The sequence below is a fragment of the Massilia sp. 2TAF26 genome (assembly GCF_052115005.1).
Lineage (GTDB): Bacteria > Pseudomonadota > Gammaproteobacteria > Burkholderiales > Burkholderiaceae_D > Telluria.
Genome location: NZ_JBFRFV010000013.1, coordinates 1 through 54,599, shown reverse-complemented (window position 1 = coordinate 54,599; position 54,599 = coordinate 1). Strand labels below are relative to the sequence as shown.

Here is a 54,599-nt window from a genome sequence, read left to right as displayed (position 1 = left end):
TTTCGATCTGGGTCGCCAGCGTGCTGCCGCCGGCCACCCTGCCGCCGCCGCCCAGGCCGACCGCGTGCAGGGATTTGTCGAACACCGCTTTCGAGAAGCGGTCCCACTCCACCGCCGGATTGCGCTTCGGGTAGGTGGTGTCGAGCAGCTCGCGGTTCTCGATGTACAGCAGGCTATGCACCAGCAGCGAGGGCGCGGCGTCGAACTTCTCGTACAGTCGTTCCGGGAAGCGCGCCGAGAACAGCGGCTCGCCGCTGTAGTCGAGGATGTCGAGGCCGGCGCGGGTCTTCTCGTGATAGGTCGCGAACAGGCCCATGTCGGCCAGCTCGACCATCTTCGGCGACATGCGCGCCTGCGATTCGATCACGTAGTCGCGCGTCTTCAGCTTGGCCAGGTAGTTCGGCAGGTTCGAATAGCCGAGCCGCTCGTCGTAGGGGCTGGACGCGGGGAAGCGGATCGCGTCGCTCGGTCCCTTCTCGACGCGGTAGCTGACCTTTTTCGCCAGGCCGGCGAAGAAGCGCGCCTGCATCGCCGAGGTGCGGCTTTCGTAGACGGCGAAGGCGGCGCCGCCGGCCACCGCGATCAGCAGCAGTACCAGGAAGGCGCGCTTGACCATGCGCCATCGGCGCCTGGGCGGCGCCGGCGGCGGTTCCGCGCCCTGGCCGGATTCGGCGGGGGCCGGGACCGGCGCCGGTTCGAAGCCGGGATCGAGTGCGGGTTCCAGGCGCGTATCGGCGCCGTGCAGCGGGACTTCCTGCACGGCAGCCATGACGGGCAGGCCTGCGAGTTCGGGTTGGCCCGGCAGCACGAGCCTGCGGAGGCGGCGCAGCATGCGGGTGGAGATGCGGGGCCGTCCTTGACGGCGAATACTTTCCATATTGGCTTAACCGGTTTGAATCTACTACCTGCAATTCCCGTCAACCGGCGCGCCCATGATGCTGGTCGGTGCGAGTGATCCAGGTTGTCAAGAATTTCACAAAGTCAGGCGCGACCTCACTCCAGATCGCTCTGCCCACAGACACCATTCCACCACATCAATGTGACATTCAGGAACCACTCGTACAGATTTTTGGCGTCGTCCGTGTATTTTCGCAAAAAAACAACGGCCCAGTTTGCACGAGCGTACCAGCCTTGCAACGGCCAAGCGACGGGCTAGGTTGACAGCCGATAGTCGGCCTTCATGCGATCGAGTTCCGCACGCATTTCCGCGAAGGCGAAACCGACCTGGGCCGCATCGCCTTTGACGCCGAGTTCGATATGGCGGCGCGTCTGCGCATCGCCGACGCTGGGCAGGCTGAACACGCGCACGCCTGGATAGGCGGCCTCGAGGCGCTCCATCAGCGGGGTCAGCACGGCCTCGGCCTGCTCGAACACCAGCAGCGCGCGCTCGGCGCGGTCTTCGCGGTGGAACAGGTCGCGGTAATGGGTATCGAGCACCCAGGCGATCATCGGCCAGGCCATGACCGGGAAGCCCGGCACGAAATGATGAGCGGCGCCGGCGTGGGACGCCACGCTGAAGCCGGGAATGCGGTTGTAGGGATTCGGGATGAGTGTGGCCCCTTGCGGGAACTCGGCCATCTTGAGGCGCTGCAGGTTCTCGGGCGCGTCGAGGTCCGCTTCGATGCCGGCTTCGCGCGCCGTGTCGCGAATCCTCTCCTGCACCAGCAGCTTGCCTTCCGGATGCAGCACCAGCGGCACCCGGAGCGCGGCCGCCGCGCACTGGCGCGTGTGGTCGTCGGGCGTGGCGCCGATGCCGCCGCAGGAAAACACGATGTCGTCTCCCGCAAAGCTGCGTTCCAGCAGCGCGGTGATGCGCGCAGGATCGTCGCCGACGATCTCGGCCCATGCCAGCTGCAGTCCGCGTTCGGCCAGCAGTTCGATCACCTTGGGCAGGTGCTTGTCGCTGCGTTTCCCGGACAGGATTTCGTCGCCGATGATGATCAGGCCGAATGCCATCGCCCGCCGCTCCCGTGATGTCGTTGGTTCCAGTGTGCCACGAACGGCGAAACCGTCGCGCGCTGCTTCGTACCGATACATTTCCCGACAATCTCCCGACAAACCTGCGCAAGATCGGCGCGCCGTCCGGTCCTAGAATCGCCCTACCTTTTCGAGTGCGCAAGGAAGATCCATGATCCAGAAACGTCCGGGCCCGGCCATCGCCGCCGCGGCCGCCCTTCTCCTCGTCGCCGGCTGCGGCGGCGGTTCCGTCGGTGTCGGCCTGCCGCCGGATGCCGGCGGCACCACGCCCGCGGGCATCCGCATCGAAGTATTGGCCACGTCGACGCGCGGCCTCGGCAACCTCGTCTACAAGGACGGCGCGGCCTGGGTGTCGATGTCGAATTCCACCACCGGCGGCAGCGTCGTCATGAAGACGCCCCTGCCGCTGCAAACGAGTTCGCGCTGGACCGAGGTGCCGCTCGGCGCCTGCGCGCTGCCCAGGTCGGACAGCGCAGAAACCGCGCGCACGCCGTCGTTGCGCGCGCTCGGCTCGACCCTGTGGCTGTTCCAGAGCGCCCACGAACGCCAGCAGGGCCAGGCCGGCGAACACGGCCTGTGCACGCTCGACGCTTCCGGCAGCTTCGCGGCGCGCGACCTGCCGCTCGAGAACTGCATCGGCGGCTGGTGCGCACCGCTGGCGATGAACGATCTGAAGCTGTTCAACAACCGCCTCTACGCCAACGCCGGCGCCGGCCAGAACCTGTTCGTGTCCGGCGATGCCGCCGCCAGCTGGCGCGTGGCGCTGGGCCAGTTCGATTCGATGATCTGCACCCACCAGGCGTTCCAGATCGTTGGAGAACGCCTGCTGGTGGGCGGCGAATGCCCGCTCGACTTCGCCTACATCCGCGCCTATGAACTCGGCGCCGACGGCATGCCGGCCTCGACGGACGAGCTGCCGGTATCGCTGCCGAAGCTGGAGAACCGCAACGTGCAATTCATCCAGCAGGTGGCGAACAGCCAGCGCGTGTTTGCCGGCGTCGAGGGCGGCCTGCTGCGCAGCGACGACGGCGGCCAGTCCTTCAGGTTCGTGATCCAGCAGCCACTGGAGGGGAATGCGGGCTACCCGTATATCCGTTACTTCCTGGCGCTGTCGGGCAAGCCCGACACGATGGTGGTGGGCGGTTTCGACAAGGCCAGGGCCCTGCCCTACCTGGCGTGGTCGGCCGACGGCGGCACCAGCTGGACCGACATCTCCTCGCTGCTGCCGGGCTATGCGCGCGCGGCGGGCGACACCGCGTTCGCGGAAGTGAGTTCGGTGAGCGAGGATCCGCAGGGCCGCGTGATCGTGACCGTCAACCTGAAGAACGGCAGCGAGGGCCGGGTGCTGTTGCTTACCCTGGTGCGTTAAGGGTGTCCTGGCCGGCCCGCAGGTCGGCCAGCGCCTGCAGGCAGTAGTACTGGAACCACAGTCCGGTGAAGATGAAGATGATCAGGTAGAGCCAGATCGACAGCACCGCCAGCACCGGGAACAGCACCACCGAGAACAGCGCGCCGCCGATCCAGGCCACGCCGGGCAGCGCGCCCAGCAGGCCGGAAATGGTGCCGATCAGGAGCAGCTGGCGGCGCCGGCTGTGCACGATGATGCGGCGCTCTTCCAGGCTGGCATGGATCGACAGCGCGTCGTAGCTCATCACGCGCGCCGTCAGCCAGCCCCACAGCAACGCCTGTACCATCAGCGCCACCGGCGCCAGTGCGTACAGCGGCAAGGTCACGATCCACAGCAGCGCGAACACCACGATGCCGGTCAGGTTGACGGCCAGGCTGCCGAGAAAGCTGCCGCCTTCCCTGCGCTCCAGATGAGGGAACTGCACCCGGCTGACATGGCGCGCAATGGCCGGCATCGCGCCCACGCCGATGAACAGCAGCGAGGTGATGATCATCAGCGGCAACAGCGCCAGCATCGCCACCAACGGCACCACCATGGTCTTGAGGAAGCCCAGGCCCAGGGTGGTCAGGATGCTGCCGCTGGTCTCGAACAGTCCATATTCCCTGAAGGTGTCCTGCAGCCAGTCGTACAGCGGCTGCATGCCAGCGTACAGCAGGCTGCCCCACAGCGCCAGCGACAGCAGCAGGGGCACCACCGACAGCAGCAGCATACGGCCGGAAAACTGCGAGCGCAGCGCGCGGCCGTAGGCGATGGCGATCGGACGGACCATTTAAGGCGCGCCTCTTGGGCGGCGCCCGATGGCATCCATCAGGCGCACCAGGCCCAGCCACTGCTGGCGCCAGAAGCCACGCCCGTAGTCGCGCGCCGGCTTGACACTGCCGTCCGCCGCGGTGCGCTCGAACTGGTCGCGCACGCCGGTGCCGTACCAGCCCGGCGCGAAGTTGGCGGTCCTGAACAGCAGGTCCCAGACCGGCAGCAGCACGCCGAAATTGCAGCCGCCCAATTCCCGGCCCTTCGATTCGTGGCCGATGCCGACCGCGTGGTGGGTGCGGTGGAAGCGCGGCGACACCAGCAGGCGCTCGCCGAGCCAGCCGAAGTGGATGCGCACATTGGCATGCTGCAGCGATTGCAGCGCCCGCGACACCGACACCAGCAGCACGTACTGCGACGGCGCCACGCCGATCGCCAGCGCGATGACGGCCAGGTAGACGTCGCGCAACAGGTCGTCCAGCAGGTGGTTCCGGTCGTCGCTCCACAGGTTCATGTTCTGCTGGCTGTGGTGCAGGCTGTGCAGGGCCCACCACCAGCGGAATTTATGCTGGCCGCGGTGGAACCAGTAGTCGAAGAAGTCGATCACCACCAGATAGACCAGGAAGCTGGCCAGCGGGCTCATGCCGGTCACCAGCGACTCCAGGTTGAAGGGATGCACGCCGTCCATGCGCAGCGCGCCGGCCACGTGGTCCATGATGGGGTCGAGGGTGAAGAATACCGCCATCGTGAAGAAGCCGAGGCGGTGGATCAGGGTGTAGACGAAGTCGTTCCAGCGCGCGTAGCGGTCGCTCATCTTCTGCGCCGGAATGAGGGCTTCCAGCGGGCGCAGCACCAGCCACAGGGCCGCCACCTCGCAGGCGCCGGCCAGGAACCACTCGACGCCCTCGAAGGCGTCCTCGGCATACTCGCCCATGCCGGTGTAGAACAGGAAGGGTTCGACCACGGACTCGAACAGCCAGCCCTGCAGGAATGCGAACCAGTCGAGGAAATGCTGAATCATTTTTTAAATCGGTTAAGGTAATCCGGATGCTCACGCAGTGTAGCGAAACAGAAGCCTTTCTGCTCGAGCCCGGCAATCAGCGGCTCCAGGTTGGCCGGCGCCCACGGGTCTTTGCGCGACCAGATGCCCATGTGAGCCATGAAGATGTCGCCGTCGCGCAAAGCGCCGAGGGCGCGCTTGAGCAGCAGTGCGTTCGGGTAGACCTCGCTGGACGTCTCGTCGCCGGAAAAACCGGCCTTGGCCCAGCCCACGTGGCTGTAGCCGCAGCTTTTGGCTGCCGCCAGCAGGTTCGGCGAGGTATGCCCGCCGGGCGCGCGGAAGATCGGGTCGATGTGGTGGCCGGTCAGTTCGTGGAAGCGGGTGTCGACGCGGTTCAGCTCGTCGCAGTACTGCTGCGGGGTCCAGCTGGCCAGCTTGCCGGCCTGGGCGCCGAACTGCGGCTTGACCGCGATGCGCCCGCCAGGCTCGTCGCGCTTCCAGTAGACGTGGTCGAAGGTGTGGGAACCGAAGGCGTGCCCCTCCGCCACCCGCGCCTTCCAGAACGCGGCCCAGGACGGGTCGAGCGACCAGTCACCGCGCACCGTCTTTTCGTTGGCCAGGAAGAAAGTGGCCTTGATGTGGTGACGGCGCAGGGTATCGGCGATCAGCTCGGCCTGGGACTGGCTGCCGGTGTCGAAGCTGAGATAAATCGTGCCCTTGCAGGGTCCGGGCGCAGGCTCGGCCGCCGCGGAGGCGTGCAGGCCCGGGAAGATGGTGGCCGCCAGCAGCAGCGCCGCGGCGGCCGGAGTCCATCGAGACCTTGGCCGCCCGGACATCACATCCTCGGCGCCGCGTTGGCGAAGAACACGCCGTGCGGCGAGCGCCCCACCGGGATCATCTTGATCACCTTGCGGCTGGCGACGTCGACCACCGCCACCTTCTTGATCCAGCGCTGGGTGACCCACAGGGTCTTGCCGTCGGCCGACAGTTCCATGCAGTCCGGACCGCCCGGCACCGGGATCATGCCGACGTTCTCCAGCGTGACCTGGTCGATGATGCTGATCGAGTTCTGCACGCGGTTCGAGACGAACACGTGGCGCTTGTCGCCGACGGCGCGGAAGTTGTGGGCGCCGTTGCCGGTCTTGATGCGCTTGACGCTCTTGGCGGTGCGCCAGTCGATCACTTCGACGTAGTCGCTGCCCATGATCCCGACCAGCAGGTATTTGTCGTCCGGGGTCATGGTGATGCCGGCCGGCAGCTTACCGACCGCAAGGGTCCACTTGATGACGCCGGTCTTCAGGTCGATCGCGCTGACCTGGTCGCTGCCCTGGCGGGTAATGAAGGCGGTGGTGCTGGCGGCGTCGAAGGCGATGTGGCTGGGCATGCGCGGCATCGGCACGCGGCGGCTCAGGATCAGCTTGCCGTTCACGTACTGGTAGATGTCGACGCGGTCGAGGCGCAGCGCGGTCGAGACGAACCATTTCTGGTCCGGCGAGAAGCCGATCTGGTAAGGATCGAGCACGTCGGTCAGGCGCTGCTGGATCTTGCCGGTGATCGGATCGAGGAAGATCAGCTCGTTGCCGACCGAGCTGGCGACGATCACGGACTTGTTGTCCGGCGTGGCCATCAGGTGGTGCGGCTCCTTGCCGACGGCAAAGGTGCCGTTGTCGGCGCCGGTCGCCTGGTCGATCAACTGGACCGTGGCGTCACGCGAATTCAGGACGACGACGACGTTGGCCTGCGCGGCATGCACAGCGCCCAACAGACAAATACCGGAGAGGAAAAGCTTACGAAAACGACGCAGCATGGGAGGACGTGGTGCCCGGAGGGTGGAAAGTCACTATTCTACGAGGAAACGCGTTGGCTCAAGGGGTGGTTGACAGGATTAGTGCGGAATTCGGCGCGCTGTCGCAACACAGTGGAAAAGGCGTCAACGGCGCGTCGATGGCAGCTTGACACGCCATGCACTACAATCGCTATTTCACCCTGAACAAAAGGACAATCCCATGCCCATCACCACCACGAATTCCGGCCTGCAATACGAAGACACCGTCGTCGGCGACGGTCCGGAAGCCAAGGCCGGCCAGTACGTGACCGTGCACTACACCGGCTGGCTGCAGAACGACGACGGCAGCCAGGGCGCCAAGTTCGATTCCAGCAAAGACCGCAACGACCCGTTCCAGTTCCCGCTGGGCGCCGGCCACGTGATCAAGGGCTGGGACGAAGGCGTGCAGGGCATGAAGGTCGGCGGCGCGCGCCGCCTGATCATCCCGGCAGCGCTGGGCTATGGCGCCCGCGGCGCCGGCGGCGTGATTCCGCCGAATGCGACGCTGATTTTCGACGTCGAGCTGCTGGGTCTGTAATTCGACGGCGTGGGCACGGCGTGCCTACGCCGGCCGCGCGCCCCCACCGATTCGGCGCCATCGCAATGGTACTAACGTAATTGCACTTATAGCGTGGACACGCAACTGATGCGACAAGGCCTTTGGTGACGGACAATCCGTCACCAGAGTATTTGGAATGCACATATCGACGTGATATGAGCCACTAATTATTTCTTGACTCGGACGGCATCAAAGAGGCGGCTCGACTGTCGGCGATTGGGATTTGGCAGCCAATAAGGTTGCATAAGCAACCATCCAAGAACGCCTGGAGCGCGGCTGAATCGTCGAAGACGGCGCGTGCGATCAAGCGCGCCGGAACCCTTCCTGTAGCTGCAGTAGTCACTGGGAGCCCTACCATTGCGTAGGGTGGACTCCCGAGCCCACGTACGGCGTTTGAGAATTCCCTCTAATTAACCGCTGATTCCCTTCGAGATGCGCTAAGATGGCCGAAGTATTGCCATTTTATCCAAGGAGTCCCCATGAGTTTGCAAGAACAGTTCGCCCAGGCCCAGGCCGATTCGAAGAACCTGCCCGAGCGTCCGGACAACATGACCCTGCTGAAGATCTACGCCCTGTACAAGCAGGGTTCGAGCGGCGACGCCACCGGCGAACGTCCGGGCTTCACCGACATGGTCGGCCGCGCCAAGTACGATGCCTGGGCGGCGCTGAAAGGCAGCTCGCAGGAAGACGCCATGCAGCAGTACGTCGACCTGATCGAAGACCTGAAGGACGCCTGATCCGGCGTTTCAGGCAAAGGTCTTGCGCATGCTTTCCGCCACCTTCGCCTCGATGGTGGAGCGGAAAGCGCTCATCAGCATGCCCAGCTTGATACGCAAGGCCGCCTGACGCTCGCCCAGCGCGAGCGTGCCCTCCACACCGCTGCGCTCGAAACGCAGCACGTCGCCATCCCACCTGCACTGCAGGCCATATTCCCCGGCCAGCTTGTCCGCCACTTTCTGGGCCGCCGCGCGCGCCGCGTCCTGGCTGAGCTGGTGCTGTTGGGTAATGCTGATATCCGCCATCCTGGCAATCCTTCCTGAATCGAAAACCACAGAGCCCGCCATGATGCCAGCTGTGCCGCGCATTGGCTAGTTGACTCAAATCAATGTCCGATTCGGATGACGGGCGACCATTTCCCTTGCGGCCTGCCTGTCGCGGCCTGCTCCACCGGAGAAACGATCATGTCAACAGAAGCCAGCCTGCCCGAATCCGCCCAGCCCCCGATCGGCTACGTGCCGATGCCGGCCGCTCCCTATCGCCAGCACCGCAAGGCCGCCCAGCTGCTCGACCAGCCCGGCCGGCCGCGCCCGCTGGCCGGTCCGGCGCCCCGGGGCCCGGGCCTGGCCGGCGATGGCGAGGAAAACCCGCATAACGACCTGCCCCTGCCGTATGCCTTCGGCGCGCGGGTGCTGATGTGGAAGCAGGACCCGTCGGTGGCCGAGATCGGCACCCGCAAGGTCTACCTGCCGGGCGTGGTGCTGGCCGGCCCGCGCGACGCCCGCATCGCCATCGCCGGCGATCCGGACATCCCGGCGGTCGAGCCGAATGCCTTCGGCGACTTCGTCACCATGCCGGACACGCCGCAATTCGATGCCGTCCACACCTGGGCCGTGGTGCGCCAGACCCTCACCATGTACCAGCGCGCCCTGTCCACCGCAGGCAGCACCATGCCCCTGCCCTGGCAGTGGAACAGCAGCGTCGACACCTCGCCGCTGCAGGTGCATCCCTACGGCCTGCCGAACGTGATGAACGCCTATTACAGCCGGACCCAGTCCTGCCTGAAGTTCGGCGACTTCATTCCGCCCGGCGAGACCGCGCGCGTCTACACCTGCCGCTCCTTCGACATCGTCTCCCACGAGACCGGCCACGCGGTGCTGGACGGCCTCAAGCCGCAATGGCTGATGGCCGACAATCCGCCGCAGACCGGCGGCCTGCACGAATCCTTCGGCGACCTGACCGCGATCTTCCTGGCCCTCTCGCAGCTCGACCAGTGCGAGGCGGTGGTGGCCCAGACCAAGGCCCACCTGCACGACAAAACCTTCCTGTCCGACATCGCCGAGCAGTTCGGACTGGCCCTGGGCAGCACCAACGGCCTGCGCAACGCCGACAACGACCTGACCCTGAGCGAGGCCGGCACCGAAGTCCACGCCATCTCCCAGGTCTTCACCGGCGCCATCTACGACATCCTGGCCGACATCTTCGCCTTCGAGCGCAACCCCGAATTCGAGGATTGCGCCAGCGTGCTGCACCGGGTCGCCGCCTGGCTGCGCGGCGTGCTGCTGCGCGCGCTGATCGCCGCGCCCGACGCCGCCGCCACCTATGCCGACGTCACCAACGAAATGCTGCGCCTGGGCCTCGAGGACGGCAAGCCGGCCGAGTACGCCACCTTCATCCGCAACCGCTTCGCCCAGCGCGAGGTGGTCGATGTGCCGGCCGCCATGCTCGCCGCCCCGCATCCGGCCGGGCTGCGCCTGGCGCCCTGCGTGCAGGACGCCCCCGGCGCCAGGCAGGACCGGCGCGCCTGCTGCGGCACCATGAACCTGGCCGAGTACTACGAGGTCGAACGCATCCTGGACGCCGAGGCGCAGGCCTTGGCGCGCTGGTGCGCCGAGCATGGCCGCTTCGGCCCGGCCGGCGAAGAGAGCGCTGCCGCCGAAGCCGAAGCGACGGTGGCGGCGCTCAAGGTCGCCACCATTCCCGCAAGCTGACATGAAGATCACGGCCCGCGCGAGCGGCGGCTTTGCCGGCCGCACGGAACGCTTCGAGCTCGACACCGGCTGCCATCGCGACGGCCGGGCGATCGAGTCCCTGCTCGAGCGCCTCGACTTCTTCGGCGCCACGCCGGCCTGTCCGGTGGGTGCCGACCTGGTGCGCTGGGAGATCACGGCCGACGACGGCCGCCGCTGCCGCACGGTGAGCTTGCCGGAAGGCGGCGCCAACGCGGGCAACTGGCGGGCCCTGATCGAACACCTGCGCGCGAGCCGTTAAATATTCGGCAATTTTGTGCGTAAGAAGAACATTTGCTTATGTGTATTGTGTATAAGCCTGATTTGTCGTAAATGCGGAATTGCCCTAAAATACAGTGCTTTGCCGCGTCCGGCGAACTCCCCCGTACCCAACACGCCGCCGCTTCCACTGATTAAGGACTGTTATGACCCACGTTGTCACCGAATCGTGCATCCGTTGTCGCTATACCGATTGCGTGGATGTATGCCCGGTAGATTGTTTCCGGGAAGGCCCGAACTTCCTCGCCATTGATCCGGACGAGTGCATCGACTGCGCCGTGTGCGTGGCGGAATGCCCGGTCAACGCGATCTACGCGGAAGAGGACGTGCCGTCGGACCAGCAGCAATTCATCAAGATCAACGCCGACCTGTCGCGCTTCTGGCCGTCGATCACCAAGACCAAGCCCGCCCTGCCCGACGCGGAAGAGTGGAAAGACGTCAAGGACAAGCTGGACCAACTGGCCCGCTAATACGCGTCTGCCGAACCACATCAACAGGATATACGCATGACTATCAGTGCTGCCCAGGAAGTGGGCACCATCGCTCCCAACAGCTCTTTTGCCGGCGCCATCGAAGCCGATGCCGTGATCATCGGCGCGGGCCCTGTCGGCCTGTTCCAGGTGTTCGAACTGGGCCTGCTTGAAATCAAGGCCCACGTGATCGACTCGCTGCCGGCCGTCGGCGGCCAGTGCGTGGAACTGTACCCGGACAAGCCGATCTACGACATCCCGGCCGTGCCCGTCTGCACCGGCCAGGAACTGACCGACAACCTGCTGAAGCAGATCGAGCCTTTCGACCCGACCTTCCACCTGGGCCAGGAAGTCACGACCGTGCAGCGCCGCGAAGACCAGCGCTTCAACGTCGAGACCTCGACCGGCACCCGCTTCATCACCAAGACCATCTTCATCGCCGCCGGCGTCGGCTCCTTCCAGGCCCGCACGATCAAGGTCGACGGCATCGAGAAGTTCGAAGGCGAGCAGCTGTTCTACCGCGTCAAGGATCCGGCACCGTTCGAAGGCAAGAACCTGGTCATCTGCGGCGGCGGCGACTCCGCCCTGGACTGGGCCCTGAACTTCGTCGGCAAGGCCGAATCGGTCGTGCTGGTGCACCGCCGTGAAGACTTCCGTGCCGCCCCGGCCTCGGTCGCCAAGATGAAGCAGCTGTGCGACGAGTACGAGATGCAGCTGATCATCGGCCAGGTCACCGGCTTCGACGAAAAGGACGGCCAGCTGTCCGAAGTGAAAGTCACCGGCGCCGACGGCGTGACCCGCCGCGTCCCGCTGGACATGCTGATGGTGTTCTTCGGCCTGTCGCCGAAGCTGGGCCCGATCGCCGAATGGGGCCTGGACATCGAGCGCAAGCAGCTCAAGGTGGTGGACACCGAGAAGTTCGAAACCAATGTGCCGGGCATCTTCGCCGTGGGTGACATCAACACCTACCCGGGCAAGAAGAAGCTGATCCTGTCGGGCTTCCACGAAGCCGCGCTGGCCGCCTTCGGCGCCGCGCCCTACATCTTCCCGGACAAGAAGATCCACATGCAGTACACGACGACTTCGCCGAAGCTGCACAAGATCCTCGGTGTCGAGACCCCGGTATTCGACTAGAACGTTCCGTTACCGACGTACGACAAAAAATGCCCCGCCAGCGCGGGGCATTTTTCTTATGTAGGGCACCTAACCGAAGGCGGATAGGGAACTGTGATACTAATGTTGCAATGCACTATTTTTTCAATGGCGGTCATCATTTCATGTTGCCCCATGCCAAGGCAATTGGCCTATAATTGATTGAATCTGCTGCGCAACCATTCTGTAAGCAGAGCAATGTGAAGGAAATAATATGCTTTATCAACTGCACGAGATGCAACGCTCCTTCCTGAACCCGCTGATGCAGTGGGCCGATGCCTCTGCAAAGCTGTTCACGAATCCCGTCTCGCCGTTCGCCCACACCCCGTTCTCCCAGCGTATCGCCGCCGGCTATGAACTCATGTACCGCCTGGGCAAGGATTACGAAAAACCGGCCTTCGACCTGAACTCGACCACGATCGACGGCCAGACCGTCGGCATCATGGAACGCACCGCGGTCAGCAAGCCCTTCTGCAAGCTGATGCATTTCAAGAAAGACATGCCGGACGCCGATTTCGCGGCGCTCAAGCAGCCCACCGTGCTGGTGGTTGCTCCATTGTCGGGGCACCACGCCACGCTGCTGCGCGACACCGTGCGCGCCCTGCTGCCGAACCAGGACGTCTACATCACCGACTGGGTCGATGCCCGCATGGTGCCACTGTCGGACGGACCGTTCCACCTCGACGACTATATCTACTACGTGCAGGACTTCATCCGCCACCTCGGCCCGGACGTGCACGTGATCTCGGTCTGCCAGCCGACCGTGCCGGTGCTGGCCGCGATCTCGCTGATGGCGACCAACAAGGATCCGAAGCTGCCGAAATCCATGGTCATGATGGGCGGCCCGATCGACCCGCGCAAATCGCCGACCGCGGTCAACGACCTGGCCACCGAGAAGCCCTTCTCCTGGTTCGAGAACACCGTGATCTACGCGGTGCCGGGCAACTACCCGGGCTTCGGCCGCAAGGTCTATCCTGGCTTCCTGCAGCATGCCGGCTTCATCGCCATGAACCCGGGCCGCCACGCCCAGAGCCACCGCGAGTTCTACCAGCACCTGGTGCGCGGCGACGACGATTCGGCGGAAGCCCACCGCAAGTTCTACGACGAGTACAACGCCGTGCTGGACATGCCGGCCGAGTACTACCTGGAGACCATCAAGACCGTGTTCCAGGAGTTCCGCCTGCCGAAAGGCACCTGGGAAGTCGGCGGCCAGCTGGTGCGCCCGCAGGACATCGAGAGCGTGGCCCTGTTCACCATCGAAGGCGAACTGGACGACATCTCGGGCGCCGGCCAGACCCAGGCCGCCCACGAGCTGTGCACCGGCATCCCGGCCGAAAAGCAGCTGCACTTCACGGCGCCGAAATGCGGCCACTACGGCATCTTCTCGGGCCGCCGCTGGCGCGAGATCATCTGCCCGATGATCGGCGAGTTCATTCGCAAGAACGCCTGATTTTCAGAGCGCCCATGCAAAGCCGCGGATTGTTCCGCGGCTTTTTTCATTCCGCGCGCCCGCGTTCCATCAACCAGCCGGCGATGCCCGGCGCCAGCGACAGGGCGACGATCCCGAGCAGCACCATGGTCAGGTGCTCGCGCACCCAGGCGATATTGCCGAACAAGCGCCCGGCGGCCAGCAGCGCGCCGACCCAGACCAGGCCGCCGGCCACGTTATAGGCAAAGAAGCGGCGATAAGCCATGCTGCCGAGCGCGGCCACGAAAGGCGCCATGGTGCGCACCACCGGCACGAAGCGCGCCAGCACGATGGTCTTCGGACCGTGGCGCTCGAAAAAGGCGCGGGTGCGGTCGATGTGTTCGGGTTTCACGAAGGGCAGGCGCCGCGTGTCGACGGCCCGCTTGCGCACCAGGCCTCCCGCCGCGTAGTTGGCGCTGTCGCCGGCGATGGCGGCCAGCGCCAGCAGCGGGAACAGGATCGCAAGATTGAAGGTGCCCTGGGCCGCGAAGGCGCCGGCCACGAACAGCATCGAGTCGCCCGGCAGGAAAGGCAGGATCACGACCCCGGTCTCGATGAAGATGACGGCGAACAGCAGCAGGTAGACCGCCATGCCATGGCTGGCAGCCAGGGCGGCCAGGTGGGTATCGGGATGGAGCAGCCAGTCCGTCAGCGTATGCCACATGGACTATTTATGCTCGCCGGCCCGGTAACGCTCCAGCTCGGCGTTCAGCCATTGCGCGCTGGTGACCGGCTGTCCATTTCCGCAGCGGACCTGGTAGGCCCGGTGCGTGAAACTGCTCTCCGAGGCCGCCCGTTCGATGAAGGCGCGGGTGTCCGGCACCAGATTGCGGCGCTGCAGGTAAGCGTATTTGTCCTGGAGATGGTCGCGCGCCGCCTTGCTGTCGTGCCAGCTGCCGTTGCGATTGAACTGGCAGCCGGACTGGGCGACGAAATCGAGCAGGTGGGCGATTTCCTGGCGAGCATGCACGTCCTGCTGGGCCCATGCGGACGCACACGTGCACATGGCGAGGGCGATGGACAAGGTTGTGAACGGCTGTCTGCGGCGCATGGCTTCCCTTCCGGTGTGTCACCTACCGGGGCCGCCCCACGCGGGGGCAGCCCACGGCTTCAGTGATTGATGATCAGGTCTGCGATCACGCCGGTGGCAATCGCCGCCAGCACATAGTCGCCACCCGTCTGCACCCAGTGATAGCCCCGCGGCGGCGGCCGCAAATGATGTTCCCGATAATTGTTCACCACATATTGGTGGTTGCGGTAGCGTTCGGGCAGGCGGTCGCCGCGGCGGAAACTGTGGTCCGGACCGGCGCCGCTCCAGCGGCGCTCCTCGCCCCAGCCTTCGTTGCCGGCGCGGCCGCCGCCACGGGCCTGGTAGCCATCCCCGCGGTTGTCGTATCCATGGTCGCGGCGGCCGTCGTCACGGCGGTTGTCGTCACGGCGGTTGTCGTCACGGCGGCCGTCGTTGCGGTCGCGCTGGCTATAACGGTCGCCATGGTCGTTGCGGTCACGGTCGCCTTGATAGCGGTCCTGGGCAAAACTCGCGGCGCTGGCGCTCAGCAGTGCAGTGACCAATGCCGGAATGATGAGGTGCTTCTTTTCCATAAGACCCTCCAGTAGTTTATTGCCTGGGTCCAGTAGACCACCATCCACAACTACTGCTCCGTTCGTTGCCTCACGAAACCATGTAGGACAAAGGCTGGTCGTTTATCGGATAATGGCGGTTTAGAAAATTGCGCGACCCATCGTGACGAAGACCCTCGCCGACCAGATTGAAGACCTGTTGCCGCAGACGCAGTGTACGAAGTGCGGCTATCCCGCCTGCCGTCCGTACGCGGAAGCGATCGCCAGCGGCGAGGCCGACATCAACCGCTGCCCGCCGGGCGGCATGGAGGGCGTCGCGCGGCTGGCGCGGCTGACGGGCCGTCCCGTCATCCCGATCAATCCCGCGAATGGCCTGGAGCGTCCGCGCCCGGTCGCCTTCATCGACGAGAACCTGTGCATCGGCTGCACCCTGTGCATCCAGGCCTGCCCGGTCGACGCCATCCTCGGCGCGCCCAAGCAGATGCACACCATCCTGCCCAGCCTGTGCACCGGCTGCGACCTGTGCGTGGCGCCCTGCCCGGTCGACTGCATCGCGATGATTCCGGTGACCGGCGAGCGCACCGGCTGGGACGCCTGGTCGCAGGAACAGGCCGACGCCGCGCGTGCGCGCCACGACTTCCGCACCGAGCGCCTGCAACGCGAAAAAGAAGAAAACGATGCGCGCCTGGCCGCCAAGGCCCTGGAAAAGATGCGCGCCGTGACCGCCGAAGAAACCAACACCGCCGAAGAGCTGGCCGAGAAGGAGCGCAAGCGTGCCATCATCGCCGCCGCCATCGAGCGCGCGCGCCAGAAGGCCGCAGGAAAACCCGAATGAACGCAACCAAGCGCTACGAGATCTTCACGCGCTTTCGCGCCGCCAATCCGCATCCGACCACCGAACTCGAATTCAGCACGCCCTTCGAACTGCTGATCGCGGTGCTGCTGTCGGCTCAGTCCACCGACGTCGGCGTCAACAAGGCCACCCGCAGGCTGTATCCGGTGGCGAACACGCCGCAGGCCATCCTCGACCTCGGCCTCGACGAGCTGAAGACCTATATCTCGACCATCGGCCTGTACAACAACAAGGCCAAGAACGTGATCGCCACCTGCGAGATCCTGGTGAACCAGTACGGCGGCGAAGTGCCGCGCGAGCGCGAGGCGCTGGAAGCCCTGCCGGGCGTGGGCCGCAAGACCGCCAACGTGGTGCTGAACACCGCCTTCGGCGAACCGACCATGGCGGTCGATACCCACATCTTCCGCGTCTCGAACCGCACCGGAATCGCGCCGGGCAAGAACGTCGACGTGGTCGAGCAGAAGCTGCTCAAATTCGTGCCGAAGGAATTCCTGCAGGACGCCCACCACTGGCTGATCCTGCACGGCCGCTACACCTGCGTGGCGCGCACGCCCAAGTGCTGGAACTGCATCATCAGCGACCTGTGCGAGTTCAAGGACAAGACGCCGGCGCCGAAGAACCTCCTGCCCGCCGCCGTGCCTTCGCTCGGCGAGTAAGGAGAGTCATCGCGCCCGGCGCGAACGAGGCGCGCCGGATGCGTCCATCGATCACCTCGTAAATGCACAGCATCTCGAGGGTGCCCGGGCCTTCCGGGAAGTTGCGGGTGATGAGTTCGAAGTCGGTCACGAAGTTTCCCATCGCGGTGCGCGACAGCAGGCGCGCATGCAGGTCCGGCTCCGAAAAGCGCGCCAGGTAGCGCGGCCGCAGTTCTTCATGCCCCCTGGCCAGGCGTTCGCCGTGCAGCGCGAACTGCTCGGCGTCCGTCGCATAGGTGCGCATCAGGGCATCGATGTCCTTGGCGTTGAAGGCGTCCAATTGGGCCTGGACGACGGCGAGGGGCGAGGTATTTTCCATGGCCCTCGAGTCTACAGCATCATGCTGGCGTGAGAACGACGGAAAAGAACATCAGGTTCGTGCCGTTGTAGAGCTTCAGCAGGATCGTGTTGCGGCCCTTGTGGAAGTGCAGCTTGCGCTGGCCTTCGGTCAGGTTCAACAGCGCCATCTGCGTGTCCAGCGTGGTGTAGGGCTGGCGGTACCAGGGCTTGTCGCCGTCGCCGCTGTTCCAGACCAGGCGGTCGTTGAACCACAGCCTGGTGTCGTCGTCCCCGCCGATGTGCATCCACATGTCGGTGTCCTCCTCGACCATGACCTCGGTGTAGGCGTAGTAGACCGCGCTCTCGGCGCGCGGGCGCGGCACGAAGGGATAGTCGGTGTCCTGCTGCCAGATCCAGCGCACCGGTTCGTCGTTCTTGCCGTAGTAGACCGCGTCCAGGTCGACGCCGCGCTCGGGCGGATAGACGGCCTCGATGCTGTCGCGTCCGCGGCCGGCGAAGGGACCGATCACGTACCATGTATTCAGGTAGATGCGGTTGGCGTAGCTGCCGCCGCGGCCCAGCGTGCGGCCGGCGCCGGTGCGCACCGTGGCCGCGTCGACGACCGGCGGCGCGAGGAATTCGCCGTAGCGGCGCTGGTCGCTGAAGCCTTCGCTCGACATGTCCAGGCTGCTGCCGGCCAGCGCAGTCGGCGTGTTCATCCCGAGGCCGCTGGCCAGGGCGTCGAGCCGGCCGCCCATCGACGCCGACTGGCCGCCCGGACCGTTGGTGGCGACGCCGCCGTTCATGGCCCCCAGCCCGCCCTGCCCGGCCTCGGCGGTCTTCGCGAGCTGGCCGGTCTGCCCACCCTGGCCGCCGCGGCTGCCCGGGCCACGCTGTTGCCCCTGCTGGCTCAGCTTGACGCCCTGCTGCTGCGCCATCAGCTGGGCGCGGCGCTGCGCCAACGCGGCCCTGGCGTCGGCGGCCAGCTTTGCCACCACCGCTTCCGGCCGGCCCTTGGGCAGCGCCGCCTTCGGCTTGCCCGCCTCCTCGGCCTGCACGCGCCTGAGCGCCTCGTTTTCGGGAATGCCCAGCACACGCGCCATCTCGGCGGCGCGCACTTCCTGCTGCACCTTCCCGATCGCCTCCATCAACTGGCGCGCCCGCCGTGCCGGATCGCTGGCCGGCGGCGCGCCCCTGGCCCCGCCCTCCCTGCCCTCTCCGGCGGACGCGCGTCCGTTGCTCTTCTCGAGCGCGTCCCGGATCTCTTCCATGCTCCGCAACTCGCGCTGCATCTCGCGGCGCGCGGTCTGCCGCAGCGATTCGTCCACCTGCGCGCGCAAGCCTTCGTCGCGCCTGAGTTCCACGCGCACCGGGCCGGCGCCGATCAGGGCAAGCAGCAGCACGCCATGCGCGGCGGCCGACAGCGGCAACCAGGGCCGGCGCAGCGCCAGCTGCCGCAGGCTCGCACGCTCGAGCTTCGGATCGGCCAGGGCTTCCATCTACTGCCGCCGCGTCAGCATCGCGATATTCGTCAGGCCCTCGAACTGGCACAGGTCCAGCACGCGGACGATGCTCTGGTAATGCACGCGGCCGTCGCCCTCGATGCGCACCGGGCGTCCCGGCTGGCGCCGCGCCTCCTCGCGCAGGCGCTCGTGCAGGGCTTCGGCGCCCATGCCTTCTCCGCCGATCGAGACGACGCCGGCCTGGTCGACCCGGATCACCAGCGGATCCGGCGCCGCCAGGGCGCGCACCGGCGTCGCACTGGCGCGCGGCAGCTGGATCGGCAGCGGCTTGTCCTTGTGCTGCTGCTCCTTTTGCTTGAACGAGGTCGCGACCATGAAGAACATCAGCAGGAAGAAGATGCAGTCGATCAGCGCGATCAGGCCGATCTCGGGCTGTTCGTCGTCGCCGAGGTCAATGCGCACGGTATTCCTCCCCCATGTGCTCCCGCGCGCGGGTCTCGTCCAGCAGCCTTCCCAGCTGGCGTTCGAGCGTGATGCCGATATTGACCATGCGGTTGCGGAAGAAGTGATGCATCGCCAGCGCGGGCAGCGCCACCGACAGCCCGGCCGCGGTGTTGACCAGCGCCTTCGAGATGCCGCCGGCCAGCAGGGTCGGATCGCCCATGCCGTTGAAGGCGATCACGTGGAAGGCTTCGATCATGCCGATCACGGTGCCCAGCAGGCCGACGATGGGCGCGATGGTGGCCACCACGTTCAGCGCATACGCCTTCTGCTGCTGCAGGCGCAGCTCGGTGGACGCGATCTCGGCGGAGCGCGCCGACAGGGTCTCGACCGGCAGGCGCGAATGGCCGGCCATGAATTCCAGTACCCGCGCCAGGCTGCTGCGGCTTGCGCCGGCGAGTGCCGCCAGGGCCGGGTAATCGCCGGCGCGCCACAGGTCGAGGGCTTCGTCGGCCAGCGCCTGCGGCGCCACCCTGGCCGCACGGAAGTTGGCGAAGCGCTCGAGCGACACGGCCAGTGCCAGCACGGACAGGGCGCCGATCACGACGATGCCGGTGCCGCCCTCCAGCAACTGTGAGGCGAGGTTCAATTCCTGCATGGCTATCCTTCCCGTGGATGTTCTTGATTTCGAGATAATGTAGCACGAAGCATCCATTAACTAGCAATCTTCATTTCCATGTTGTCGCAATAAAAATACTCGAATGATGCCGACTCAAGCTCTCTGCACCAGTTTCCTGATTCCCGGGATGCAACAATCCACGCACATTCGCCGCTCATAAACTGTTAGTCTTGCAACATGTTTTCTCATGTATTCGTCGGCACGGCCGACTTCGACCGCTCCCTCGCCTTCTACGAACCGCTGATGTCCCTGCTCGCCATCGCGCAGCGCTTCTGCGACCGCTCCCGTCCCTGGGCCGGCTGGCAACTGCCGGGCCAGCCGCGGCCGCTGTTCCTGGTCGGCGCGCCCTTCGAGGGCGAGCACGCCGCCGGCAACGGCCAGATGACGGCTTTTCTTGCCCCGGACCGTGCCACCGTCGACCGCGCCCATGCCCTCGCGCTCGCCCACGGCGGCAGCTGCGCCGGCGCCCCGGGACTGCGCCCCGACTACCACGCCAATTATTACGGCGCCTATTTCCGCGACCCCGACGGCAACAAGCTGTGCGTGGTCTGCCACGAGGCACGACCATGAACGATATTTACCGTCCGGCCCTGCTGCTTGCCTGCCTGTCCCTGGCCTGCGCGTGCAGCAGGACGGCTCCCGCACAGGACCCTGTCCACGATATCGAGACCGCCCGCCGCAATGCCGAAACCCTGCGTGCCACGCTGTCCGCACTGCCGCCGGCGTGCACGCTGGGAACGGCTGCGCGGGCGCCGCAGGGCAGCTGGCTGATCGCACCCAGGGCAATGCCGGAACCCGGCCGGCCTTCCACCTTCGTCGAGCTGTTCGATGCCCCGGCCACCGCCAGCGCGGTGCGCGCGGGACTGAACCGCGCGGCGCTCGCCGCGCTCGACAAGGTGGAAATCCGCGACGCCGAGGGCAAGTGGACCGGGCTCACGCCGGTCGGCGTCCACGAAGCGCCGGCCGGCTGCGGCTACGTGTGGCTGCAGCAGGACCTGGGCGGTGCGCGCCAGGTGGCGGCGCTGCGCTACACTTTCCGCCGCAGCGAAGAAGCGGTGATCCTGGCCGATGCCGCGATCTTCAAATCGAATTAAGGAGGACACCATGCCTGAGCATTTCATGACACGTGCGCGCGCCCGGTTGATGCTGATGTTGATGACCCTGAGCTGCGCGGCGGCGGCGCAGGCCGCCACCGGCGTGCGCTACGGCGTGGCGCCGGCACTGGACTGCAAACAGGCGGGCAAGACGGCCGCGCAGGGCCGCTGGGTGGAGGCGAACGGCGTCGCCGTCGAAGGCAGTCCGGCGCGCCGGATGAGCGTGAGCTTCGACCAACCGGTCGCCACCGACACGATCCATGCCGCGATGAACGGGATGGGCGCACGCGACCTGGCGCTGGTCGAAGTGCAGGATGGGAACGGCGGCTGGCATAAGGCCTGGGAGGGACGTATGCCGGCGCCGGCGCCGGGTGTCGAGCAGACCTGCTTCGAACAGCAGCTGCCGCAGAAGCAGGTGGTAGAGGGCCTGCGCTTCACTTTCCGCGCAGCGGAAGACCAGGTCGAGCTCAATCACGCGGCGCTGCTGCGCCGCTGACTGTCAGAGCAGCACCAGGTTATCCCGGTGCACCAGCTCCGGCGCCTCGACATAACCGAGGATAGACTCGATCTCGGACGAGGCATGGCGCATGATGCGCTTCACTTCAGAAGCGGTGTAGTTGGTCAGCCCGCGCGCGATCTCGGCGCCGTCTTCGTTCACGCAGGAGACGAGGGCGCCGCGCCCGAATTCGCCGCGCACGGCGGACACGCCGATCGGCAGCAACGACTTCCCTTCCTTCACCAGTTTCTGCACGGCGCCGGCATCCAGCACCAGTTCGCCGGCCGTGTGCAGGTGGTCGACCATCCACTGGCGGCGCGCGGTCAGGCGCGCGGTCGGCGCCAGCAGCTGGGTGCCGATCGCCTCGCCGCCGGCCAGGCGCACCAGCACATTGTCTTCCCTGCCCCAGGCGATCACGGTATGCGCGCCCGAACGCGCGGCGCGCTTGGCGGCCAGCACCTTGGTCAGCATCCCGCCGCGGCCGATGCTGCTGCCGGCGCCGCCGGCCATCGCTTCGAGCGTGGTGTCGCCGGCTTCGGCTTCCTGGATCAGCTTCGCGGACGGGTCCTTGCGCGGATCGGCCGAATACAAACCTTTCTGGTCGGTCAGGATGACCAGACCATCGGCCTCGATCAGGTTGGCGACCAGGGCGCCGAGGGTGTCGTTGTCGCCAAACTTGATCTCGTCGGTGACCACGGTGTCGTTCTCGTTGATGATCGGGACCACGCCCAGGCGCAGCAACGTGGTCAAGGTGGAGCGCGCATTCAAATAGCGTTCGCGGTCGGCCAGGTCGGCGTGGGTCAGCAGAACCTGGGCGGTCTTGACGCCGTGGGTGGCGAAGCTGGTTTCGTAGATCTGGGCCAGGCCCATCTGGCCGCAGGCGGCGCAGGCCTGCAGTTCGTGGATGTCGGTCGGGCGTGCGGAAAAGCCGAGGCGCAGCATGCCTTCGGCGATCGCGCCGGAAGACACCAGCACGACTTCCTTGCCGAGGGTGCGCAGCGAGGCGATCTGCGCGGCCCAGCGCGCGATGGCGGCGTTATCGAGGCCGCGGCCTTCGTTGGTGACGAGCGAGGAGCCGACCTTGACGATGATGCGGGCGGCCTGTTGGATGACGGAGGTGGCAGGATTCATGGCGACAGAAGCTTTCCGTGCGGGCGGAGCAGCAGCAGCGCCAGGCCGACCAGCAGCTCGATCCCGCTAACGACGAACAATGAGCCCTGGGGCAGGCCGATCGCGAAGGACGCGACGATGCGGCCGAGCGGCTGCGCCAGGATGAATAATGCTGCGAGGTCGCCGAGGATGGGCTGGTCGCCCCGCCTGGCCGCCAGCAGAGCCAGCCCCGCGGTGGCGAGGCGCACTCCGACATAGATGGCGTAGAACTGGCTGTAGCCGTTCACGCCGACGAGAAACAGTCCCAGCGCGTTGGCGATCCGGTCCGGATCGAGCAATGCCGACAGCGCGGCCAGCGAACTGGCCACGGCGGTCACCTGCAGCAGCTGGCTGCGCAGGTGGAGGCGACGCGACGGGCTTGGCAGCAAATCAGTCTTCGAGGATCTTGAAGCGGGGATCGTCCGGATCGATGGACGAGATGCCGCGCGCTTCTTCGGTCATCTGCTTTTCTTCCGAGCGGTGTTCCGCGTGGCGCTTCTCTTCCAGGTACTGGTAGATCGCGTGGATGAGGTCTTCGCAGCCTTCGCGGTTCAGGGCCGAGATCTCGAAGACCGGACCCTTCCAGGCCAGCTTCTTGACGAAGTCCTTGACCAGCTTCTTGCGCTCGTCCGGAGGCACGACGTCCAGCTTGTTCAATACCAGCCAGCGCGGCTTGTTGACCAGTTCCTCGTCGTACTTCTCGAGTTCCTTGACCAGGGCCTTGGTGTCCTTGACCGGGTCGCTCTTGCCGTCCGCCGGCGCAAAGTCGACGATGTGCAGCAGCAGGCCGGTGCGGCTCAGGTGGCGCAGGAACTGGTGACCCAGGCCAGCGCCTTCCGCCGCGCCTTCGATCAGGCCCGGGATGTCGGCGATCACGAAGCTCTTCGCGTGCGAGACGCGCACCACGCCGAGGTTCGGATGCAGGGTCGTGAACGGATAGTCGGCGATCTTCGGACGCGCGTTCGACACGGCGGTGATGAAGGTCGACTTGCCGGCGTTCGGCATGCCCAGCAGGCCGACGTCGGCCAGCACCTTCAGCTCGAGGCGCAGCGCGCGGCGCTCGCCTTCCTTGCCTTCGGTCTTCTGGCGCGGCGCGCGGTTGGTCGAGGTCTTGAAGTGGATGTTGCCCCAGCCGCCCTCGCCACCCTTGGCCAGCAGTTCGACCTGCTCGTGTTCGGTAAGGTCGGCGATGATCTCGCCATTGTTATCGTCGATGATCAGGGTGCCGACCGGCATGCGCAGGTAGACATCCTCGGCGCCCTTGCCGTAGCAGTCGGAGCCGCGGCCCGGTTCGCCGTTGCGCGCCGTGTGGACCTTGGAGAAACGGAAATCGACCAGCGTGTTGACGTTGCGGTCGGCGATCGCCCAGATCGAGCCGCCGCGGCCGCCGTCGCCGCCGTCCGGACCGCCGAAGGGACGGAATTTCTCGCGTCGGAACGAGGCGCAGCCGTTGCCGCCGTCACCGCCGATGACTTCGATTCTTGCTTCGTCGATAAACTTCATGATGAACCACCAAAACTGAGGGCTATGTCACTGTTAAATGTGCCACAAGATGGGCCCATGGATCCGCACTTAACGGTGACAACGCCAGAAATTAAAAAGGCCCTACCTGAGGGCAGAGCCTATCGATTGCAAGGCTTGCGCCTCACGTCGCGGAACCTTGCCAGAGCGAGGTTCCGCTGGCCGCTTTATTTAAGCAGCGACTGCTTCAGCAGCAACGACGGTCACGTACTGCTTCGAGCCGACGCCTTGCTTGACGAACTTCACGGTACCGTTCACCAGGGCGAACAGGGTGTGGTCCTTGCCCAGGCCAACGTTGGTGCCCGGACGGATGGTGGTGCCGCGCTGACGCATGATGATGCCGCCTGCGTTGATCGACTGGCCGCCGTAGACTTTCACGCCAAGGCGTTTGCTTTCTGAGTCACGGCCGTTGCGGGTAGTACCGCCGCCTTTTTTGTGTGCCATTTAGATGCTCCTTGATGACTGATGAGGACGCGCGGCAATTAGCCGTTGATCGCAACCACTTGGATTTCGGTGTAGTTCTGGCGATGGCCCTGACGCTTCTGGTAGTGCTTACGACGACGCATCTTGAAGATACGCACTTTGTCGTGACGACCGTGCGAAACAACAGTCACGCGAACCGAAGCACCTTCCACCAGCGGAGCACCAAATTTGATGCTCTCGCCCTCGCCGACGGCGAGAACCTGATCGATAGTGAGTTCGGAACCAATGTCTGCCGGTATCTGTTCTACTTTGAGTTTTTCGCCAGCGACAACTTTGTATTGCTTGCCACCGGTTTTTATGACCGCGTACATGATTTGAAACCTCATTAATTGTTTAAAGAAATTCCAGCGAACCCGGCGTACAGCGTGCCCAGGATTCGGGGAACAGAGGATTATACATAATTTGGTGCAGGGCGTCAAAACTGCTGTGGCAGCGAAACCTCATGCCGCTTCCGCAGCCGCACGTGGCAAAGGCCTCCTCCCGGCCAAACCGATGTGAAAAAGCGCGAGTTTTGCTTGCTTATCGTATAATCGCGCCACTTATCACATCCACACCGCCCACAACGTCACGCAGGTCCGCCTTGTCCGCCGCCACCAATACCGCCCAACAGAACCCCATCACCCGCACGATCGCAACCGACATGGAGGCCGTCAACGGCGTGATCCGACAGCGGCTTCAGTCGGACGTCGCACTGGTGAACCAGATCGCCGAATACATCATCAGCGCCGGTGGCAAGCGGATCCGTCCGGTACTGGTGTTACTGCTGGCCAACGCCTACGGCTACAAAGGCGCCGGCCATCACGAACTGGCCGCCGTGGTGGAGTTCATCCACACCGCGACCCTGCTGCACGACGACGTGGTCGACGAATCCTCGATGCGCCGCGGCCGCCAGACCGCCAACGCGATGTTCGGCAACGCCGCCTCGGTGCTGGTCGGCGACTACCTGTACTCGCGCGCCTTCGAGATGATGACCAGCCTGGACAACATGCGCGTGATGGAAATCCTGTCGCGCGCCACCACCGTCATCGCCGAGGGTGAAGTCCTGCAGCTGCTGAACATGCACGATCCAGACGTCACCCAGGAAAGCTACCTGACCGTGATCCGCTCCAAGACGGCCAAGCTGTTCGAGGCCGCCGCCCAGCTCGGCGCCCTGGTGGCCGGCGCCAACGACGCCCAGATCGACGCCGCCGGCGAGTACGGCCGCTCGCTGGGCACCGCCTTCCAGCTGATCGACGACGTGCTCGACTATGCCGGCGACGCCGCCGAGATCGGCAAGAACGTCGGCGACGACCTGCGCGAAGGCAAGCCCACCCTGCCCCTGATCTACGTGATGGAAAACGGCAGCGCCGAGCAGCGCGAACTGATCCGCAGCTGCATCGAACAGGGCGACGAGACCCATTTCGACGCCGTGCTGTCGGCCGTCACCACCAGCGGTGCGCTCGACTATACGCGCCGGGAAGCCGAAGCCGCCGCCGAGCGCGCAGCCGCCGCCATCGCCGACCTGCCGGAGAGCGAATACAAGCAAAGCCTGCTCCAGCTGTGCAGCTTCGCAGTTGACAGGAACCACTGAGGCAACTATAGTAATGCCTTCCCGAGATTCGGCGACGGATCTCAAACCAGTCGGGGTGTAGCTTAGCCCGGTAGAGCGCTACGTTCGGGACGTAGAGGCCGGAGGTTCGAATCCTCTCACCCCGACCATCAGTGTTTTCCCTCAGCAGTACCCATACCAGTCGGGGTGTAGCTTAGCCCGGTAGAGCGCTACGTTCGGGACGTAGAGGCCGGAGGTTCGAATCCTCTCACCCCGACCACCTCATCTTGCTGGTTCACAGCGATCCTTCCTGCCAGCCGCACTCACTCCGCTCTACGCTGTTTCAGCAATTTATTGATTTCGTTAACGGCGTTCTGCTCGTCGATTTGGAAACCATTTGGCTCGATGGTGGCCTTGAGCGTCTGAAAACCGACAAAGAGGCCGCCGGCTCCCATGAGGAACGACGCCAGATCAGCCTTGCCATTGATGGTCGCCCACGCAGCAGCGCTCGCAAACAAGAGAACACAAAGTACGTAGAGTGGCCTCAACCTCTTGATTTTCCTCGCCTGCTCAAGGCGGATATTTTCCTGTCTGAAGGGCCGCTCCTCCAGCAACTCTTCATTCGAGCAATAGATCAGCAGTTTGTGCTGATTATGCGAGTTGTCGGTTACGTTAAAGTCTCCCTGGACGTTGATCTGCCCACTATTATTAAAATCTTGCAACGGCAATCTCCTTGATTCGCTTTATCGTCATCTTGGGCACTTTTGGCGCCTGTCCCGAAAAGTATCTTAGCATCAATACGGCATCGGCAAATTGAGGGCAAGGTGCCGCGACACGGCTTGCCGCACCTCCATGGCAACATGACGGAAATGAAAAAACGTGCACACAAGCAGGATGAGGATGCCTTCCGGCGCTTCATGCGCAAACTTAGCGCAGCTCTGCCGTCTGAAGGAGTGCCGGCCGATCCAGACGAGGCGAGGATCACCGAACTGGAACGGCGCGTCAACGCGATACGGCGCGGCATGCGCAGGACGGCAAGGCGCCCCGCCGCCCGATAGGCCATGCCACGCCGCCGTTCCTGGTACCGGCGCCGGTCGAGGCCGCGGACCTGGTGTTCGCCTCGGACATCCTCCCCATCCTCGCCATCCTCGTCTTTATCGGCGCCAGGATGCTGCTGCCGGACGTGGTCGGGCTGATGCTGGCGGCGGCGGTCGCGGCCAATCCGCTGACGTCGAGGACGGATCCACCGCGTCGTTGAATTTACATTAGCGCTAATGTATTATCGGGCGCATGGATACCAGACAGAATCCCGGACTCGGCGAACTGCTCCGCTACGTCAACGACCTCGTCGAACAGGGCGCCGAGGAACATTACCGTGCCATGCGCCTGAATTACCGGGCGCGCTACACACCGGTACTGCGCGCCCTGCATGCCGGCGCCCGCACCGTCACCGACATCACCGAAAGCACCCGCCTGACGCAAGGCGCGATCAGCCAGACCGTCGCCCTGCTGGACGGCGACGGACTCGTGTCACGCCACGCCCTCGACGACGGGCGCAAGACCGGCATCCGGCTCACCGCGTCCGGCCGCGCCCTGGTCCGCAAGCTGGAACGGCACTGGACCGCGACCTTTGCCGCCATCGACCGCCTGGAACAGGAAATCGGCTATCCGCTCAGGCGGGCGCTGGAGGCCGCGGCCGGGGCCCTGGAGCGCGAAGGCTTCGCGTCCCGCGTGATGGCCGCGAAAACCGAACTACAAGGAGAGAATGCCAATGACTAATCCACCGGCACGCAACTGGTTCGACCAGGGTGGCCGCGCCTACGCCCGCTTCCGCCCCGAATACCCGCGCGAGCTCGCGGCCTGGCTGGCCTCGCTGGCGCCGGACCACGACACCGCCGTCGACGTCGGCTGCGGCAACGGGCAACTGACCCAGCTTCTGGCGCCCTGGTTCAATAAAGTGGTCGGGCTCGATCCGAGCGCCGACCAGATCGCGAACGCCATCCCGAACGAGCGCATCGCATACCGCTGCGCGCCGGCCGAGCAGCTTCCCCTGCTTGATGCCAGCGCCAGCCTGATCACCGCGGCCCAGGCCGCGCACTGGTTCGACCTGCCGGCCTTCTACCGCGAGGTGCGCCGGATCGCCAGGCCGGGTGCGGCCGTGGCCCTGGTCAGCTATGGCGTGATGAAACTCGAAGCGGAACTCGACGAGCGCTTCCAGAAGTTCTATTGGGACGAGATCGGGCCCTACTGGCCGCCGGAGCGCAAGCTGGTCGACAGCGGCTACGCCACCATCGCCTTCCCCTTCGAGGAGCTGGCGCCGCCCGCGCTGGAGATCCGCCTCGACTGGCACCTGTCCGAATTCCTCGGCTATCTGACCACCTGGTCGGCCGTGCGCAGCGCCAGGGAAGCGGGACGGGAAGACCTGCTGATCGCCTTCGCCAACGATATCGGTGCGGCCTGGGGCGACCCGAACCGCAGGCGGCCGGTGCGCTGGCCCATCAATATGCGGATCGGTAGATAATCACCGTTCGATCGCCATCGCCGAAAGGACCCGCACATGAGCATCACCATCACCGCTTTCGAACGCTCGCCGGACGGCGGCAAGGGACTGGCGCGCGACACCCGCGTGCGCTGGGCACTGGAAGAAGCCGGCCAGCCCTACGCGGTGCGCCTGCTGTCCTTCGGCGCGATGAAGGAAGCCGCCCACCTGGCGCTCAATCCCTTCGGCCAGATCCCGACCTACGAGGAAGACGGTCTGGCGCTGTTCGAGACCGGCGCGATCGTCTTCCATATCGCCCAGCGCTTTGCCGGCCTGCTGCCGGTGGATGCGCATGCCCGGGCACGCGCCATTACCTGGATGTTCGCGGCGCTGAATACCGTGGAGCCGCCTATCCTCGACCTGTTCACCGCCAGGATCCTCGAGGGCGACAAACCATGGGCCGCGGAGCGCCTGCCGCTGGTCGGGGATCGCGTACGCAGCCGCCTGCGGCAGCTGTCCGCTCGCCTTGGCGATGCCGACTGGCTCGACGGCGCATTCAGCGCGGGCGACCTGATGATGGTGTCGGTGCTGCTGAGGGCAAGGTCGTCCGGCATCCTGGCCGAGTTTCCGAACCTAGCCGCCTATGTCGCGCGCGGCGAAGCGCGCCCGGCCTACCGGCGCGCTTTCGCCGCGCAGCTGGCGGTCAATACTGCCCCGCCGCCGGGCTGATTTCCCTCAGTTGCGGGCCCGCAGGCGTACCAGCAGCGCGCCGATCGAGGAGACCGTGGCCAGCAGCACCACGCCGGTCCAGCCCCAGGCCGCCAGAGCCTGGGCGCCCAGCAGGCCGCCCAGCGACATGCCGACGAACATGCAGGTCATCAGGATCGCGTTCAGGCGGCTGCGCGCTTCCGGTGCGATGCCGTAGACGATGGTCTGGTGCGAGATCAGGCTGGCCTGCACGCCCAGGTCGAAGCCGACCGTGGCCAGGGCCAGCAGGGCCAGCTGGGCCGGCGCCGGCAGCAGCGGCATCAGGAACATCGATGCGAACGAGACCACGGTCACGCCGACGGTGATGCGGATGACGCGGGCCGGGCCATGTCGGTCGGCCAGGCGGCCGGCGAAGGGCGCGGCCAGGGCGCCCATGGCGCCGGCCAGGCCGAAGGAACCGGCGGCGGCCGAACCGAGGTGGAACGGGGCTTCGTGCAGCATCACGGCCAGGGTCGACCAGAAGGCCGAGAAACCGAGCGCCAGCAGGGCCTGGGCCAGCGCCGCCTGGCGCAGCTTCGGATATTGGGCCCACAGGTGGGCCAGCGACTTCAGCAGCGCCGGATAGGATTGGGTGCTGGTCGGCGCGAAACGCGGCAGGCCCCTGGCCAGCACCACCGCCAGCAGCGCGACGCTGACCGCGGCGGCAATGAACACGGTGCGCCAGCCAAAGTTCTCGGCGACGAAGCCGCTCACCACGCGCGACAGCAGGATGCCCATCAGCAGGCCCGTCATCACGGTGCCGACCGCCTTGCCGCGTTCGTGCGGCGGGGCCAGCGTGGCGGCGGCGGGGACGATGTCCTGGGCCACGGTGGCGAACAGGCCGACCAGCAGGCTGGCCGCCAGCAGCACGCCGAGGCCGGGCGCCAGGCCGGTCAGCAGCAGCGCCGCGCACAGGATCACGGCCTTCAGCAGGATGATGTTGCGGCGGTCGAAGCGGTCGCCCAGCGGCGCGAGCAGCAGCAGGCCGATCGCGTAGCCGAACTGGGTGAGGGTCGGGATCCAGCCGATCTGGCGCGGGCTCGCGTGCAGGTCGCCGGCCAGCACGCCGAGCGTCGGCTGGCTGTAATAGAGGGCGGCGACGGTCAGGCCGGTGCCGCCGGCCAGCAGGAAGGTCAGCGACGACGATAGATGCGGCTGGGCCGGTTTCACGGTGGTGGTAGCGGAATTCATGGCGATGTGTTGTTGTTGGCTTTGAGGATGCTGCCATTATCGTCAGTACGGCCCGCGTATGGTAGACGCGCGTAACGTCGAAGTGTTATACGATGAACGTATGAACCTTGACCTCAACGGCGTTGTTTCCACCGCCGATCGCATGATGCTCGTGGAGACCTTCGTTCGCATCGTGGAGGCCGGCAGCCTGTCGGCGGCGGCGCGGCTCCTGGAGACCACCCAGCCGACCATCAGCCGGCGTCTCAAGACCCTGGAGAAATCGCTGGGCGTGCGCCTGCTGCAGCGCTCCACCCATGCGATGAAGCTGACCGACGACGGCATGCGCTGCTATACGCGGGCCAAGGAGCTGATCGCCGGCTGGCAGGAATTCGAGAGCGAGATCCGCGGCGCCGGCGAGGAACCGGTCGGGCTGCTGCGTGTGATCGCGCCACACGCCTTCGGCCAGCAGCAACTGGTGACGCCGCTGGTGGAGTACCTGAAGCGCTATCCGAAGATGACGGTCGACTGGACCTTGCACGACCGCACCCCGGACTTCATCGCCGAAGGTATCGACTGCGCGATCCGGGTCGGCGACATTCCCGACCCTTCGGTGGTGGCGATCCGGCTGGGCGAGGTGCCGCGCATCGTGGTGTGCGCGCCCGCCGTGCTGGAAGGCGGCGCGGTGCCCACCCACCCGGAGCAGCTGGCGGCCCTGCCCTGGATCTCGGTCTTCCCCTTCTACCGCAACGAGGTCGCGCTGACCCACGGCCAGAGCGGCGAGACGCTGCGCATTCCGATCCAGCCGCGCATGTTCACCGATAACCTGTACGCGATGCGCAATGCGGCCATGCTGGGCGTGGGCGTGGCGCTCGGCTCCTCCTGGGCGCTGCGCGAAGAACTGGAGGCCGGCCGCCTGGTGCAGCTGACGCCGGACTGGCATGCCGCGCCGCTGCCCATCCACCTGATCTATCCGCCGGCGCGCTTCTATCCGGCGCGGCTGCGGCGCTTCATCGACATCATGAAGGTGGCGGTGCCGCAGGCTTTCGGGATCCTGCCGCCGGGCTGAACTCAGTCGCCGGCCTTCACCGAACCGATGCCGCCGACCGATTTATTGACCGTGGCCGGCTTGCCGTAATAGGTCAGGCTGCCCATGCCCTGCACGACGGCGTCGAGCCGGTTCTTCGCATAGACCTTGACGTCGCCGATGCCGCGGAAGCGGATGTCGACATCGTTGGCGATCAGGGCCCTCGAATCGACTTCGCCCACGCCTTCGGCCTGCATCTTGAAGGTCTTCACTTCGCCGTTGATGCCCATACTGCCGGCACCACGGTAGTTCACGTCGAGGCGCTCGCCGCGGATGTGATTCAGCTTGATCTCGCCGGCGCCTTCGACGGCGATGGCGCGCAGCTCCGGCATGGTGATGGCGATGCGCTGGTCGCCATCCTTGGTGCTGTAGCTCTTGTTACGCATGTGCAGGCGCAGTTCGCCATTCACGACTTCGCTCGTCAGCTCCTTGAGGAAACGGGGGTCGCCGCGCACCGTCAGCGACTGCGCCTTGCCGGCGTCCACGGTGACGCTGATCGGACCCTGCACGCTGATCGAGGTGAAGGCCGGCGTGGTGCGGACCTCGCTCTCCGCCTGCGCGCCGGCGGCGGCGATGGAAAGGGCGGCGGCAACTGCAAGTGTGAATGGACGCATTGCATACTCTCGGTGGGGGTTAAGGTGAAATCATTGTAAGCATGAAGTCCCCGCCATATTGTCTTTTTGAGATGGAATGCAGGATTCGCCGCCCGAACGGTTCAAACCCTTTCCTTTTCCGCTGCATGCACATCCGCCAGCAGCGCGCGGATCTCCGGCACGCAGGAACCGCAATTGCCGCCGGCCTTCACGCAGGCCGTCACCTGCGAAGCGTCCCGCAAACCGTGCCTCTCGATGGCGATGCGGATGGTGTTGCGGCCCACGCCGAAGCAGGAGCACACGGTCGGTCCCGGATCGGCGCCCTGCTCCCTCGCGCGGCCGGACAGCAGGCCGATGCGGTCCTGCTGCGTCAAGGCCTCCTTGCCGAACATCTGCGCCAGCCAATTCCGGGACGGAGCACCGGGCGCCGACAGGTCCTGGCGCTGCGAAACGAACAGGCAGGCCTCGATGCGGCCGTCGAGCAGGTGGGCAGCGCGGTAGACGCCGCCGCTTCGGTCTTCGAGTTCGATCCAGTCGGCGTCGTCGTCTTCCACCCGCAGCAGGCGCCGCGCCCAGCCGGCCGCTTCGGCGAAGGGATGGCGTCCGGCCAGCTCGTAGCGGATGAAGTCCCTTCCCTGGATGCGGGTCCAGTTGGCGGCATCTTCCAGCGGCAGTGCGGCGCGGCTGAGGATGAAGCCGTACCAGCGCACGCCGAAGGGTTCGATGCGTACCGGCGTGTGCTTGAATTCCGGCTCGCCCGAGACCGGGTCGACCGCCGGGTTCACCACCGCGCCGACCCGCGCGTCGGAAGCCGTCTGGCCGCTCCAGTGGATGGGCATGAAGACGCTGCCGCGCGCGATGCCGCCGCCATGCCGCACCCGCGCCACGCTCGCGCCCCAGCGGCTGCTCACGCGCGCCAGCTCGCCCTCCTTCACGCCGCACAGCAGCGCGTCCTGCGGGTGCAGGTCGACGAAGGGTTCCGCGACGTGCTCGGCCAGCCTGGCGGAGCGGCCGGTGCGCGTCATGGTGTGCCACTGGTCGCGCACGCGGCCAGTGTTCAGCACCAGCGGATAGTCGGCGTCGGGCGCGTGCGCCGGCAGCCGGGCGCGGGTGGCGACAAAGCGCGCCTTGCCGTCCGGATGGGAGAACATGCCCTCGCCGAACAGGCGCTTCGCGCTGTCGCCGGGACGGCGCACCGGCCACTGCAGCGGCGCCAGGGCATCGTATTCGCGGCGCGTCATCCCGGCCAGGCCGCTGATGTCGAACAGGCGGCGGCGCTGGCTGCCGGCGCCGTTCTGCCAGCCCGACAGGCGGGCGTGCTCGTCGAAGATCTGGTGCGGCGAAGTGAAATCGAAGCCGTTGAAACCCATGCGGCGCGCGACCTCGCAGACGATCTCCCAGTCCGCCTTCGCCTGCCCCGGCGCGGATAAAAAGGCGCGCTGGCGCGAGATGCAGCGCTCGGAGTTCGTGACCGTACCGTCCTTCTCGCCCCAGCCGAGGGCCGGCAGCAGCACGTGGGCCATCGCATTGGTGTCGGTGCCGGCCACGATGTCGGAGGCCACCACCAGCTCGCACTTCGCCAGCGCGCGGCGGGCCTGGTCCGCATCCGGCAGGCTGACCAGGGGATTGGTCGCCATGATCCACACGGCCTTGACCTTGCCCTCCTCGATCGCGCGGAACAGGTCGACCGCCTTCAGTCCCGGCTTGTCCGCCATCCGCGGCGCATCCCAGAAGGCCTGCAGGGCGGCGCGCTGGGAGGCATCGTCCAGCTCCATGTGGGCCGCCAGCATGTTGGCCAGGCCGCCGACTTCGCGCCCGCCCATCGCGTTCGGCTGGCCGGTCAGCGAGAAAGGGCCCATGCCGGGACGGCCGATGCGGCCGGTGGCCAGGTGACAGTTGATGATGGCGTTGACCTTGTCGGCGCCGCTGGACGACTGGTTCACGCCCATGGTGAAGGCGGTGACGGTCTTCTCCGTGTTCGCGAACAGCTCGTAGAAGGCCAGCAGCTGGCCAGGATCGAGCCGGCAGGCCTTGGCCACGTCCAGCAGACTGCCGGCCTGCCCCGCCGCATCCAGCGCGTCGCCCAGGCCGGCCGTATGCGCGGCCACGAAGCCGGCATCGAGCGCGTCCCGGGTCGCCAGATACGCCAGCAGCCCGTTGAACAGCCAGACGTCGCTGCCCGGCTTGAGCGGCAGGTGCAGGTCGCCCAGGTCGCAGGTGGCGGTGCGGCGCGGGTCGATCACGACGATCTTCATCTGCGGCCGCGCTTCCCTGGCGCGCGCGATGCGCTGGTACAGGGTCGGATGGCACCAGGCCGCGTTCGAGCCCACCAGCACCAGCAGGTCGGCCAGTTCGAAGTCCTCGTAGCAGCCGGGCACGATGTCTTCGCCGAAGGCGCGCTTGTGGCCGGCCACGGCGGAGGACATGCACAGGCGCGAATTGGTGTCGATGTTCGCGCTGCCGATATAGCCCTTCATGAACTTGTTGGCGACGTAGTAATCCTCGGTCAGCAGCTGGCCCGAGACGTACAGCGCCACCGCGTCCGGGCCGTGCTCGGCGACGATGCGCCGGAAGCCTTCGGCCACGTTGCCGAGCGCCTCGTCCCACGACACTTCGCGCAAGGCGCCGCCGTCCCGCAGCATCGGCGCCAGCAGCCTGCCCTCCAGCCCCACGGTCTCGCCCAGCGCCGAGCCCTTCACGCACAGGCGGCCCTGGCTGGCCGGATGCGTGTCGTCGCCGGCGATGGCGAGCTGCCCGTCCTGGCCGACCTGGGCGCGCACGCCGCAGCCGACGCCGCAATAGGGACAGGTGGTACGAACGGTGGTGGGGATGGCGGACAGCTTCATGCGGAATTCCGGTTATGCCGCCGCCAGGGCCTGGGCCTGGCCGAACAGCAGGTGGTTGCGGATGGTAGAGATGTCGCTGCGGTTCTGGATCAGCTCGAAGTACCAGGGACCGTCGGCGACGTCGCCGTACAGCACCACGCCCAGCAGGCGGCGCCCGCTCACCACCAGGCGCTTGTAGACGCCGCCGCGGCGGTCGCGCAGCACCAGGTCTTCGCTGCCCTCACCGCCGACGATGTCGCCGGCCGAGTACAGGTCGACGCCCGTCACCTTCAGCTTGGTGGCGGTGGCCTGCTGCACGTAGCGGCGGTGGCCGGCGCCCGCCAGGTGGGCCGCGCAGACCCTGGCCTGGTCCCAGATCGGCGCCACCAGGCCGAAGGTGGCGCGGCGGTGCTGCACGCATTCGCCGACGGCATAGATGCGCGGGTCGTAGGTCTGCAGGGTGTCGTCGACCACGATCGCGCGCTCGACGTGCAGGCCGGCTTCCTTCGCCAGCGCGACGTTGGGCCGCACGCCGGCCGCCATCACGACCAGGTCGGCCGGGATGCTCTCGCCGCCGTCGAAACGCAGCGCCTGCACTCTTCCCTCGCCTTCGATGGCGGCGGTCTGGCGGCTGAGCAGGATGCGCAGGCCGCGCCGCTCCAGCGAGGCGCGCAGCAGCTCGGCGGCGGGAGCATCGAGCTGCTGGTTCATCAGGCTGGCGGTCACGTGCACCACCGTCACCTCCATGCCCCGACGCAGCAGGCCGTTGGCGGCCTCCAGTCCCAGCAGGCCGCCGCCGATCACCACCGCACGGCCGCCGGCACGCGCGGCCGCCAGCATGGCGTCGACGTCGTGCAGGTCGCGAAAGCCGATCACGCCCGGCAGTTCGTGGCCGGGTACCGGCACGATGAAGGGTTTCGAACCGGTGGCGACCAGCAGCCGGTCGTAAGCGACGGCCAATCCCGAGGCCGCGTGCACGGTACGGCGCCGGCGGTCGATGCGCACGACCGGATCGCCCGCGTGCAGCGTGATGCCATGCTCCGCATACCATTCGCGCGTGTGCAGCATGATGTCCTCGACCGTCTTGTCGCCGGCCAGCACCGGCGACAGGAGGATGCGGTTGTAGTTCCCGTGCGGCTCGGCGCCGAACACGGTGATGCGGTACCTGTCGCGGTCCAGCTTGAGCAGTTCCTCGACCGTGCGCATGCCGGCCATGCCGTTGCCGATCACGACCAGCGATGGCTTGTCCATGCTAGGCCCCTACCCAGACCTGGCCGTCCTGGACCCGCACCGGATAGCTGGACACCGAGTGCTGCGGCACCTCCAGGCATTCGCCGGTCCGCAGGTCGAAGTGCTGCTTGTAGATCGGCGAGGCCACCACCACGCGTTCGCCGATGCTGCCGATCAGCCCGCGCGACAGCACGGCGGCGTGCGAATTCGGATCATAGTTATCGATGGCGAACAGGCGCGGGGACTCCGCACCGACGCGGAACACGGCCACCTGGCGCCCGTTCAGCAGGGCGCACACGCCGGTATCCGGCACGATGCGCTCGAGGGGGCAGATGGCGTTCCACTGGTTTAATTGAATATCGCGATGCATGTCGATTCTCCTCGATGATCAGGCGCTACGAATGATGGGAATGAAGCGGCGTTCTTCCGGCGTCGCAGGCCTTTGCTGGCCGCGTTCCGGCATGAAGACCACGTTGTCGTCATGCTGGTCGCTGTTGACGAAGCTGCGGAAGCGCGCCCGCACGGCCGGGTCCTCGACCGCGTTCTTCCATTCGTCGGCATAGCTGTCGACCACGCGCTGCATGTCGGCTTCGAGTTCGGCGCCCAGCCCCAGGCTGTCCTCGACCACCACCTGCTTCAGGTAGTCCAGGCCGCCCTCGAGCCCCTCGCGCCAGGTGCTGGTGCGCTGCAACCTGTCTCCGGTGCGCACGTAGAACATCAGGAAGCGGTCGACCAGCTTGACGACCGCCGCTTCGTCCAGGTTCGAGGCCAGCAGCTCGGCGTGCCGCGGCTTCATGCCGCCGTTGCCGCACACGTAGAGGTTCCAGCCTTTATCGGTGGCGATCAGGCCGACGTCCTTGCCCTGGGCTTCGGCGCACTCGCGGGTGCAGCCGGACACGCCGAACTTGATCTTGTGCGGCGCGCGCAGGCCCTTGTAGCGGTTCTCCAGCGCGACGCCAAAAGCCATGCTGTCGCCCACGCCGTAGCGGCACCAGGTCGAGCCGACGCAGGATTTCACGGTGCGCAGCGACTTGCCGTAGGCGTGGCCGGACTCGAAGCCGGCCGCGATCAGCTCTTCCCAGATCGCCGGCAGCTGGTCGACCCGGGCGCCGAACATGTCGACGCGGGCGCCGCCCGTGATCTTGGTGTACAGGCCATACTTTTTCGCTACCTGGCCCACCGCGATCAGGCCGTCCGGCGTGACCTCGCCGCCCGGCATGCGCGGCACCACGGAATAGCTGCCGTCCTTCTGGATATTCCCGAGGAAGTAGTCGTTCGAGTCCTGCAGGCTGGCGTGCTCGGGTTTCAGCACGAAGTCGTTCCATGTCGAGGCCAGGATGTTGGCCGCCACGGGTTTACAGATGTCGCAGCCCAGGCCCTTGCCGTGCTTGCGCAGCAGCTCGCCGAAGGAACGCAGCCCGCCGACACGGACCAGGTGGTGCAGCTCCTGGCGCGAGTACGGAAAGTGCTCGCACAGGTGGTTGCTGACCGCCAGCCCGCGTTGAAGCATTTCCGCCTTCATGATCTGGTTCACCAGCGGCACGCAGCCGCCGCAGGCGGTGCCCGCATTGGTGCAGGCCTTGACGGCGGCGATATCGCAGGCGCCGCCCGCCACCGCGTCAAGGATTGCTCCCTTGCTGACGGCGTTGCAGGAACAGACCTGGGCCGTGGCCGGCAGCGCGTCGACGCCGATCGCCGGGCGCGCACCGCCCTCGCCCGCCGGCAGGATCAGGAACTCGGGCGCCGCGGGCAGCTTCAGGCCGTTCAGCATGGTCTGCAGCAGGCTGCCGTATTCGGCCGCATCGCCGACCAGCACCGCGCCCAGCAGGCGCTTGCCGCAGTCCGAGACCACGATTTTCTTATACACGCGCTTGCGTTCGTCGCTGAACTGGAAGCTGCGGCTGCCCGGCGTCGCCGCGTGGGCATCGCCGATCGAGGCCACGTCCACGCCCATCAGCTTCAGCTTGGTGCTCATGTCGGCGCCGCCGAACGTCCCTTCCTGGCCGAGCAGCGCGCGCGCCACCGTGCGCGCCATGTCGTAGCCCGGCGCGACCAGGCCGAAGGTCTGCCCCTGCCAGGCCGCGCACTCGCCGATCGCGTACATGTCCGGATCGGACGTGACACAGGCATCGTCGATGGCGATGCCGCCGCGCGGGCCAAGCTCCAGGCCGCAGGCCCGCGCCAGCTCGTCGCGCGGGCGGATGCCGGCCGAGAACACGATCATGTCGGTCTCGAGGAAGCTGCCGTCGGCAAATTCCATGCGGTGCATGGCCGACTCGCCGTCGACGATGCGCAGCGTGTTCTTTTGCGTGTGCACGGTCACGCCCAGTGCCTCGATATGGGAACGCAGCATGCGCCCGCCCAGTTCGTCGACCTGCACCGCCATCAGGCGTGGCGCGAATTCGACCACGTGGGTCTCGAGCCGCATGTCGCGCAGGGCCTTCGCGCACTCCAGGCCCAGCAGGCCGCCGCCGATGACCACGCCCGAACGCGCCGTCCCGCCGTGGGCCAGCATGGCTTCGAGGTTTTCGATGGTGCGGTAGACGAAGCAGCCGGCGCGCTCGCGGCCCGGAACCGGCGGCACGAAGGCGGACGAACCGGTGGCGAATACCAGCTTGTCGTAGCCGAGCACTTCGCCGCTGGCCAGGGTCACGGTCTTGGCCGCACGGTCGACCGCCACCGCCTTTGCATTCAGCTTCAGGGTCAAACCCGGGCGTTCGAAAAAGCCCGGCGCCACCAGCGACAGTTCGTCGGCGCTGCGGCCGGCAAAGAACGCCGACAGGTGCACCCGGTCGTAGGCCGGCCGCGGTTCCTCGCACAGGACCGTCACCTCGAAGGAGGAGGCGCCGGCATCGGCATACAGAGTCTCGAGAAATTTGTGGCCCACCATGCCGTGGCCGATGACGATGAGTTTCATGATGCGCTTTCCTTATGCTGCGGCCGGTGCCGCGGTGTCGATGGCAGTGCTGGAGAAGCGCACGCCGATCGCGCACACGCTCGAGACCAGCACGGCGCCGCCGAGGATGAGCAGGGTCTGGCGCACGTCGCCCGTGCCTTTCATCAGGAAGCCGGCCAGCACCGCCCCGACATTGCCGCCGGCGCCGACGATGCCGGCCACGCCGCCCAGCGCCTTGCGGTTCACGAAGGGCACCAGCGCATAGGTGGCGCCGCAGGCCATGTGGGTGCACAGGCCGAAGGCCAGCATGGCGGCGATCGCCGGCACCACGCTGCCGGTCTGCGAGAACCACAGCAGGCCCAGCCCCTCACCCACCATCAGGATGAACAGCAGGTTGACGCGGCTGTTCAGGTCTCCCTTCGCGGCCGCCTTGTCGGACAGCCAGCCGCCCAGGGCGCGGGCGAACAGGGCCAGCAGGCCGAAGCTGCCGGCCGCCATGCCGGCTGCCTTCAGCGAGAGGCCGAAATGGTCGACGTAATACACGGCGGCGACGTTGTGGATGAAGAGCTCGATGCCGAAGCAGGCGCCATAGGTCACGAACAGCAGCCAGGCGCGGTAGTTGCCGCAGGCCTGGACGAAGCTCGCCCAGCCGCCCTTGCCGCTGGCTTCGAAAGGAATGCCGGCGGCGCGCAGCTCGGCGTAATTCCCTTCCGGGCAGTCCTGGGTGAACTTCCAGTAGACCACGGCCATCACCAGCATCAGCACGCCCGGCACCAGCAGGGCCACGCGCCAGCCCATGGTCTCGCTCACGCCCAGCATGACCATGGCACCCATCAGCAGGGGCATGGTGGCCTGGGCCACGCCGCCGCCGCTGTTGCCCCAGCCGGCCGCCGCCGCGTTGGCGGTGCCGACCACGCGCGGGCCGAACATCACCGAGGTGTGGTACTGCGTGATCACGAAGCTGGCGCCGACCGCGCCGATCCCGAGGCGGAACAGCAGGAAGCTCTCGTAGCTCTGGGCCATGGCCACGCCCAGCACGGGAATCGCACCGATTGCCAGCAGGCCGGTATAGGTCTTGCGCGGGCCGAAGCGGTCGCACAGCGGGCCGACCAGCAGGCGCACCAGGATCGTGATGGCGACCGCGGCGATGTTGATGTCGGCGATCTGGGACACCGACAGGTGGAATTCGCCCTTGATGACCGGCATCAGCGGCGCGCAGGCGAACCAGGCGAAGAAGCAGATGAAGAAGGCCACCCAGGTCAGGTGGAAGGCACGCATCTGTGGCGTGCCGATGGAGAACAACTGTAGGTGATTCGCTTTGCCGGCCATGATCGCTCCCGATAAAAATAAAGGCGTCCGCTGCCTGGCCGAACACGTTTCATATGTGCTCGGGTGCAGCGGACGCCGTTGTCCTGTGCGCCGGTTCCTCATTGAACCGGCTGGATATGTTTCAAGGGATCGCCGTTGATCCTGGAGCGCCTAACGCTCTTGGCGAGAGTATCTGCAAGAGCCGTGCCAGACGCCCTTCCCTCTGGCACGCCGGAATAGCGTCAGCTGGATCGCTTCATTGCGGTGCACCATGCCCGAAAACAGGGCGCGGCGCACCGTTCGCGAAGGACGAGATATAAGCGGCGGGGTCGCGGCCGTTCCAGATCCGGCCGTCGACCAGCACCGAGGAACGCAGCAACGCGGCAGGTGCCGCCACGCCCGCCAGCACGGCGGCCTCGCGGTACAGGCCGACCCGGTTCACGCGCGCGGCGGTGGCATAGTAGTCGGGATCCTCGCGCAGCAGGCCCCAGCGCCGGTGCTGGGTCATGAACCACATGCCGTCGGAGAGCCAGGGGAAGTTGGCCTCGCCGCCGGCGTGGAAGCGCAGCGGATCCGGGTCCTGCCAGCGCCGCCCCAGGCCATCGTCGTAGAGTCCGTGCAGGCGCGCGGCGATGGTGGCGCGCCCGGCGTCCACATAGGCCGGGCTGGCCAGGACCTCGGCCGTGGCGTCGCGGTGCAGGGGCGAGGCGTCGATCCAGCGCGCCGCTTCCAGCAGCGCCGCCACCAGCGCGCGGCAAGCCTGCGGATGCGCGTCGGCGAAGGCGGCGGTGGCGCCCAGCGCCTTGCCGGGATGGTCCGGCCAGATGTCCTGGCTGGTGGCCGCCGTGAAGCCGCTGCCGTCCAGCACCGCCCGCGCGCCCCAGGGCTCGCCCGCGCAGAAGCCGTCGATATGTCCGGCCGCCAGGCTGGCCGCCATCTGGCCCGGCGGCACCGTCGCCATCTGCACGTCGCGCAGCGGATCGATGCCGCTCGCGGCCAGCCAGTAATACAGGAACATCGCGTGGTTCCCGGTCGGGAAGGTGTGGGCGAAGGTGAAGCGCCGGCGGCTCCTGCGGACCTGGACCGCCAGCGCGGCGCCGTCCGTCACCCCGGCCTCGCCCAGCGCGCGCGACAGGGTGATGGCCTGGCCGTTGCGCGACAAATTCATCAGCACCGCCATCGGCACCGCGCGCGTGCCGATGCCCATCTCGACGCCGTACACCAGGCCGTAGAGCACGTGGGCGACGTCGAGGCTGCCGTTCAGCAGGCGGTCGCGCATGCCGGACCAGGAGTGTTCGCGGCTGAGGGCGAGTTTGATGCCGTGTTTCTCGTCGAGGCCGAGTACCGAGGCCATGATCAGGGGGGCGCAGTCGGTGAGCGGCATGAAGCCGGCTTGGAGGGTGGTTTTCATGTTAGTTCCTTAGGACGGCGCTATAGAAGGTCTTCCACGTCAAGCACCCGCTGCGCCACCTCCGCCAACCTCAGCTTCCGGTTCATCGCCATACTGCGCAGCTTCCTGTAAGCCTCTTCTTCATTGAGCCCGCTGCGCGCCATCAGCACGCCTTTGGCGCGCTCGACCAGCTTGCGGTCGGCCAGCTGGCGGCGGGTGTCGGAGAGTTCGTCGAGCAGCTTGCGCTCGCGCCGGAAGCGGGCCAGGGCCACGTCCAGCACCGGCTTCACGCGCTCGGCCTGCAGCCCGGCCACGATATAGGCCGTCACGCCGGCGCCGATCGCGGCGTCCATGCTGGACGGATCCTGGTCGTCGGTGAACAGCACGATCGGGCGCGGCTCGTCGCGGGTGGCGATCACGATGTGCTCAAGCACGTCGCGGGCGGCGGATTCGCTGTCGATGATGATCATGTCCGGCTGGATCTGGGCGATCCGTTCGGGCAGGAAGATATCGGCCGGCAGCGAGGCGACGATGTCGTAGCCCGATTCCAGCAACCCGATGCGCAACGCCGTGTTGCGCCGCGCCTGGGCCGCCGCGGCCTGTTCGCCGGTGCCTTGTGTGGTGTTGACCACGACGATGCGCAGGGTGCGCGGAACGGGAGGTGGCGATTTCATGCCTTGGGAATATGCAAGTTCCGGGCCAGAGAGATATTTCCGAGGCGCATAACCGAAGTAAGGACGAGCCACAGTTACCCAACAAGAAATATTCACTATGATGATGGAGAACATCACAAAGTAAAAGTTCACTTATGTCTCGATGTTCCCTATACTGCACCGCAACAACACAGTATTTATTGGAGAAAACAATGAGCACCGCAACGATCACCCAGGCGCAGAGCAAAGGTCTGCGCCACCAACTCGCAGAAACCGCTCGCAACATCCGCGCCTTCGCCATCGAACTCTATGTCGCCCACGGCGGCTGGTTCGCCCACGATGCCAAGCGCGACGAGCAGGCAAGCCGCCGCGAGATGCTGTCGCTGGCAGCCGCCGCCGAATCGCATAGCCCGAGCCTGTCGGCCGAGCTGCGCCACTTCGCCTCCAAGTAATTAAGTAATTCACACAGGACACCATCATGACCCCAGTCGAATACGTCACCGTTGCCATCTCGGCCCTGGCCATCGTCACCCGCATCGTGTTCTTCATCCGCAACCCGACCGTGACCGCGCCGTCGGAACTGTGGATCGCGGATCACCCGCAAATGTGGATCGGCGACCCGTCGCGCCTGGAGAAGCTGCGCTAAGCTTTCCTGGTTGTTGCTCGCGTCTCCACACGCCCGGCATTGGCCGGGCGTTGTTTTTTGCAAATCGAATCCACGCTGCATCACTGTCGGCTGAGCTAGAATGCTTTTTTGCAATTTCTACTCAGACAACCGACGATGCGCCTTCCTGTCTCCGCTTCCGCCCTCACCATCCTTGCCGCGCTGCTGGCCTCAGTTCCCCTCACCTCGGCCATTGCAGCCGACGCCGGCACACCCGTCACCCTCGACCAGGCCATGGCCCAGCCCGACTGGATCGGCAACCCCGTGGAAAACGCATGGTGGAGCTGGGACGGTAAGCAGGTCCTGTATAAACAGAAGCGCGCCGGATCGCCGCTGCGCGACGTCTACCAGACCGGCGCCACGTCCGGCCTGAACAAGGCGCGCAGGGTCGAGGATGCGGAGTTCGCCAAACTGGACGGCTGGCTGGTCGTCTACAACCGCGACCGCACCCGCTCCGCCTTCGTGCGCAACGGCGACCTCTTCGAGCGCGACCTGAAGAGCGGCGAACTGGTACAGATCTCGCGCGCCAGCGGCGTCGCCATCGCCGCCGTGCAGTATTCCGCCGACGGCCGCAGCGTGCAGTTCCGCGTCGGTGACGACTGGGCCAGCTGGGACCGCGCCAGCCGCCTGGTGTCGCCGCTGGCGCTGCCGCGCGCGGCCAAGGACCCGGCCGTCCAGGATCCGGATGCGCTGCGCGACATGCAGCTGCGCCTGATCGCCACCCTCAAGCGCCAGAAGACTGATCGCGACGCCACCCGCGCCCGTGAGGAGGAAGAGCGCCGCGTCGATCCGACCCGCGCCCCGGCCCCGATCTACCTGGGCGACAAGCTGGCCATCGTGAACACCCACCTGTCGCCGGACGGCCGCTGGCTGCTGGTCGTGACCGGCCCGAAGGATGCCGACAAGGGCCGCGTCGGCAAGATGCCGCGCTACGTGACGGAGAGCGGCTATGAAGAGACCTCGGACGAGCGCACCCGCGTCGGCCGCAAGGATCCGCGTCCGCACGGCCTCAAACTCATCGACCTGCAGACCCGCGAGGTGAAAGACCTGTCCTTCGACGTCCTGCCGGGCGTGAAGGACGATCCGCTGGCCTCCCTGCGTGCCGAGCGCAAGCTCGATCCGCTCAAGGGCAACCGTCCGGTGAAGATCGGCTTCGACGGCGAGACCGTGGTCTGGAGCACCAATGGCGCGAACGCCGCCGTGATGCTGCGCTCGGTCGACAACAAGGACCGCTGGATCGCCACCGTCGATCTGCCGCACGCCGCGCTCAAGCCGGTGCACCGCCTGACGGACCAGGCCTGGGTCAACTTCGACAACAGCGAATTCGGCTGGCTGCCGGATGACACCACGCTCTGGTACCTGTCCGAGGAAACCGGCTACTCCCACCTCTACACCCTGGACGGCGCCGGCCGTACCCGCGCGCTCACCCAGGGCAAGTGGGAAGCCCAGGACGTGGCCTGGTCGCGCGACGGCGACACCGCCTGGCTGCTCTGCAACCGCAAGGATCCGGGCACCTATGAAGTCTGCGTCGTCAACGCAAAGGACGGCGCCACCCGCGAGGTCAGCAAGCTGGATGGCGGCGTCGAGGACTTCCGCCTGTCGCCGGACCAGCGCAAGCTGCTGGTGCATTATTCCGGCCCCTACCTCCCGCCGCAGATCGCCACCCTGCCGTCGAACGGCGGCGAGGCGGTCAGGCTGACCGACACCCGCACCGCCGACTTCAAGGCCCGTGACTGGATCCAGCCGCAGTTCGTGACGGTGCCGTCCACCCACGGCGCGGAGCCGATCTGGGCCAAGCTCTACCGCCCGGCCCAGCTCGAGCCGGGCAAGCAGTATCCGGTGGTGATGTTCGTGCACGGCGCCGGCTACCTGCAGAACGTCTCGCACCGCTACACGCCCTACTTCCGCGAGCAGATGTTCCACAACCTGCTGGTGCAGAAGGGCTACGTGGTGCTGGACATGGACTACCGCGCCTCGAAAGGCTATGGCGCCAAATGGCGCAGCGCGATCTACCGCCAGATGGGCCACCCGGAACTGGACGACTACCTGGACGGCGTCAACTGGATGGTCGCCAACCAGCAGGGCGATGCGAACAACGTCGGCATCTACGGCGGCAGCTACGGCGGCTTCATGACCTTCATGGCCCTGCTGCGCGCGCCGGAGGTGTTCAAGTCGGGCGCCGCGCTGCGTCCGGTGACCGACTGGACCACCTACAACCACGAGTACACGGCGAATATCCTGAACACGCCGGAGCTCGACCCGGAAGCCTACAAGGTCTCCTCGCCGATCGAGTACGCGCAGAACCTGAAGGGCCACCTGCTGATCGCCCACGGCATGGTCGACGACAACGTGTTCTTCCAGGACTCGGTGCGCATGGCCCAGCGCCTGATCGAGCTGAAGAAGGATCACTGGGAACTGGCGCCGTATCCGATGGAGCGCCACTCCTTCGTCCAGCCGGAAAGCTGGTATGACGAGTACCGCCGCATCTACCAGCTGTTCGAGCGCACGCTCAAGCAAGCGCCCGCTGGACAATAAGCGGTATGATCGGGGCGCCTTCGGGCGCTTCAGCATCGGGCGCCTCAAGGCGCCCTTTTCATTTCAGCCCCAGACACCGCCATGCCTGCATTCCGTCCCGCGTTCGTCCTGTTCCTCGCTGCCCTTCTTCCCGCCGCCCGGGCCCAGAGCCTGCCCGAGACCGGCCAGCTCGACGACGCCAAGGTGCTGCAGTCCCGCTACGGCAAGGCCGCGCCAGGCGCTCCCGCCGCCGGCCTGCCTTCGTCAGGCGCCGCCCGGCAGCCCGCTGCCGTCCTGGCCGACATCGACTTCAAGGCCGGCATCGAGGGGGCGATCACCGGCGTGCAGGTCGACGCCGAAGAGGGCAAGGACAAGGCCGCCATTCCGCTGAGCTTCGGCCAGGTGTTCGCGCCGGGCGACGTCAGGCGCGGCGAAAGCCTGGCCGGACGCCTGGCCGACGGCAGCAAGGTGCCGCTGCAGGTGGACGTCAAGGCCACGCATGCGGACGGCTCGCTGCGCCACGCGGTGATCAGCGCCGTCCTGCCGCCCGCCGGCGGCAAGCCCCAGACCCTGGTGCTGGTGAAGGACAAGGCGGGCGCCAGGCCTGCCGCCGGCGCCGGACCGGCGGCCCTGCTCGAGGACGGCTTCACGGCCTCCGTCAGCGCCACCATCGACGGCAAGGTCTATACGGCCTCCGCCGACCGCCTGCTGCGCCAGAAGCCGGCGGTCTGGCTGGACGGGCCGCTGGTCACCGAATGGCTGGTGTCGGCGCCGCTGAAGGATGCCAAGGGCGCCGAGCATCCGCGCCTGTCCGCGCATTTTGCCGTGCGCTGGTACCGCACGCTGGGCAAGGCCAGGGTCGACGTCACGCTGGAAAACACCTGGGCATTCGAGCCCTCGCCGGGCAACATCGCCTACGATGCGCGGGTGCTGGTGGGCGGCAAGGAGGTCTACGCGAAGACCAACCTCGTTCACCTGAACCAGGCCCGCTGGCGCAAGGTGTTCTGGTGGGGCGAGGTCCCGGACGTCCACATCCGCCACGACAGCGCCTACCTGATCGCCAGCCGCGCGCTGCCGAACTACGACCGCTCGGTGCGCGTTTCCGGCAAGGCGCTGGCGGACTACGGGTCCGGCTGGAACGGACCGAAGACCGAACCGATGGGCATCGGCCTGGCGCTGGCCTACATGCCGACCACCGGTGCGCGCAACGACATCGGCCTGCTGCCCGCCTGGGCCGCCGCCTACCTGCTCAGCATGGATCCGCGCGCGAAGACGGTCACCCTGGGCACGGCCGACCTGGCCGGCAGCTGGTCGGTGCACTACCGCGACCAGCGCAGCGGCAGGCCGATCAGCGTGATCGACTATCCCTACATGGGCCTGATCGGCACCGGTACCGACACGCTCAACCCGAAGACCGGCAAGTCGGAACGCCTGCCGACCTGCGCCGGGAATGTCTGCAAGACGAGCTATGCCCACGACGACGCGCACCAGCCGGCCTTCGCCTACCTGCCCTACCTGGTCACCGGCGACTTCTACTATCTCGAAGAGCTGGAGTTCTGGGCGATGTACAACGTGTTCGCGATCTACACGCCCTACCGCAGCAACGTCAAGGGGCTGCTGGCGTCCGGGCAGGTGCGCGGCCAGGCCTGGAGCATGCGTACGCTCGGCGAAGCGGCCTATATCGTGCCCGACGCCGATCCGCTGAAAAGCCATTTCCGCCGCCTGCTGGACAACAACCTGGCCTGGTACAACGCCCACTACACGGACGATCCGGGGGCCCCCAAACTGGGTTTCATCAGCCATAGCTATGCGGTGGTCTACAAGAACAAGACCGGCCTCGCGCCCTGGCAGGACGATTTCTTCACCGCCGTGTCGGGCCACCTGGCCGAACTCGGTTTTCCGGAGGCCGGCCGGCTGCTGGGCTGGAAGGCGCGCTTCCCGATCGCGCGCATGACGGCGCCGGGCGGCTGCTGGGTCGAAGCCTCGATGTACGACATGATCGTGCGCGACGACGAAAAAGCCCCGTTCTACCCGACCATGGCCGAAGTCTACAAGGCGAGCCGCCCGGAAGCCACCGGCATGACCTGCGCAAGCGCCGAGATGGCCCAGGCGCTCAAGATCAAGCCGGGCGAAATGATGGGCGGCGCGGCCAGCCCCATCGGCAGCGCCGCCATCATCCAGCCGGCCCTGGCCTATGCGGCCGACGCCGGCGGCGAAGCCGGCGGCCGCGCCTGGGCGCTGTTCAAGGCGCGCGCCGTCAAGCCGGATTACAGCGCGGCGCCGCAGTATGCGATCGTGCCGCGCAAAGCGCCACCTCAGGAGAAGCCGGATTAGGCAGCCACCTCGGAAACATGAACGGCAGCCGGCAGGACCGCGGCGCGAATCACGGCCGGCGAAGGCTTCAGGCGCGACTCGAAGCGAACCGTCCTGAAGCCGCCCTGCGCCAGGCGGCCATCGCGCACCTGGTCCTTCGCGCTCGAATGCGTCTTGTCGTCCAGCTCCACCACCGCGACGACTTCGCAGCGCCGGTTGCAGACGACGTAATCGATCCGCTGTTGCGCGATGCGCAGGCGGTCGCCGTGGGCGCGCTTGCGGTCCGCGGCGGCGGATTCGAGCAGGGCCGCCATTCCTACCTGGGGAAAGATGTAATGCTCGGGCAGGGCCGCGACCAGCCTGCCGAAAAATTCCATTTCGTTTTCCGTCATGATGGCGCGGCGGGTGTAGGCCGGCGCCGGGCCGCGTCTCTTCGCCTTGCGCAGTGCGAACCCCATGAGCAGCGCGAGCACCAACAGCACTGCCATGAGGACGTATGCGATATTCATAGCCGATCTTTCTTTGATGCAATTGAAGGACCAGCAGGATAGCAAGCAAGAGGGTCCGGAAAATCCTCGCTTTGTAACTACAGCAACTTCTTCACTTCGTTCTGGCGCCGCCCTCGAACCAGGCCGCGACCTGGGCCCGCTCGGCATCCGTCATGTTCGTCATGTTCGCCAGCGGCATGGCCTTCAGTTGCACGGCCTGCTGGTAGATGCGCTGGGCGTTCTGCGTGATGCCGTGCGGGTTGTCCAGCATCACGCCGGCCGGCGCGGTGGCGAAGCCGGGCTGCGTCGGATGGGCCGAATGGCAGGACACGCAGCGCTGCTGCAGGATGCCCTGCACCACCGCGAACTGCGCGCCGGCATCGGCTGCGGCCGGGGCCGCCGCCGGCGGTTTCGGGGCGATCGCCACGGCCACCGCCAGCAGCAGCACCACGCCCACGGCCGGGTACTTCCATTCGACCCGGCCCTTGTGGCGCAGGTTGAAGAAGTGGCGGATGAAGACGCCGGCCAGCATGATCGCGGCCAGCACCGCCCAGGCGTGCTCGTGGCGGTAAGTCATGGCGAAGTGGTTGCTGATCATGATGAACAGCACCGGCAGCGTGAAGTAGTTGTTGTGGACGCTGCGCTGCTTGCCGCGGATGCCGTAGATGGGGTCGGGCTTCTGGCCGGCGATCATCGCATCCACCATCTTGCGCTGGCCCGGGATGATGACCATCGCCACGTTGGCGACCATGATGGTGCCGATCATCGCGCCGACGTGGATATAGGCCGCGCGCCCGCTCAGCCAGTGGGTCAGCGCCCAGGCGGCCGCGCTCAGGAAAACGAACATCACCGCGCCGAAGGCCAGGTCGTGCTTGCCCAGCTTCGAGCGGCACAGCAGGTCGTAGACGATCCAGCCCACCACCAGGCTGCCGAGACCGAGGCCGATGGCCTGCCAGCTCGACAGGTCGGCCACGCTGCGGTCGACCATCATGGCCTGGGCATTGAAGTAGTAGACGATGGTCAGCAGGGCGAAGCCCGACAGCCAGGTCGAATAGGCTTCCCACTTGAACCAGTGCAGTTCCTTGGGCAGCTCGGCAGGCGCGACCAGGTACTTTTGCGGGTTGTAGAAGCCGCCGCCGTGCACGGCCCACAGCTCGCCGGCCACGCCCTTCTTCGCCAGTTCGCTGCCGGGCGCCGGCGGCCGCAGGGAGTTGTCGAGCCAGACGAAGTAGAAGGAGGCGCCGATCCAGGCGATGCCGGTGATGACATGCAGCCAGCGCACCAGCAGGTTCATCCATTCGAGGCCATACGGAAGCAGGTAGTCCATGCACATCCTTTGCACGTGTGATTACGAGACGATACGCCGGTTTCCATTTATTCAACATGAAAAATACCGTATATTCGACATAAGCACACGCATATGACCTTCCGATGAGCAGCCTGCCCCAGCACCTCGACCTGCACCTGATCCGCATCCTCTACCTGCTGCTGGTGGAAAAGAACGTGTCGCGCGTGGCCCTCAAGCTGAACCAGCCCCAGCCGTCTATCTCGGCCTCGCTGCGCAAGCTCCGCGAACTGACCGGCGATCCGCTGCTGGTGCGCGGCGCGCGCGGCATGGTGCCGACCCAGCATGGCGAGAGCCTGCTCGCACCGGCCAAGCGCATCCTCGACGAAACCGAGAGCCTGTTCATCAGGAAGTCGCCCTTCGTGCCCGAGCAGGCGGCGCGCACCTTCCACATCGCCGCCCCGGATTACCTGGACACCCAATTCCTGCCGAGCGTGGTGGCCTCGATCCGCCGCGGCGCGCCCAACAGCAAGGTCGCCATCCACCACCTGGGGCCGGGCACCGACTACCTGCGCATGCTGTCGGACGGCGAGATCGACCTCGTGATCGCCAACTGGGACGAGCCGCCGGCCCACCTGCACATCTCGAAGCTGTTCGAAGACCCGATCATCTGCACCATGCGCGCAGAAAGTGCCTACGCGCGCCGCACGGCCGGCGATGCGATGACGCTCGAGGACTACCTGAGCCTGCCGCACGTGGCGCCCTCGCCGATGCTGCCCGGTTATCACGGCGTCATCGACGCCTTCCTGGAACGCCAGGGCATGCAGCGCAAGGTGGCGGTCGAGTCGCCCTACTTCGGCCTGATTCCCTACATGCTGACGCAGACCGACCTGGTGCTGACAACCGGCCGCCAGTTCATCCGCTTCTACGAAAAGACGCTGCCGCTGAAGAACTTCACGGTGCCGATCAAGTTCCCGCCGATGCGCTTCTATCAACTCTGGCACCAGCGGGTGCACCAGTCGCCCGAGCACAAGTGGCTGCGCGACCTGGTGACGGCGGCGGCCCAGGCCCTGGTCAAGGGCTGAGACGTTCCTTTTTGGCGCACGCCTGCACCTCGGCAGTGCAGACGCACGCGAACGGGGCGCTACGAGACTTCCGCCCGCGGCCGGTGCATTCTCAGGGCCTTCCTTCACCAAATTGGAACGCTTATTGCTACCAAGAAGTGCTAACGCTGTTTTCACGCACTTTTTTGGAAAGACTTGCATGGATGCCTACAAAACCGGGGCCGACGCGCTCTTCATCCTGCTCGGCGGGATCATGATCCTGGCGATGCACGCCGGCTTTGCCTTTCTCGAACTGGGAACGGTGCGCCGCAAGAACCAGGTCAACGCCCTGGTCAAGATCCTGATCGACTTTGCCGTCTCGACCATCGCCTACTTCTTCGTCGGCTATGGCATCGCCTACGGCATGCACTTCTTCGGCAGTACCGATACCCTGGTGGCGAAGAACGGCTATGAACTCGTCAAGTTCTTCTTCCTGCTGACCTTCGCCGCGGCGATCCCGGCCATCATCTCGGGCGGCATCGCCGAACGCGCCAAGTTCCACCCGCAGATGGCCGCCACCGCCGTGCTGGTCGGCCTGGTCTATCCCCTCTTCGAGGGCATCGCCTGGAACAACCGCTTCGGCATCCAGGACTGGCTGCACACCGTCTTCGGCGCGCCCTTCCACGACTTCGCCGGTTCGGTGGTGGTGCACGCGGTGGGCGGCTGGGCCGCGCTGCCGGCGGTGCTGCTGCTGGGCGCGCGCCGCGGCCGCTATGCGAAGGACGGACGCATCGCCGCCCACCCGCCCTCGAACATCCCCTTCCTGGCGCTAGGCGCCTGGATCCTGACGGTGGGCTGGTTCGGCTTCAACGTGATGAGCGCCCAGACCCTCGACAAGATGAACGGGCTGGTGGCGGTGAATTCCCTGATGGCGCTGACGGGCGGCACCCTGACCGCCTTCGTCATGGGCCGCAACGACCCAGGCTTCGTCTACAACGGGCCGCTGGCCGGCCTGGTGGCGGTGTGCGCCGGCTCGGACCTGATGCATCCGCTCGGCGCTCTGGTCACCGGCGCGGTCGCCGGCGCGATGTTCGTCTCGCTGTTCACGCTGGCGCAGAACCGCTGGAAGATCGACGACGTGCTGGGCGTGTGGCCGCTGCACGGCCTGTGCGGCGCCTGGGGCGGCATCGCGGCCGGCATCTTCGGCAGCCGCGCGCTGGGCGGGCTGGGCGGCGTCTCCATCTGGTCTCAGCTGGTCGGCACCGTGCTCGGCATCGTCATTTCCGGGCTCGGCAGCTGGATCGTGTACGGCCTGCTGAAGAAGACGGTGGGCCTGCGCCTGGATCCGGAACAGGAATTCGACGGCGCCGACCTGTCGATCCACCGCATCAGCGCCACGCCGGAGCGCGAGACCACCTTCCAGTAGATTCCTTTCCCCCCGTGCGGGGGAAGCCGTCAATGCATGAACCCGGCCCCGAACATCGCCAGCACGGCGACCGCCATCACGCCGGTACAGATCCAGCCGAGCACGCGCAGCCGGCCCGAGATCTTCAGCTCGCCCATGATCTTCGTGCTCGAGGCCACCGCCATCATGATCACCATGACCGGCACCGCGATCACGCCGTTCAGCACCGCGCTCCAGTAGAGCGCCTTGATCGGGTCGATCGGCGCGAAGTTGATGCCGATCCCGGCCAGGGTCGAGACGATGATGATGGCGTAGAACTTGCGCGCCGCCGAGAACTTGGAGTCCAGGCTGCTCTTCCAGTGGAAGGTGCCGGCCATCGCATAGGCGGCCGAACCGGCCAGCACCGGAATCGCCAGCAGGCCGGTGCCGACGATACCCAGCGCGAACAGGAGGAAGGCCAGTTCGCCGGCGACCGGCTTCAATGCGGTTGCGGCCTGGGCCGAAGTCTGCAGGTCGAGCGTGCCGTGCGCGTGCAGGGTGGTGGCGGTGGTCAGCATGATGAAGAAGGCGACCAGGTTCGACACCGCCATGCCGACCAGGGTGTCGAAGCGGATCCGGCGGAACTGCGCCGTCACCTGTTCCGGCGCACGCCGCAGCGGCTGCGCATCGGCGTCCGCGCGCAGCTCCTCGACTTCCTGCGAAGCCTGCCAGAAGAACAGGTAGGGGCTGATGGTGGTGCCGAATACGGCGACGATGGTGGTCAGGTATTCCTTGTGCCACTCCAGGCGCGGCAACAGCGTGGCATGCAGCACCTCGCCCCAGGGCACGCGCACCACGAACACGGTGGCGACATAGGCCAGCAGCACCAGGGTCAGCCATTTCAGCAGGTTGACGTAGCGCTGGTAGGGAATGAAGACCTGCAGCAGGATCGACAGCACGCCGAATCCGACCGCGTAGTAATGGGGTTTGCCGGGAGCGACCAGGGCCATCGCGTCGCCCATCGCCGAGATGTCGGCCGCGATGTTGATGACGTTCGCGACCAGCAGCAGGCCGACGATCAGCCAGACCAGCCGGCGCGGCGCGAAACGCTGCAGGTTGGTGGCCAGGCCGCGGCCGGTGACCCGGCCGATGTGGGCGCTGATCACCTGGATCGCCACCATCAGCGGATAGGTGAGCAGCAGGGTCCACAGCAGGTTGAAGCCGAACTGGGCCCCGGCCTGGGAGTAGGTCGCGATGCCGCTCGGGTCGTCGTCCGCCGCGCCGGTGATCAGGCCCGGGCCCAGCTTCGAGAGCCAGGCGGCGGCTTCCGGCGATGGCTTGTCTGCGTCCTTGTCGTCCATGCCTGCATGATGCGGGCAAACGGCTGTGTCATCCGTTCGCCCGCGCACGCAAGTGCGGGCCGGCGCGGGCTGCGCCCTTCCGTGTAACAATGCGATTGAACCTTTGCGCGGTAACCGGGTATTCACCGGAAACAGTGGAGACCGAATGCGTGGACCAGCAGGCGAATGAGCGGTCCGATGGCGAGGCGGACCTGGTTGACCGGATCGCGGCCGGGGACCGGCATGCCTTCGAAATCCTGTACCGCAGCTACTTTCCGCGGCTGACGCGCTTCCTGCACCGCATGACGCGCAACGCCGCCACGATCGAGGAGATCGTCGACGACACCATGCTGGTCGTGTGGCAGCGGGCGGCGACCTTCGACGGCAGCTGCAAGCTCTCGACCTGGGTGTTCGCGATCGCCTACCGCAAGGCCTGCAAGGCGCTGCACGGACTCGACGAGCCGCTGGAGGCCTTCCCGGACACCTGGGAAGGCGCCGAAGAAGAGCAGCCCGAATGGCGCTTCGAGCAGCTGCGCCTCGGCCATGCGCTGGACGTCGCGCTCGCCGCCCTGCCGCTGGAGCAGCGCGCCGCCTTCCAGCTGACCTTCTATCACGACATGAGTTACGCGGAGATCGCAGACATCATGGAATGCCCCGTCAACACCATCAAGACCCGGCTGTTCCATGCGCGCCGCCGCCTTGCCCTGCAGCTGGGGCGGCAACTGGAGGGCAGGACATGAGCCTCGACGAGACCTTTTCGGCAGAGCATAGGGCGGCGCAGGAAGCCCTGCCCTGGCTCGCCAACGCCACGCTGGACGCCGGCGAGGAAGAGCGGCTGCGCACCCACCTGCGCAGCTGCGCCTGCTGCCGCGACGAGCTCGCGCTGCTGCAGGCCGTGCGGGCCGCCGGGCCGGGCCCCGGCTCGGGGCCGGCACCCGGCTGCGACCCCGACCGCGCCTGGGCGCGCATGCAGCAACGCCTCGACCAGCCGCAGACCGCGTCCATGCCCGGCACCCTGGCGCGCTGGGGTGCGCGCATCGCCGCCAACGACCGCAGCTGGCTGCGCGGCGCGGTGGCCCTGCAATGCTGCCTGATCGCCGTGCTGGCGGCCCTGCTGGTGCGCCCGGATCAGGGCCAGGACGCGGGCACGGCCTACCGCGGGCTCGGCGCCGCGGCGCCGGTCCGGGCCGGCATCGTGGTCGTGTTCCGCCCCGACACCCCGGAACGCGAGCTGCGCCGCATCGTGCGCGCCAGCGGCGCCCGGCTGGCCGGCGGCCCGACCGCCGCCGACGCCTGGCTGCTGGACGGCGGCGACAC

General features: G+C 66.5%; 59 protein-coding genes and 2 tRNA genes (1 of these 61 running past the window's edge). 29 read left to right on the top strand and 32 right to left on the bottom strand.

The features are described 5' to 3' along the window. Positions 1-616: the beginning of a transglycosylase domain-containing protein gene (locus tag AB4Z32_RS15150; protein WP_442122755.1), read on the bottom strand. The gene continues 2,858 nt to the left of window position 1, outside the view; 616 of the gene's 3,474 nt are visible here — the first part of the coding sequence; the start codon lies at positions 614-616; its stop codon lies off the left edge, out of view. A gap of 536 nt (positions 617-1,152) precedes the next feature. Continuing rightward, on the bottom strand, positions 1,153-1,956 hold the full coding sequence (locus AB4Z32_RS15145) for a competence/damage-inducible protein A (protein WP_442122679.1): 804 nt from the start codon (positions 1,954-1,956) through the stop codon (positions 1,153-1,155). A 172-nt stretch (positions 1,957-2,128) separates the two neighbouring features. Between AB4Z32_RS15145 and AB4Z32_RS15140 the strand changes: the two genes are divergently transcribed. Next, positions 2,129-3,346 (top strand): hypothetical protein, encoded by a 1,218-nt coding sequence (locus AB4Z32_RS15140; RefSeq protein ID WP_442122678.1) that lies wholly within the window; start codon positions 2,129-2,131, stop codon positions 3,344-3,346. Here the strand turns inward: AB4Z32_RS15140 and AB4Z32_RS15135 are convergent. The 4 genes from AB4Z32_RS15135 to AB4Z32_RS15120 are packed head-to-tail and all read right to left on the bottom strand — an operon-like array spanning position 3,330 to position 6,942. Continuing rightward, positions 3,330-4,154: an EI24 domain-containing protein gene (locus tag AB4Z32_RS15135; protein WP_442122677.1), complete on the bottom strand. Its 825-nt coding sequence runs from the start codon at positions 4,152-4,154 to the stop codon at positions 3,330-3,332. The two genes, AB4Z32_RS15140 and AB4Z32_RS15135, sit on opposite strands and share 17 nt — an antisense overlap. Next, positions 4,155-5,156, bottom strand: a complete 1,002-nt coding sequence (locus AB4Z32_RS15130) for a sterol desaturase family protein (protein WP_442122676.1) — start codon at positions 5,154-5,156, stop codon at positions 4,155-4,157. Beyond that, positions 5,153-5,971: a polysaccharide deacetylase family protein gene (locus tag AB4Z32_RS15125; RefSeq protein ID WP_442122675.1), complete on the bottom strand. Its 819-nt coding sequence runs from the start codon at positions 5,969-5,971 to the stop codon at positions 5,153-5,155. The genes AB4Z32_RS15130 and AB4Z32_RS15125 overlap by 4 nt, the downstream gene beginning before the upstream one ends. Continuing rightward, positions 5,971-6,942, bottom strand: a complete 972-nt coding sequence (locus tag AB4Z32_RS15120; protein WP_442122674.1) for a YncE family protein — start codon at positions 6,940-6,942, stop codon at positions 5,971-5,973. Before AB4Z32_RS15120 ends, AB4Z32_RS15125 begins: the two co-directional genes overlap by 1 nt. 199 nt (positions 6,943-7,141) lie before the next feature. On the opposite strand from AB4Z32_RS15120, the gene AB4Z32_RS15115 reads away from it, so the two are divergent. Further along, complete coding sequence (locus AB4Z32_RS15115; protein ID WP_442122673.1) at positions 7,142-7,498, top strand: FKBP-type peptidyl-prolyl cis-trans isomerase; 357 nt, start codon at positions 7,142-7,144, stop codon at positions 7,496-7,498. 500 nt (positions 7,499-7,998) lie between these two features. Beyond that, entirely contained in the window at positions 7,999-8,256 is a 258-nt protein-coding gene (locus tag AB4Z32_RS15110) for an acyl-CoA-binding protein (RefSeq protein WP_442122672.1), read from the top strand. Between the two features lie 9 nt (positions 8,257-8,265). Here the strand turns inward: AB4Z32_RS15110 and AB4Z32_RS15105 are convergent, their stop codons facing one another. After that, positions 8,266-8,541 (bottom strand): polyhydroxyalkanoic acid system family protein, encoded by a 276-nt coding sequence (locus AB4Z32_RS15105; RefSeq protein ID WP_442122671.1) that lies wholly within the window; start codon positions 8,539-8,541, stop codon positions 8,266-8,268. A 159-nt stretch (positions 8,542-8,700) separates the two neighbouring features. Between AB4Z32_RS15105 and AB4Z32_RS15100 the strand changes: the two genes are divergently transcribed. From AB4Z32_RS15100 to AB4Z32_RS15080, 5 genes are all read left to right on the top strand, one after another. Continuing rightward, positions 8,701-10,227, top strand: coding sequence for a hypothetical protein (locus AB4Z32_RS15100; protein ID WP_442122670.1), 1,527 nt, complete (start codon positions 8,701-8,703; stop codon positions 10,225-10,227). Position 10,228: 1 nt separating this feature from the next. Further along, on the top strand, positions 10,229-10,507 hold the full coding sequence (locus tag AB4Z32_RS15095; protein WP_442122669.1) for a protealysin inhibitor emfourin: 279 nt from the start codon (positions 10,229-10,231) through the stop codon (positions 10,505-10,507). Positions 10,508-10,670: 163 nt separating this feature from the next. After that, complete coding sequence (gene fdxA, locus AB4Z32_RS15090) at positions 10,671-10,994, top strand: ferredoxin FdxA (protein WP_430894621.1); 324 nt, start codon at positions 10,671-10,673, stop codon at positions 10,992-10,994. A gap of 36 nt (positions 10,995-11,030) precedes the next feature. Next, positions 11,031-12,128, top strand: a complete 1,098-nt coding sequence (locus AB4Z32_RS15085; protein WP_442122668.1) for an NAD(P)/FAD-dependent oxidoreductase — start codon at positions 11,031-11,033, stop codon at positions 12,126-12,128. Positions 12,129-12,360: 232 nt separating this feature from the next. Next, positions 12,361-13,596, top strand: a complete 1,236-nt coding sequence (locus AB4Z32_RS15080; RefSeq protein ID WP_442122667.1) for a polyhydroxyalkanoate depolymerase — start codon at positions 12,361-12,363, stop codon at positions 13,594-13,596. 46 nt (positions 13,597-13,642) lie between these two features. Here AB4Z32_RS15080 and AB4Z32_RS15075 read toward each other — a convergent pair whose 3' ends face one another. From AB4Z32_RS15075 to AB4Z32_RS15065, 3 genes are read right to left on the bottom strand one after another with little or no spacing between them, the layout of a single operon-like run. Beyond that, the gene (locus AB4Z32_RS15075; protein WP_442122666.1) at positions 13,643-14,278 is read right to left on the bottom strand and encodes a VTT domain-containing protein; all 636 of its coding nucleotides are present in this window, start codon (positions 14,276-14,278) and stop codon (positions 13,643-13,645) included. A gap of 3 nt (positions 14,279-14,281) precedes the next feature. Beyond that, positions 14,282-14,665 carry a DUF5329 domain-containing protein gene (locus tag AB4Z32_RS15070; protein WP_442122665.1) on the bottom strand — a complete coding sequence of 128 codons (384 nt, stop codon included), beginning with the start codon at positions 14,663-14,665 and terminating at the stop codon, positions 14,282-14,284. A gap of 59 nt (positions 14,666-14,724) precedes the next feature. Then, positions 14,725-15,216 carry an RcnB family protein gene (locus tag AB4Z32_RS15065; protein ID WP_442122664.1) on the bottom strand — a complete coding sequence of 164 codons (492 nt, stop codon included), beginning with the start codon at positions 15,214-15,216 and terminating at the stop codon, positions 14,725-14,727. 142 nt (positions 15,217-15,358) lie between these two features. Here AB4Z32_RS15065 and rsxB point away from each other — a divergent pair, with 142 nt between their 5' ends. After that, on the top strand, positions 15,359-16,030 hold the full coding sequence (rsxB, locus tag AB4Z32_RS15060) for an electron transport complex subunit RsxB (protein ID WP_442122663.1): 672 nt from the start codon (positions 15,359-15,361) through the stop codon (positions 16,028-16,030). After that, on the top strand, positions 16,027-16,704 hold the full coding sequence (gene nth, locus AB4Z32_RS15055) for an endonuclease III (RefSeq protein WP_442122662.1): 678 nt from the start codon (positions 16,027-16,029) through the stop codon (positions 16,702-16,704). Before rsxB ends, nth begins: the two co-directional genes overlap by 4 nt. Here the strand turns inward: nth and AB4Z32_RS15050 are convergent. From AB4Z32_RS15050 to AB4Z32_RS15035, 4 genes are read right to left on the bottom strand one after another with little or no spacing between them, the layout of a single operon-like run. After that, positions 16,640-17,062, bottom strand: a complete 423-nt coding sequence (locus AB4Z32_RS15050) for a nuclear transport factor 2 family protein (RefSeq protein WP_442122661.1) — start codon at positions 17,060-17,062, stop codon at positions 16,640-16,642. The genes nth and AB4Z32_RS15050 overlap by 65 nt on opposite strands. A 19-nt stretch (positions 17,063-17,081) precedes the next feature. Continuing rightward, the gene (locus AB4Z32_RS15045) at positions 17,082-18,521 is read right to left on the bottom strand and encodes a hypothetical protein (protein ID WP_442122660.1); all 1,440 of its coding nucleotides are present in this window, start codon (positions 18,519-18,521) and stop codon (positions 17,082-17,084) included. After that, positions 18,522-18,947, bottom strand: a complete 426-nt coding sequence (locus tag AB4Z32_RS15040; protein WP_442122659.1) for an ExbD/TolR family protein — start codon at positions 18,945-18,947, stop codon at positions 18,522-18,524. Then, entirely contained in the window at positions 18,937-19,584 is a 648-nt protein-coding gene (locus AB4Z32_RS15035; protein ID WP_442122658.1) for a MotA/TolQ/ExbB proton channel family protein, read from the bottom strand. The genes AB4Z32_RS15040 and AB4Z32_RS15035 overlap by 11 nt, the downstream gene beginning before the upstream one ends. Before the next feature lie 198 nt (positions 19,585-19,782). Between AB4Z32_RS15035 and AB4Z32_RS15030 the strand changes: the two genes are divergently transcribed. The 3 genes from AB4Z32_RS15030 to AB4Z32_RS15020 are packed head-to-tail and all read left to right on the top strand — an operon-like array spanning position 19,783 to position 21,195. Further along, complete coding sequence (locus AB4Z32_RS15030; protein ID WP_442122657.1) at positions 19,783-20,175, top strand: VOC family protein; 393 nt, start codon at positions 19,783-19,785, stop codon at positions 20,173-20,175. Continuing rightward, on the top strand, positions 20,172-20,699 hold the full coding sequence (locus tag AB4Z32_RS15025; protein ID WP_442122656.1) for a hypothetical protein: 528 nt from the start codon (positions 20,172-20,174) through the stop codon (positions 20,697-20,699). Before AB4Z32_RS15030 ends, AB4Z32_RS15025 begins: the two co-directional genes overlap by 4 nt. A gap of 10 nt (positions 20,700-20,709) precedes the next feature. Further along, positions 20,710-21,195: a hypothetical protein gene (locus tag AB4Z32_RS15020; protein WP_442122655.1), complete on the top strand. Its 486-nt coding sequence runs from the start codon at positions 20,710-20,712 to the stop codon at positions 21,193-21,195. Positions 21,196-21,198: 3 nt separating this feature from the next. Here the strand turns inward: AB4Z32_RS15020 and proB are convergent, their stop codons facing one another. The 5 genes from proB to rplU form a co-directional block, all read right to left on the bottom strand. Further along, entirely contained in the window at positions 21,199-22,326 is a 1,128-nt protein-coding gene (proB, locus tag AB4Z32_RS15015; RefSeq protein ID WP_442122654.1) for a glutamate 5-kinase, read from the bottom strand. Further along, positions 22,323-22,733, bottom strand: coding sequence for a hypothetical protein (locus tag AB4Z32_RS15010; RefSeq protein ID WP_442122653.1), 411 nt, complete (start codon positions 22,731-22,733; stop codon positions 22,323-22,325). The genes proB and AB4Z32_RS15010 overlap by 4 nt, the downstream gene beginning before the upstream one ends. A 1-nt stretch (position 22,734) precedes the next feature. Further along, positions 22,735-23,847 (bottom strand): Obg family GTPase CgtA, encoded by a 1,113-nt coding sequence (gene cgtA / locus AB4Z32_RS15005; RefSeq protein ID WP_442122652.1) that lies wholly within the window; start codon positions 23,845-23,847, stop codon positions 22,735-22,737. 189 nt (positions 23,848-24,036) lie between these two features. Beyond that, positions 24,037-24,309: a 50S ribosomal protein L27 gene (rpmA, locus tag AB4Z32_RS15000; RefSeq protein ID WP_047824517.1), complete on the bottom strand. Its 273-nt coding sequence runs from the start codon at positions 24,307-24,309 to the stop codon at positions 24,037-24,039. A gap of 38 nt (positions 24,310-24,347) precedes the next feature. Beyond that, entirely contained in the window at positions 24,348-24,659 is a 312-nt protein-coding gene (gene rplU, locus AB4Z32_RS14995; RefSeq protein WP_036230184.1) for a 50S ribosomal protein L21, read from the bottom strand. Positions 24,660-24,928: 269 nt separating this feature from the next. Between rplU and ispB the strand changes: the two genes are divergently transcribed. The 3 genes from ispB to AB4Z32_RS14980 all read left to right on the top strand — a co-directional run bounded on the left by ispB (position 24,929) and on the right by AB4Z32_RS14980 (position 26,156). Next, complete coding sequence (ispB, locus tag AB4Z32_RS14990; RefSeq protein ID WP_442122651.1) at positions 24,929-25,918, top strand: octaprenyl diphosphate synthase; 990 nt, start codon at positions 24,929-24,931, stop codon at positions 25,916-25,918. Positions 25,919-25,969: 51 nt separating this feature from the next. Next, a tRNA-Pro gene (locus AB4Z32_RS14985) sits at positions 25,970-26,046 on the top strand. A 33-nt stretch (positions 26,047-26,079) separates the two neighbouring features. Continuing rightward, positions 26,080-26,156: transfer RNA gene (locus AB4Z32_RS14980), tRNA-Pro, on the top strand. A gap of 43 nt (positions 26,157-26,199) precedes the next feature. Here the strand turns inward: AB4Z32_RS14980 and AB4Z32_RS14975 are convergent. Further along, on the bottom strand, positions 26,200-26,598 hold the full coding sequence (locus tag AB4Z32_RS14975) for a hypothetical protein (protein WP_442122650.1): 399 nt from the start codon (positions 26,596-26,598) through the stop codon (positions 26,200-26,202). Between the two features lie 389 nt (positions 26,599-26,987). On the opposite strand from AB4Z32_RS14975, the gene AB4Z32_RS14970 reads away from it, so the two are divergent. Genes AB4Z32_RS14970 through AB4Z32_RS14955 form a run of 4 tightly spaced genes read left to right on the top strand, consistent with a single transcriptional unit; the run spans position 26,988 to position 29,084 of the window. After that, positions 26,988-27,134, top strand: coding sequence for a hypothetical protein (locus AB4Z32_RS14970; protein WP_442122649.1), 147 nt, complete (start codon positions 26,988-26,990; stop codon positions 27,132-27,134). Between the two features lie 32 nt (positions 27,135-27,166). Next, positions 27,167-27,655 (top strand): MarR family winged helix-turn-helix transcriptional regulator, encoded by a 489-nt coding sequence (locus AB4Z32_RS14965; protein WP_442122648.1) that lies wholly within the window; start codon positions 27,167-27,169, stop codon positions 27,653-27,655. Continuing rightward, positions 27,648-28,397, top strand: a complete 750-nt coding sequence (locus AB4Z32_RS14960) for a class I SAM-dependent methyltransferase (protein ID WP_442122647.1) — start codon at positions 27,648-27,650, stop codon at positions 28,395-28,397. The genes AB4Z32_RS14965 and AB4Z32_RS14960 overlap by 8 nt, the downstream gene beginning before the upstream one ends. 36 nt (positions 28,398-28,433) lie before the next feature. After that, positions 28,434-29,084: a glutathione S-transferase family protein gene (locus AB4Z32_RS14955; RefSeq protein ID WP_442122646.1), complete on the top strand. Its 651-nt coding sequence runs from the start codon at positions 28,434-28,436 to the stop codon at positions 29,082-29,084. Between the two features lie 6 nt (positions 29,085-29,090). On the opposite strand, the gene AB4Z32_RS14950 is transcribed toward AB4Z32_RS14955, so the two are convergent. After that, on the bottom strand, positions 29,091-30,293 hold the full coding sequence (locus AB4Z32_RS14950) for an MFS transporter (RefSeq protein WP_442122645.1): 1,203 nt from the start codon (positions 30,291-30,293) through the stop codon (positions 29,091-29,093). A gap of 100 nt (positions 30,294-30,393) precedes the next feature. Here AB4Z32_RS14950 and AB4Z32_RS14945 point away from each other — a divergent pair, with 100 nt between their 5' ends. After that, positions 30,394-31,338: a LysR family transcriptional regulator gene (locus AB4Z32_RS14945; protein WP_442122644.1), complete on the top strand. Its 945-nt coding sequence runs from the start codon at positions 30,394-30,396 to the stop codon at positions 31,336-31,338. Between the two features lie 2 nt (positions 31,339-31,340). On the opposite strand, the gene AB4Z32_RS14940 is transcribed toward AB4Z32_RS14945, so the two are convergent. The 8 genes from AB4Z32_RS14940 to AB4Z32_RS14905 form a co-directional block, all read right to left on the bottom strand. Continuing rightward, entirely contained in the window at positions 31,341-31,970 is a 630-nt protein-coding gene (locus tag AB4Z32_RS14940; RefSeq protein ID WP_442122643.1) for a head GIN domain-containing protein, read from the bottom strand. Positions 31,971-32,071: 101 nt separating this feature from the next. Then, entirely contained in the window at positions 32,072-34,795 is a 2,724-nt protein-coding gene (locus AB4Z32_RS14935) for a molybdopterin-dependent oxidoreductase (protein ID WP_442122642.1), read from the bottom strand. A gap of 12 nt (positions 34,796-34,807) precedes the next feature. Further along, positions 34,808-36,025 carry an NAD(P)/FAD-dependent oxidoreductase gene (locus AB4Z32_RS14930; RefSeq protein ID WP_442122641.1) on the bottom strand — a complete coding sequence of 406 codons (1,218 nt, stop codon included), beginning with the start codon at positions 36,023-36,025 and terminating at the stop codon, positions 34,808-34,810. A gap of 1 nt (position 36,026) precedes the next feature. Then, the gene (gene nirD / locus AB4Z32_RS14925) at positions 36,027-36,374 is read right to left on the bottom strand and encodes a nitrite reductase small subunit NirD (protein ID WP_442122640.1); all 348 of its coding nucleotides are present in this window, start codon (positions 36,372-36,374) and stop codon (positions 36,027-36,029) included. 18 nt (positions 36,375-36,392) lie between these two features. Continuing rightward, entirely contained in the window at positions 36,393-38,921 is a 2,529-nt protein-coding gene (gene nirB / locus AB4Z32_RS14920) for a nitrite reductase large subunit NirB (RefSeq protein WP_442122639.1), read from the bottom strand. A gap of 12 nt (positions 38,922-38,933) precedes the next feature. Next, positions 38,934-40,229: an MFS transporter gene (locus AB4Z32_RS14915; RefSeq protein ID WP_442122638.1), complete on the bottom strand. Its 1,296-nt coding sequence runs from the start codon at positions 40,227-40,229 to the stop codon at positions 38,934-38,936. 235 nt (positions 40,230-40,464) lie between these two features. After that, complete coding sequence (locus AB4Z32_RS14910; protein ID WP_442122637.1) at positions 40,465-41,619, bottom strand: CmpA/NrtA family ABC transporter substrate-binding protein; 1,155 nt, start codon at positions 41,617-41,619, stop codon at positions 40,465-40,467. Positions 41,620-41,639: 20 nt separating this feature from the next. Continuing rightward, complete coding sequence (locus AB4Z32_RS14905) at positions 41,640-42,272, bottom strand: ANTAR domain-containing response regulator (protein ID WP_442122636.1); 633 nt, start codon at positions 42,270-42,272, stop codon at positions 41,640-41,642. A gap of 191 nt (positions 42,273-42,463) precedes the next feature. Here AB4Z32_RS14905 and AB4Z32_RS14900 point away from each other — a divergent pair, with 191 nt between their 5' ends. The 4 genes from AB4Z32_RS14900 to AB4Z32_RS14885 all read left to right on the top strand — a co-directional run bounded on the left by AB4Z32_RS14900 (position 42,464) and on the right by AB4Z32_RS14885 (position 47,763). Next, the gene (locus AB4Z32_RS14900; protein ID WP_442122635.1) at positions 42,464-42,703 is read left to right on the top strand and encodes a hypothetical protein; all 240 of its coding nucleotides are present in this window, start codon (positions 42,464-42,466) and stop codon (positions 42,701-42,703) included. A gap of 26 nt (positions 42,704-42,729) precedes the next feature. Beyond that, the gene (locus AB4Z32_RS14895) at positions 42,730-42,897 is read left to right on the top strand and encodes a hypothetical protein (protein WP_442122634.1); all 168 of its coding nucleotides are present in this window, start codon (positions 42,730-42,732) and stop codon (positions 42,895-42,897) included. 135 nt (positions 42,898-43,032) lie between these two features. Beyond that, a complete protein-coding gene (locus AB4Z32_RS14890) occupies positions 43,033-45,450 on the top strand; it encodes a prolyl oligopeptidase family serine peptidase (protein ID WP_442122633.1) in 2,418 nt (805 codons plus the stop codon). Between the two features lie 81 nt (positions 45,451-45,531). Continuing rightward, positions 45,532-47,763, top strand: a complete 2,232-nt coding sequence (locus AB4Z32_RS14885) for a hypothetical protein (protein WP_442122632.1) — start codon at positions 45,532-45,534, stop codon at positions 47,761-47,763. Here the strand turns inward: AB4Z32_RS14885 and AB4Z32_RS14880 are convergent. Continuing rightward, on the bottom strand, positions 47,760-48,230 hold the full coding sequence (locus AB4Z32_RS14880; protein ID WP_442122631.1) for a DUF2726 domain-containing protein: 471 nt from the start codon (positions 48,228-48,230) through the stop codon (positions 47,760-47,762). The genes AB4Z32_RS14885 and AB4Z32_RS14880 overlap by 4 nt on opposite strands. A gap of 112 nt (positions 48,231-48,342) precedes the next feature. After that, positions 48,343-49,557 (bottom strand): urate hydroxylase PuuD, encoded by a 1,215-nt coding sequence (locus AB4Z32_RS14875; RefSeq protein ID WP_442122630.1) that lies wholly within the window; start codon positions 49,555-49,557, stop codon positions 48,343-48,345. A gap of 104 nt (positions 49,558-49,661) precedes the next feature. Here AB4Z32_RS14875 and AB4Z32_RS14870 point away from each other — a divergent pair, with 104 nt between their 5' ends. Next, positions 49,662-50,600, top strand: a complete 939-nt coding sequence (locus AB4Z32_RS14870; protein ID WP_442122629.1) for a LysR substrate-binding domain-containing protein — start codon at positions 49,662-49,664, stop codon at positions 50,598-50,600. Positions 50,601-50,778: 178 nt separating this feature from the next. Further along, positions 50,779-51,984 (top strand): ammonium transporter, encoded by a 1,206-nt coding sequence (locus tag AB4Z32_RS14865; protein ID WP_442122628.1) that lies wholly within the window; start codon positions 50,779-50,781, stop codon positions 51,982-51,984. Positions 51,985-52,013: 29 nt separating this feature from the next. Here the strand turns inward: AB4Z32_RS14865 and AB4Z32_RS14860 are convergent, their stop codons facing one another. Then, positions 52,014-53,303, bottom strand: coding sequence for an Nramp family divalent metal transporter (locus AB4Z32_RS14860; protein ID WP_442122627.1), 1,290 nt, complete (start codon positions 53,301-53,303; stop codon positions 52,014-52,016). Positions 53,304-53,452: 149 nt separating this feature from the next. On the opposite strand from AB4Z32_RS14860, the gene AB4Z32_RS14855 reads away from it, so the two are divergent. Further along, a complete protein-coding gene (locus AB4Z32_RS14855) occupies positions 53,453-54,022 on the top strand; it encodes an RNA polymerase sigma factor (protein WP_442122626.1) in 570 nt (189 codons plus the stop codon). Further along, the coding region (locus tag AB4Z32_RS14850) for a zf-HC2 domain-containing protein (protein ID WP_442122625.1) at positions 54,019-54,599 on the top strand (581 nt) is incomplete at its 3' end. The genes AB4Z32_RS14855 and AB4Z32_RS14850, both read left to right, overlap by 4 nt.

Excerpts from the sequence above, each read along its gene's own strand:
- AB4Z32_RS14935 (WP_442122642.1), bottom strand. The coding sequence starts at position 34,795 with ATGAAGCTGTCCGCCATCCCCACCACCGTTCGTACCACCTGTCCCTAT.
- AB4Z32_RS15140 (WP_442122678.1), top strand. The coding sequence starts at position 2,129 with ATGATCCAGAAACGTCCGGGCCCGGCCATCGCCGCCGCGGCCGCCCTT.
- AB4Z32_RS15070 (WP_442122665.1), bottom strand. The coding sequence starts at position 14,665 with ATGCGCCGCAGACAGCCGTTCACAACCTTGTCCATCGCCCTCGCCATG.
- AB4Z32_RS15075 (WP_442122666.1), bottom strand. The coding sequence starts at position 14,278 with ATGTGGCATACGCTGACGGACTGGCTGCTCCATCCCGATACCCACCTG.
- AB4Z32_RS15045 (WP_442122660.1), bottom strand. The coding sequence starts at position 18,521 with ATGGAAGCCCTGGCCGATCCGAAGCTCGAGCGTGCGAGCCTGCGGCAG.
- AB4Z32_RS14945 (WP_442122644.1), top strand. The coding sequence starts at position 30,394 with ATGAACCTTGACCTCAACGGCGTTGTTTCCACCGCCGATCGCATGATG.
- AB4Z32_RS14940 (WP_442122643.1), bottom strand. The coding sequence starts at position 31,970 with ATGCGTCCATTCACACTTGCAGTTGCCGCCGCCCTTTCCATCGCCGCC.
- AB4Z32_RS14895 (WP_442122634.1), top strand. The coding sequence starts at position 42,730 with ATGACCCCAGTCGAATACGTCACCGTTGCCATCTCGGCCCTGGCCATC.
- AB4Z32_RS15130 (WP_442122676.1), bottom strand. The coding sequence starts at position 5,156 with ATGATTCAGCATTTCCTCGACTGGTTCGCATTCCTGCAGGGCTGGCTG.
- AB4Z32_RS15115 (WP_442122673.1), top strand. The coding sequence starts at position 7,142 with ATGCCCATCACCACCACGAATTCCGGCCTGCAATACGAAGACACCGTC.
- AB4Z32_RS15025 (WP_442122656.1), top strand. The coding sequence starts at position 20,172 with ATGAACGATATTTACCGTCCGGCCCTGCTGCTTGCCTGCCTGTCCCTG.
- AB4Z32_RS15035 (WP_442122658.1), bottom strand. The coding sequence starts at position 19,584 with ATGCAGGAATTGAACCTCGCCTCACAGTTGCTGGAGGGCGGCACCGGC.
- AB4Z32_RS14890 (WP_442122633.1), top strand. The coding sequence starts at position 43,033 with ATGCGCCTTCCTGTCTCCGCTTCCGCCCTCACCATCCTTGCCGCGCTG.
- AB4Z32_RS15020 (WP_442122655.1), top strand. The coding sequence starts at position 20,710 with ATGCCTGAGCATTTCATGACACGTGCGCGCGCCCGGTTGATGCTGATG.
- AB4Z32_RS15120 (WP_442122674.1), bottom strand. The coding sequence starts at position 6,942 with ATGCTGCGTCGTTTTCGTAAGCTTTTCCTCTCCGGTATTTGTCTGTTG.
- AB4Z32_RS15065 (WP_442122664.1), bottom strand. The coding sequence starts at position 15,216 with ATGGAAAAGAAGCACCTCATCATTCCGGCATTGGTCACTGCACTGCTG.
- AB4Z32_RS14870 (WP_442122629.1), top strand. The coding sequence starts at position 49,662 with ATGAGCAGCCTGCCCCAGCACCTCGACCTGCACCTGATCCGCATCCTC.
- AB4Z32_RS15100 (WP_442122670.1), top strand. The coding sequence starts at position 8,701 with ATGTCAACAGAAGCCAGCCTGCCCGAATCCGCCCAGCCCCCGATCGGC.
- AB4Z32_RS14900 (WP_442122635.1), top strand. The coding sequence starts at position 42,464 with ATGAGCACCGCAACGATCACCCAGGCGCAGAGCAAAGGTCTGCGCCAC.
- AB4Z32_RS14905 (WP_442122636.1), bottom strand. The coding sequence starts at position 42,272 with ATGAAATCGCCACCTCCCGTTCCGCGCACCCTGCGCATCGTCGTGGTC.
- AB4Z32_RS14930 (WP_442122641.1), bottom strand. The coding sequence starts at position 36,025 with ATGGACAAGCCATCGCTGGTCGTGATCGGCAACGGCATGGCCGGCATG.
- AB4Z32_RS15080 (WP_442122667.1), top strand. The coding sequence starts at position 12,361 with ATGCTTTATCAACTGCACGAGATGCAACGCTCCTTCCTGAACCCGCTG.
- AB4Z32_RS14955 (WP_442122646.1), top strand. The coding sequence starts at position 28,434 with ATGAGCATCACCATCACCGCTTTCGAACGCTCGCCGGACGGCGGCAAG.
- AB4Z32_RS14960 (WP_442122647.1), top strand. The coding sequence starts at position 27,648 with ATGACTAATCCACCGGCACGCAACTGGTTCGACCAGGGTGGCCGCGCC.
- AB4Z32_RS15085 (WP_442122668.1), top strand. The coding sequence starts at position 11,031 with ATGACTATCAGTGCTGCCCAGGAAGTGGGCACCATCGCTCCCAACAGC.
- AB4Z32_RS14965 (WP_442122648.1), top strand. The coding sequence starts at position 27,167 with ATGGATACCAGACAGAATCCCGGACTCGGCGAACTGCTCCGCTACGTC.
- AB4Z32_RS14950 (WP_442122645.1), bottom strand. The coding sequence starts at position 30,293 with ATGAATTCCGCTACCACCACCGTGAAACCGGCCCAGCCGCATCTATCG.
- AB4Z32_RS15135 (WP_442122677.1), bottom strand. The coding sequence starts at position 4,154 with ATGGTCCGTCCGATCGCCATCGCCTACGGCCGCGCGCTGCGCTCGCAG.
- proB (WP_442122654.1), bottom strand. The coding sequence starts at position 22,326 with ATGAATCCTGCCACCTCCGTCATCCAACAGGCCGCCCGCATCATCGTC.
- AB4Z32_RS15050 (WP_442122661.1), bottom strand. The coding sequence starts at position 17,062 with ATGGAAAATACCTCGCCCCTCGCCGTCGTCCAGGCCCAATTGGACGCC.
- AB4Z32_RS15030 (WP_442122657.1), top strand. The coding sequence starts at position 19,783 with ATGTTTTCTCATGTATTCGTCGGCACGGCCGACTTCGACCGCTCCCTC.
- AB4Z32_RS14885 (WP_442122632.1), top strand. The coding sequence starts at position 45,532 with ATGCCTGCATTCCGTCCCGCGTTCGTCCTGTTCCTCGCTGCCCTTCTT.
- AB4Z32_RS15125 (WP_442122675.1), bottom strand. The coding sequence starts at position 5,971 with ATGTCCGGGCGGCCAAGGTCTCGATGGACTCCGGCCGCCGCGGCGCTG.
- AB4Z32_RS14875 (WP_442122630.1), bottom strand. The coding sequence starts at position 49,557 with ATGGACTACCTGCTTCCGTATGGCCTCGAATGGATGAACCTGCTGGTG.
- nirD (WP_442122640.1), bottom strand. The coding sequence starts at position 36,374 with ATGCATCGCGATATTCAATTAAACCAGTGGAACGCCATCTGCCCCCTC.
- AB4Z32_RS14860 (WP_442122627.1), bottom strand. The coding sequence starts at position 53,303 with ATGGACGACAAGGACGCAGACAAGCCATCGCCGGAAGCCGCCGCCTGG.
- rplU (WP_036230184.1), bottom strand. The coding sequence starts at position 24,659 with ATGTACGCGGTCATAAAAACCGGTGGCAAGCAATACAAAGTTGTCGCT.
- AB4Z32_RS15105 (WP_442122671.1), bottom strand. The coding sequence starts at position 8,541 with ATGGCGGATATCAGCATTACCCAACAGCACCAGCTCAGCCAGGACGCG.
- AB4Z32_RS15095 (WP_442122669.1), top strand. The coding sequence starts at position 10,229 with ATGAAGATCACGGCCCGCGCGAGCGGCGGCTTTGCCGGCCGCACGGAA.
- AB4Z32_RS14880 (WP_442122631.1), bottom strand. The coding sequence starts at position 48,230 with ATGGCAGTGCTGTTGGTGCTCGCGCTGCTCATGGGGTTCGCACTGCGC.
- rpmA (WP_047824517.1), bottom strand. The coding sequence starts at position 24,309 with ATGGCACACAAAAAAGGCGGCGGTACTACCCGCAACGGCCGTGACTCA.
- AB4Z32_RS15110 (WP_442122672.1), top strand. The coding sequence starts at position 7,999 with ATGAGTTTGCAAGAACAGTTCGCCCAGGCCCAGGCCGATTCGAAGAAC.
- AB4Z32_RS14915 (WP_442122638.1), bottom strand. The coding sequence starts at position 40,229 with ATGGCCGGCAAAGCGAATCACCTACAGTTGTTCTCCATCGGCACGCCA.
- nth (WP_442122662.1), top strand. The coding sequence starts at position 16,027 with ATGAACGCAACCAAGCGCTACGAGATCTTCACGCGCTTTCGCGCCGCC.
- AB4Z32_RS14910 (WP_442122637.1), bottom strand. The coding sequence starts at position 41,619 with ATGAAAACCACCCTCCAAGCCGGCTTCATGCCGCTCACCGACTGCGCC.
- cgtA (WP_442122652.1), bottom strand. The coding sequence starts at position 23,847 with ATGAAGTTTATCGACGAAGCAAGAATCGAAGTCATCGGCGGTGACGGC.
- nirB (WP_442122639.1), bottom strand. The coding sequence starts at position 38,921 with ATGAAACTCATCGTCATCGGCCACGGCATGGTGGGCCACAAATTTCTC.
- AB4Z32_RS15145 (WP_442122679.1), bottom strand. The coding sequence starts at position 1,956 with ATGGCATTCGGCCTGATCATCATCGGCGACGAAATCCTGTCCGGGAAA.
- fdxA (WP_430894621.1), top strand. The coding sequence starts at position 10,671 with ATGACCCACGTTGTCACCGAATCGTGCATCCGTTGTCGCTATACCGAT.
- AB4Z32_RS14865 (WP_442122628.1), top strand. The coding sequence starts at position 50,779 with ATGGATGCCTACAAAACCGGGGCCGACGCGCTCTTCATCCTGCTCGGC.